This is a genomic window from Citrobacter sp. wls711, from assembly GCF_005281055.1.
Taxonomy (GTDB): Bacteria; Pseudomonadota; Gammaproteobacteria; order Enterobacterales; family Enterobacteriaceae; genus Citrobacter; species Citrobacter gillenii.
The window spans coordinates 1-57,124 of record NZ_SZXC01000026.1 but is presented as its reverse complement, the minus strand read 5'-3'; the positions used below and the strand labels follow the sequence as shown (position 1 = coordinate 57,124).

The following is a 57,124-nucleotide window of genomic DNA, read 5'->3' as shown; positions in this document are numbered from 1 at the left end:
ATGGTTTCACCAACGCGGTTTACATCGCCTGGTGCTCAGTATGGGCGGCGACGGTGTTTACTATAGCGATATTACGGGGACTCGAGGCTGGTCGCCCCCGATTAAAACTAATGTAATTAATGTGACGGGGGCTGGTGACGCCATGATGGCAGGGCTGGCTTCCTGCTGGGTAGACGGTTTGCCCTTTATTGATTCGGTTCGATTTGCGCAGGGTTGCTCATCAATGGCGCTGGCCTGCGAATATACCAATAACCCTGATTTGTCTGTTGCGAATGTTAGCTCAATAGTGGAGAACACAGAATGTCTGAATTAACTCTTTCCTCTGAATTATTACAAATATCGCCAGAAGTACAGGAAGCCTTAAAAACTAAGAAACCAATTGTTGCGCTTGAGTCGACCATTATTTCTCATGGCATGCCATTCCCGCAAAATGCACAGACAGCGATTGAAGTAGAAGAAACTATCCGTAAGCACGGTGCGGTACCGGCAACCATCGCCATTATTGGCGGGGTAATGAAAGTTGGCTTGAGTAAAGAAGAAATTGAATTATTAGGCCGCGAAGGGCATAACGTAACGAAAGTAAGTCGTCGTGATTTACCGTTTGTGGTTGCCGCTGGAAAAAATGGTGCGACGACCGTTGCGTCGACCATGATTATTGCCGCGCTGGCTGGCATTAAGGTATTTGCAACCGGCGGTATTGGCGGCGTTCATCGTGGGGCTGAACATACCTTTGATATTTCCGCTGACCTGCAGGAACTGGCGCATACCAATGTGACGGTGATTTGCGCGGGGGCGAAATCTATTCTCGACCTCGGATTAACCACTGAGTATCTGGAAACTTTTGGGGTGCCATTAATTGGCTATCAGACCAAAGCGCTGCCGGCATTTTTCTGCCGCACCAGCCCGTTTGAGGTCAGTATCCGTCTGGACAGTGCGCAAGAGATTGCGCGCGCCATGGCGGTGAAATGGCAGGCTGGCCTGAACGGTGGTCTGGTGGTCGCAAACCCGATCCCTGAGCAGTTTGCGATGGCGGAGGAGAAAATTAACGCGGCAATCGATCGGGCTGTTAAAGAGGCGGAAGAGCAGGGCGTTGTGGGAAAAGAGAGCACGCCGTTCCTGCTGGCGCGAGTTGCGGAGCTAACCGGAGGCGATAGCCTGAAATCGAACATTCAGTTGGTGTTTAACAATGCAGTACTGGCCTGCGAGATAGCGAAGGAATACCAACGCCTCGCCTGATCGACCTGTCGGGCAGAAGGCGGTCGCCCTTGAAGAGCAAACCTACCAAAACCTGGCGTTAACGCCGGGTTTCCTGGCATGAAGGGAATATCATTATGGATATAATGAGAAGTGTTGTGGGCATGGTGGTATTACTGACAATCGCGTTTCTCCTGTCAGTAAATAAAAAACATATTAGTTTGCGAACCGTTGGCGCTGCGCTGGTACTGCAAATCGCCATCGGGGGAATTATGCTGTACTTCCCGCCGGGAAAATGGCTGGTTGAACAGGCTGCGCTCGGTGTTCATAAGGTAATGTCCTACAGCGATGCGGGGAGTGCGTTTATATTTGGTTCGCTGGTAGGGCCAAAAATGGATGTGCTGTTTGACGGTGCAGGTTTTATTTTCGCCTTCCGCGTTCTCCCGGCCATCATTTTTGTCACCGCACTGATTAGCCTGCTCTACTACATTGGCGTGATGGGGCTGTTAATCCGAATTCTTGGCGGCATTTTCCAGAAAGCGCTGAACATTAGCAAGATTGAATCTTTTGTCGCGGTGACGACCATTTTCCTCGGACAAAATGAGATCCCGGCAATTGTGAAACCGTTTATTGACCGCCTGAATCGCAATGAATTATTTACTGCGATTTGTAGCGGGATGGCTTCTATCGCCGGTTCGATGATGATTGGTTACGCCGGAATGGGGGTGCCGATTGACTATTTGCTGGCGGCATCGTTGATGGCAATCCCCGGCGGGATTTTGTTTGCGCGCATGTTGAGCCCGGCAACGGAAGAATCTAAAGTCACTTTCGAGAACTTGTCATTTACTGAAACACCGCCAAAAAGCATTATCGAAGCTGCGGCAAGCGGAGCGATGACTGGCCTGAAAATTGCCGCCGGTGTGGCAACCGTGGTGATGGCATTTGTGGCTATTATCGCGTTGATCAACGGCATTATTGGCGGTGTCAGTGATTTATTAGGCTTCGGTCCGGCCTCACTTGAAGGGATTTTTGGCTGGGTTTTAGCGCCACTGGCCTGGATTATGGGCGTGGACTGGAGTGATGCGACGCTGGCGGGCAGCCTGATTGGTCAGAAACTGGCGATTAACGAGTTCGTTGCCTATCTCAATTTCTCCCCGTATCTGCAAACCGGCGGGACGCTGGATGTAAAGACTATCGCGATTATTTCGTTTGCCCTGTGTGGCTTTGCTAACTTTGGGTCAATTGGCGTCGTTGTTGGGGCATTTTCCGCTATTGCGCCGCAGCGTGCACCGGAAATCGCACAACTTGGAATGCGGGCGCTGGCGGCGGCAACGCTCTCCAACCTGATGAGCGCTACGATAGCGGGTTTCTTTATTGGTTTAGCGTAATAAAACAGATTGCCGGATGGCTGCTGAGGGCTTATCCGGTCTACGGAGTGATTTACGCGTAGGCCGGATAAGCGCAGCGCCATCAGGTATTGTGTTGCAGCAGATAAAGGGCGTTATCGGCGGAGAGCGTTGGGTTGTTGATGCTGACGCTGGCACGCGATAATGCCGCGCAGGCCATTGCAAAATGCGCGCTCTCACGGAACTCGCTGCCTTCCAGAAAACTGTACAGTAATCCGGCCATGAAAGCGTCATCTGCCCCAAAGCTGTCGACTACCGGATGTCCGGGAGGTGTCAGTAAAAATTGCTCGCCGTCCCGTTCACTGCAAAAAACAGATTCATCTTCCAGACAGACAAAAATGCGTTTTACCCCCTGTTGGTGGAGGGCATTGACGGCCAGTACGCGGTCTGCATCAGAGTGGATTGACTGGCCCCATAAAATCTCCAGCTCTTTCTGCGTGGGTTTCAGCGTATGAATCCGCGTAAACCAGGTTTTCATTTTTGCCGCTTTGAACTCTGAAACCGTATCGATAAATACCGGAATATCATCAGCAATAGTAAAGACCCATTCAATGGCTTCGGCGGTCAGGTTGCAATCTGCCAGGACGACACCGGAATGGCGGATCAGATCCCGCGAGCCGTTCAACAGCTGCGGGGTCAACTGTTGCAGGATGTGGGTATCGTTAATGGCCAGTACCGTCTCTTCCTGCTGCGTGGCGATCGACAGATAGGTTGAGGTGTTATGCCCGTGCAGACGAATACAGCTGGAAACGTTGACGCCTGCCTGACGTGTTTGCTCCAGCAGCGTTTCGCCATAAAAATCACTGCCGACGGCGGAAATTAAATGTACATCGCGTCCCAGCAGGGCCAGGTTGTGGGCGATGTTGCGACCCACACCGCCAGCAGAACAGTGAATGCTGCCGGGATGAGAGGCTGCCTGCGGGTAATGGATGTCGGCGACGCCGCGAATGTCCATATTGATAGCCCCAACCACCACGCAATAATCCTGTTCGGTGAGGATATAGCCTTTGCCTTTAATCATTCCTTTGCGCATCAGATCCATAATATGCGCGGCGACGCGCGAACGGCTGATCTGCAAGATATCCGCAATTTCATTTTGTTGAATTAACGGATTGCGTCGCAGGATCTTAAGGATCTGTTTTTCCCTGTCGTTCATGGTTACGCAACCGCCTTTTCTATTTGCTGTGCTTTCAGCCAGGCTATTTCTTCCGCCCAGATATCCGGATTGATGGTTTCCAGCACCAGCGGAATGCCGTCAAAACGGTCATCCTGCATAATCCAGCGGAAGGCGTCGTGACCGATATTGCCTTCACCTAAGCTGTGATGGCGGTCAACGCGGCTGCCAAACGTGCTTTTGGCATCGTTCAGGTGCATCCCACGTAAATAGTTAAAGCCGACAATACGTTCGAATTCGGCAAAGGTCTTTTCACACTCGGCGGCGCTTCGCAGATCGTATCCGGCGGCGAAGGCGTGGCAGGTATCAATGCAGACGCCCACGCGGGATTTATCTTCTACGCCATCGATAATGGCGGCCAGATGCTCAAACTTAAAGCCAAGATTGCTGCCCTGACCGGCGGTGTTTTCAATAACTGCGGTCACGCCCTGGGTCTGCGCGAGGGCAATGTTGATGGACTCGGCAATCCGCGCCAGGCATTCGTCTTCCGGGATCTGCATTAAATGGCTGCCCGGATGAAAGTTAAGCAGGGATAACCCCAGCAGCTCGCAACGCTGCATTTCATCAATAAAGGCATCGCGTGATTTTTCCAGCGCCTCGCTGACCGGGTGGCCGAGGTTAATCAGGTAGCTGTCGTGAGGAAGAATTTGTGCGCTGCTAAAGTGATACTTCTCGCAGGCCGACTTGAAGTCATCAATGACGTCGGTGGTCAACGGTGCGGCGCGCCATTGGCGCTGATTTTTGGTGAACAGGGCGAATGCGGTGGCATCGATTTCTGCGGCGCGAATAGCGGCATTAGCCAGACCGCCAGCGGCGCTTACGTGCGCTCCAATATATTTCATAAATTTAACCCGCCATACTCAAATACAAAAGGGGAGAGTATAGCGGGTCAACGGGGGTTAGTCGTGTTTGATTATGCCATCACGCTGTGAATCAAAACGTTGATTGCACCACCACCGACAATCAGCCAGACAAACAGCACCAGCGCCATCAGTAACGGTTTGGCTCCGGCCTTTTTCAGCGCGCTGACGTGAGTGGTCAGCCCAAGTGCGGCCATCGCCATTGCCAGCAGCACGGTATCGAGGGTTACCAGCATGTTCACTACAGACTGCGGCAGCAGGTGGAACGAGTTAAATATCGCCACCACAATGAACAGGATGGCAAACCACGGAATGGTGATTTTGCTCTTTTCGCCGCCGTTAGCCGGAGACAGCTGTTTCACGCGTGCCGCCAGCAGGATGAGGAACGGAGCCAGCATCATGACGCGCAGCATTTTGGCAATAACGGCTGCGTTTTCTGCATCCGGGTTAATCGCATGTCCGGCAGCGACAACCTGTGCGACTTCATGCATGGTTGACCCAATGTAAATCCCGTAGGTTTCAGGGCTAAACCAGTGCGCCAGTAGCGGATACATCGCCGGGTACAGGAAGATAGCAATGGTACCGAAGATGACCACGGTGGCGACAGCGACCGTCACTTTACTGGCTTCTGCTTTCACGACCGGCTCTGTTGCCAGTACTGCCGCGGCACCACAAATACTGCTCCCGGCACCAATCAGCCAGCTGGTGTGTTTGTCCAGACCAAACACCTTCTGGCCGAGGAAGCAGGCAAGCATAAAGGTGCTGGTCAGCGTCAACGCATCGATCACAATCCCGCTGACGCCAACGTCAGCAATCTGCGAGAAGGTGAGACGAAAGCCGTAAAGGATGATCCCCAGTCGCAATAAATGTTGTTTCGCAAACAGTACGCCGCCGTCACAGCTTTTCCAGATGTGCGGATAGACGGTGTTGCCGAGGACCATCCCCAGTAAAATGGCTAAGGTGAGGGCGCTGAACCCGGCCCCCGCAACCGCGGGGATAGAACCACCCCATAACGCGGCTCCGGTGATGACTGCGCTCAGGGCAAGCCCCGGAATAAAATGCCACACTGTACGTCGATGATTCTGTAGGGCGAGTTCGGTCATAACCCCTCCTGTCAATGGAATGATTTCTTGGAGAAAATAGTAAGGTGAAGTGGTTTAAAAATAAAATTGATTATATATTTATAATTAATCTGAATAAGTGGTAAACACGGGCCATCTAGAGGAAAACGACCATGCATATCACCCTGCGACAACTTGAAGTGTTTGCCGAGGTACTGAAAAGTGGCTCGACAACCCAGGCCTCTGTCATGCTGTCATTGTCGCAATCCGCAGTGAGCGCAGCGCTGACAGATTTAGAAGGCCAGCTTGGCGTACAGCTGTTTGATCGCGTAGGTAAACGTCTGGTGGTCAATGAGCACGGGCGTTTACTCTATCCCCGCGCGTTGGCGCTGCTTGAGCAAACGGCCGAGATAGAACAGCTTTTCCGGGAAGATAATGGGGCGATTCGCGTCTATGCCAGCAGCACCATCGGCAATTACATTTTACCTGCCATGATTGCCCACTATCGTCATGATTTCCCCGATCTGCCGTTGGAACTGAGCGTGGGGAACAGCCTGGACGTAATTAATGCCGTACTGGATTTTAGGGTCGACATTGGACTGATAGAAGGGCCGTGCCACAGTACAGAAATCATCTCAGAACCCTGGCTGGAGGATGAGCTGGTGGTGTTTGCTGCGCCGACGTCACCGCTGGTAAACGGTCCCGTTACGCTGGAACAACTGGCGGCTTCACCGTGGATCCTGCGTGAACGCGGGTCCGGTACGCGTGAATTGGTGGATTACTTGCTGTTATCTCATTTGCCGCGATTTCAGATGGCCATGGAGTTGGGTAACTCCGAGGCCATTAAGCATGCTGTGCGTCATGGATTAGGGATTAGCTGCCTGTCACGTCGGGTGATTGAGGAGCAGCTACAGGCGGGAACGCTGAGTGAAGTGCCTGTACCGTTACCGCGTTTAGTCCGTACTCTTTGGCGTGTCCATCACCGTCAAAAACATCTCTCTAATGCGCTGCTGCGCTTTTTACGCTACAGCGACCAGCAGTAGGGCGGCGATATTTTTTCAGGCAGCATGCCGACTATTTTCGGCTTTACTTATAATCCACGGCCAGTCATGAAGGTCTCTTATAACAGCGTATTTGTGCCGGAAGAATGCCATTTCGTCTGCTACAATCGCGCCTCATTTTTTGGATGGATAGCATTTTCCCATGGTTTCCGAAACTAAAACCACAGAAGCGCCCACGCTACGTCGTGAACTGAAGGCGCGTCACCTGACGATGATTGCCATTGGCGGTTCCATCGGTACGGGTCTTTTCGTTGCATCTGGTGCAACCATTTCTGCGGCGGGTCCAGGCGGCGCGCTGTTTTCCTATATTCTGATTGGCCTGATGGTGTACTTCCTGATGACCAGTCTCGGTGAACTGGCTGCGTATATGCCGGTTTCCGGTTCGTTCTCCACCTACGGTCAGAACTATGTAGAAGAAGGCTTTGGCTTCGCGCTGGGTTGGAACTACTGGTACAACTGGGCGGTCACCATTGCCGTTGACCTGGTCGCTGCTCAGTTGGTGATGAGCTGGTGGTTCCCGGATACGCCAGGCTGGATCTGGAGTGCGCTGTTCCTGTGCGTCATCTTCCTGCTGAACTACATCTCTGTTCGCGGTTTTGGTGAAGCAGAGTACTGGTTCTCGCTGATCAAAGTCACCACCGTCATTATCTTCATCGCAGTTGGCGTGTTGATGATTTTCGGCATCTTCAAAGGCGCTCAGCCAGTGGGTTGGAGCAACTGGACCACGGGAGATGCACCTTTTGCCGGGGGCTTTGCGGCCATGATTGGTGTGGCGATGATCGTCGGCTTCTCCTTCCAGGGTACTGAACTTATCGGTATTGCGGCGGGTGAATCTGAAGATCCTGAGAAGAACATTCCGCGCGCGGTGCGTCAGGTGTTCTGGCGAATCCTGCTGTTCTATGTGTTCGCGATCCTGATTATCAGTCTGATTATTCCGTATACCGATCCAAGCCTGCTGCGTAACGATGTGAAAGACATTAGCGTCAGTCCGTTTACGCTGGTCTTCCAGCACGCGGGCCTGCTTTCTGCGGCTGCGGTAATGAACGCTGTGATCCTGACCGCGGTGCTGTCGGCGGGTAACTCCGGTATGTATGCCTCAACGCGCATGCTCTACACCCTGGCATGCGACGGCAAAGCGCCGCGTATTTTCGCCAAATTGTCTCGTGGCGGCGTCCCGCGTAATGCGCTGTATGCGACCACAGTGGTGGCAGGTTTGTGTTTCCTGACCTCCATGTTTGGCAACCAGACCGTGTACCTGTGGCTGCTGAACACCTCCGGTATGACGGGCTTTATCGCCTGGCTGGGGATTGCCATCAGCCACTATCGCTTCCGTCGCGGTTATGTGATGCAGGGGCGTGATATAAACGATCTGCCGTATCGTTCAGGCTTCTTCCCGCTGGGACCGATCTTTGCGTTCGTGCTGTGCCTGATAATCACCCTGGGGCAAAACTACGAAGCGTTCCTGAGAGACACCATTGACTGGGGCGGCGTGATGGCGACCTATATTGGTATTCCGCTGTTCCTGATTATCTGGTTCGGCTATAAGCTGACCAGAGGGACGCGTTTCGTGCGTTACAGCGAAATGCAATTCCCGGATCGCGTGAAGAAATCGTCTTAAGCATTTTGGCAGGAAATAACAAAAAACCCCGGCAGGGTAAATGCCGGGGTTTTTTATTGCGCCAAACTTAGAAGTTATAGGTCAGGCCAACCGTGTAACGGCGACCATCGAGTATGGTGTCATAGGTCTCGTAATCGATTTGCTTATCCAGCACGTTGTACACGCCAGCGGTGGCCAGTATATCCTTGCTCACGTAGTAACGCACACCAACATCGACCTGAGTATAGGACGGTGTCCCTTGAGCCATCGAGGTACGGCTCAGATACTCAGAGGTTTTCCCGCGCAGGTTCAGACGGCTCCAGAAACCGAGATCCTGCGTGGCCTGCCAGTCCAGCGTGGTGTTAAACATATGCTTCGGCATTTTGTTTAACGGCTGACCGGAGAACTGACCGCTTTTCTGTTCAGATTCGGTGAACGTGTAGTTTGCCGTCCAGTTGAGATCGGTGGTGATTTTCCAGCCGAAGGTGGATTCTACGCCGCGCATATTGGCTTCATCGACGTTAACGCGATCGCTGACAAAATCGTAGTGGGTGCTGCCGATGGTACAGGCCGGATCGGCGCTGCTGTTACAGCGGCGAACTTCGGTGATCTTGTCTTTGAAGTCGGTGTTGAACAGCGTCACGCCCGCGTTGAGGTCGTTGCCGTTATCCCACAGCAGGCCGATTTCTTCGCTCAGGCTCTTTTCCGGTTTCAGATCCGGGTTGCCCACTATGATGCCATTCAGACGACCACCGCCGGTCACCTGTCCCCAGCTTGCTGACGACTGGCGCAGATCCGGCGCGCGGTAGCCTGCAGACACGCCGCCTTTCAGGGTCCAGTGATCGCTGAGATGCCATACGCCGTAGCCGCGCGGCGTCCAGTTATCACCGTAGTTTTCATCTTTATCCATACGCAGGCCGCCGGTCAGCGTGAAGGTATCGGTTACGGCCCATTCATCTTCAGCAAACAGCGCCCAACTCCAGCGGGTCAGCTTGTTCAGACCGTCTGCCGCTTCCAACTGGTTACCATTATCGCGCAGTTTTTCATAACGGTACTGTCCGCCTGCCGTCAGGGTATGCGCCCCGAGGAAAATCTGGTTCTGATTGTTAAAAATAGTGTTATAGGACTTCATCTGACGACCCGGGTTATCGGTCTCTTCCTGCTGAACATAGCTGGTGGTGTTGAAGTCGTCGTAGTAACCACTGTGGGTTAATGAATAGGTCGTGTGCACATACTTGTTTTCGCTTTTGCTGTTTGGCTTACAGCTTCCGTTGCGACAGCTTTCTTCTGCTGTGGATTTACCCGGCGTACTGTCGCGATCTTGCAGTTCACGGGCGTAATCGAAGTCAATGTCGTTTTTATCATCCGGCGTAAGGTTCAGGGTTAATCCCCCATTACGCATACGCTGTTCGTTATAACCATTGACGATTTCATCTTCGGCACGGTGAGAGAATAACCCGGTGACTTTTGCGCCGAGTAATCCGTCAATCAGCGGCCCGGACGCATAGGCGTTAGTCTGGTAAATATCGCCGGAGTCACGGTCTTCCTGGAAGGTGGCGTCACCATGTAGAGAACCACTCCAGCCTTTGGTATTCGATACTTTTTTGGTGATCACGTTAATCACCCCGCCCATTGCATCGGAGCCGTACAGCGATGACATGGGGCCACGGATCACTTCGATGCGTTCAATGGATTCCAGCGGCGGCAGCCAGCCTTGTTCAATGCCGGAGTTATCGCTGTTCGGTCGCGTGCCGCGTGTGCTGATCCGCTTACCGTTGACCAGGAAGAGCGTGTACTGCGAGGCCATCCCGCGGATGCTGATATCACTGCTGCTACCGCCACCCGTGACGACGACGCCAGGCACATCTTTGAGCGCATCGGTGACATCGCGGTAGGCTTTATCCTCAATTTGCTGCTTGGTGATCACAGAAATAGAGGCGGGGGCATCCTGAATCTTTTGCTCGAAACCGGTCGCGGTGACCACTACGGTATCCTGGTCAGCGGCATAGACGAGTGATGGGAGGCTGGCGACGCATACTGCGGCAGCAACGGCCTTAACGTGAGGTATAGTCATTTGTATCATTCCATTTAAATGAATCTAACTGCGTGTCATGTGAAAGGCCATGACAATTGTATGTATTTGTCTTTTAAGGACTCTTTTCAGTAAAGAAGCGGAGGGATTGTACAAAAGTATGAATATTTGTAAACACAAATGATAATAGAAATCATTTGTGTTTGATATGGTATTCTGGGAAGTGTTTATAAAATCAAAGAGATAGCTGTTAAATAAAAAAGGAGAAAAAGTGAAGGAATGATGGAGAAACAAAGAGGGCTTGCGCCCTCGGGGGGTTACTTCAGCAGATACTGCGCGTGGAAGCGCAGGTGATCTTCAATGAACGACGCAATAAAGTAATAGCTGTGATCAAAGCCTGGCTGGATACGTAACGTCATCGGCCACGCGGTCTGGCGGGCTACCTCCGCCAGTACGGCGGGCTGGAGCTGATCGGCAAGGAACTGATCGCTATCACCCTGATCGATAAGCGTTGGAATTGCCTCTTCCGGTTTACTGGCTAACATTAATGCGCAGCTGTCCCATTCGGCCCAGGTCGATTTATCCTCGCCCAGATAGGCGCTAAACGCCTTCACGCCCCACGGCACGCGACAGGGGTTAACGATCGGTGCAAAGGCCGAAACGCTGGTGTATCTGCCGGGATTTTTCAGCGCCATAATCAATGCGCCGTGACCGCCCATCGAGTGTCCGCTGATGGCACAGCGCTCGCTGACGTTAAAATGCGCTTGAATAAGCTGCGGCAGCTCATCCCGCAAATAATCATACATGCGGAAATGCGCGGCCCAGGGGGCCTGGGTAGCATTGAGATAAAAGCCGGCGCCCTGGCCTAAATCGTACCCGTCATCGTTCGCAACGTGTTCACCGCGCGGGCTGGTGTCCGGCATCACCAGTACAATCCCCAACTCAGCCGCAATGCGCTGCGCACCCGCTTTGGTGGTAAAGTTTTCATCATTACAGGTCAGGCCCGACAGCCAGTACAGTACCGGAGGCGGCGTATTTTCGCGCGGCGGTGGGAGAAAAATGCTGAAGGTCATGGTGCAATTTAAAGTGGCGGAATCATGACGCCAGCGTTGCTGCCAGCCTTCAAAACAGCGGTGCTCTTCGAGCATTTCCATGCACGGCTCCTTGTTGTGTTGAATCTGAATATGTTTGCGAATTCACCATAATACAGATAATTCATGATGCCGTGAGTAACTTTCACTTCCGCAATGGGCAAACATACATCATCATCTATATAACCTCGCGTTAACACTCCGTATCGACCCGATCGAGCGGTGCATGAAAGTCACACGCTGAAAGGCGGTGCCAATTTCAATAATTATCGCGGTGAATACTGGATTATGTGCGCCGCCTCACGCACAATGTTCTGGCTGTGACACAGCCTAAAAACTTTGCCCCACGCAGGGCAGAGGCGCCACACCTGCAGGAGAAGAATAAATGTCATCACTCAGTAAAGAAGCGGCCCTGGTTCATGAAGCGCTGGTTGCGCGTGGTCTCGAAACACCGCTGCGCCCGCCCGTGCAAGAGATGGATAACGAAACGCGCAAACGTCTTATCTCCGGCCATATGACCGAGATTATGCAATTGCTCAATCTCGATTTGAGCGATGACAGCCTGATGGAAACGCCGCATCGCATCGCAAAAATGTATGTCGATGAGATTTTTTCCGGTCTCGATTACGCCAATTTTCCCAAAATCACCGTCATTGAAAACAAAATGAAGGTTGATGAAATGGTCACCGTTCGTGATATCACGCTGACCAGCACCTGCGAACATCACTTTGTCACTATCGATGGCAAAGCGACGGTGGCGTATATCCCGAAAGAATCCGTGATTGGTTTGTCGAAGATTAACCGTATCGTGCAATTCTTTGCCCAGCGTCCGCAGGTACAGGAGCGTCTGACCCAACAAATCCTGACCGCACTGCAAACCCTGCTGGGAACCAATAATGTGGCGGTGTCGATTGATGCGGTGCATTACTGTGTGAAAGCGCGCGGTATTCGCGATGCGACCAGCGCCACTACGACCACCTCACTGGGCGGATTATTTAAATCCAGCCAGAATACGCGTCAGGAATTCCTGCGCGCTGTACGTCACCACAACTGACAAGGGCAGGACCATGGAGCGTAATGTCACGCTGGATTTTATTCGTGGCGTTGCCATCCTCGGGATCCTGCTTCTCAATATCAGCGCCTTTGGTTTGCCAAAGGCGGCATACCTCAATCCGGCCTGGTCTGGCAGCATTCCTTTATCGGATGCCTGGACCTGGGCGGTGCTTGATCTCTTCGCACAGGTAAAATTCCTCACGCTGTTCGCTCTGCTCTTCGGCGCGGGCCTGCAAATGCTGCTGCCCCGCGGAAAACGCTGGATCCAGTCGCGACTCACGCTGCTGGTCTTACTGGGGTTTATTCACGGCTTACTATTCTGGGATGGCGATATCCTGCTGGCGTATGGCTTAATCGGCCTGATCGGCTGGCGGCTGATTCGTGATGCCCCATCGGTAAAAAGCCTGTTTAACACCGGTGCTCTGCTGTATCTGGTGGGGATCGGCGTACTGCTGCTGCTGGGTTCGATTTCTGGGGGGGAAACCAGTCGCGCCTGGACACCGGATGCCTCCGCGTTGCTGTATGAAAAGTACTGGAAGATTAATGGCGGCATGGAGGCGGTGAGTAACCGCGTGGATATGCTGTCAAACAGCCTGCTGGCGCTGGGGGCGCAATACGGCTGGCAACTGGCGGGGATGATGCTGTTGGGTGCCGCATTAATGCGCAGTGGCTGGCTGAAAGGGCAGTACAGTTTGTCGCATTATCGACGTACAGGCATGCTGCTGGTGGTGACCGGTATGGCAATCAATCTGCCTGCGATTATGCTGCAGTGGCATCTCGACTGGGCCTACCGCTGGTGTGCTTTCCTGCTACAAGCCCCGCGTGAACTGAGCGCGCCGTTTCAGACCATCGGCTACGCTGCGTTGATGTTTGGTTTCTGGCCGCAACTGAGTCGCGTTAAGATTGTTATCGCTATTGCCTGCGTAGGACGCATGGCGCTGACTAATTATCTGCTGCAGACGCTTATCTGCACCACGCTGTTTTATCAGTTCGGTTTGTTTATGCAATTCGACCGGCTGACGCTGCTGTTTTTCGTTATTCCCGTCTGGGCTGTTAACCTGCTTTTCTCCGTCATTTGGCTGCGTTTTTACCGGCAGGGCCCGGTGGAGTGGCTATGGCGTCAATTAACCCTGCGTGCTTCAGGGATATCATTGCCGCGAACATCCAGATAACGATCTGGATCACATTCATTAACAAAATGGATGTAACCGTTTTCATTCCTGTGACATGACTCACGCAGTCCTGTACCTCGTGCTGACAAAATACCCAGCCTGGGGTGTCCGTGGGCAACCGCAATCTTAAACAGGGCAGTGAATATGGTAACCATACGTGATGTGGCACGGCAGTCTGGCGTTTCTGTAGCGACGGTTTCCCGCGTACTGAATAACAGTGCGTTGGTGAGTCCTGACACCCGTGAAGCGGTAATGAAGGCTGTGACACAGTTAGGCTATCGACCCAATGCCAATGCGCAAGCGCTGGCGACGCAGGTGAGCGACACCATTGGGGTCGTGGTGATGGATGTATCAGATTCGTTTTTTGGTGCATTGGTGAAAGCCGTGGATCTGGTGGCTCAGCAGCACCAGAAATATGTGCTGATTGGCAACAGTTATCATGAAGCTGAAAAAGAACGTCATGCCATCGAAGTCCTGATCCGCCAACGTTGTAATGCCTTGATTGTCCACTCAAAAGCGCTGAGCGATCGCGAGCTAGGCGAGTTTATGGAACACATCCCGGGGATGGTGCTCATCAATCGCATTGTGCCGGGTTACGCCCATCGCTGTGTCTGCCTGGACAATATCAGCGGAGCTAAAATGGCCACCCGCATGCTGCTCAATAACGGTCATCAACGTATTGGCTACCTGGCGTCAAGCCACCGAATTGAAGATGATGCGATGCGTAAAGAGGGCTGGATGAGCGCGTTGCAGGAACACGGTATTACGCCAGCGGAAAGCTGGGTAGGTACCGGTTCACCGGATATGCCGGGGGGCGAATCAGCCATGGTGGAGTTGTTGGGGCGCAATTTGCAACTGACGGCGGTTTTTGCCTACAACGACAACATGGCTGCCGGAGCGCTGACGGCGTTAAAAGACAACGGCATCGCCATTCCATTACACCTGTCTATCATTGGTTTCGATGATATCCCGATTGCCCGTTACACTGACCCTCAACTGACCACCGTGCGCTACCCCATTGCGTCAATGGCGAAAATGGCGACAGAGCTTGCGCTACAAGGGGCGGCGGGTACGCTGGATCCGGCGGCAACGCATTGTTTTATGCCGACGTTGGTGCGACGTCATTCTGTGGCGTTGCGACAGAATGCGGCACCGATCACTAACTGATAATGTCACCTGATGTAACCGCTTTCAATCTGTGAGTAAATTCACAGTATCTTAACAATACGATAGCTATGATGACACTGTTTGTTGCGCTGTAACTACTATGTAACGTTGAATAATCACTTTCATCGAGGTGTGGGCGTCTTAAACAACAATTAAAGCCTGTTTTTGGAGCGTTGCCAGACACGGAAGAAATATTTTTAAAAGTGAGCTTCGGCGTTCAGTAACAGTTTAGTAACGTTCTGTCCCGCCGAGCATTTATCTCAAGTACTACCCTGCATAATAAAACCGGAGATACCATGAATAAGAAGGTGTTGACCCTGTCTGCTGTAATGGCAAGCATGTTATTCGGTGCGGCTGCGCACGCTGCTGATACCCGTATTGGTGTGACGATTTATAAGTATGACGATAACTTTATGTCTGTGGTACGTAAAGCAATCGAAAAAGATGCCAAAACGGCGCCAGATGTACAGCTGCTGATGAATGACTCCCAGAACGATCAGTCTAAACAAAACGATCAGATTGATGTGTTGCTGGCAAAAGGCGTGAAAGCTCTGGCGATCAACCTGGTTGACCCGGCAGCAGCGGGCACGGTCATTGAGAAAGCACGCGGTCAGAACGTTCCTATCGTGTTCTTCAACAAAGAGCCTTCTCGTAAAGCGCTGGACAGCTATGACAAAGCCTTCTACGTCGGTACTGACTCCAAAGAATCCGGCATCATTCAGGGCGATTTGATTGCTAAGCACTGGGCGGCAAACCCGAACTGGGACCTGAACAAAGACGGTAAAATTCAGTTTGTTCTGCTGAAAGGCGAGCCGGGACACCCGGATGCTGAAGCACGTACCACCTACGTGATTAAAGAGCTGAACGACAAAGGCATTAAAACTGAGCAGTTGCAGTTAGACACCGCTATGTGGGATACCGCTCAGGCGAAAGATAAAGTTGATGCGTGGATGTCCGGTCCAAATGCTAACAAAATTGAAGTCGTTATCGCGAACAACGACGCTATGGCAATGGGTGCGATAGAAGCGCTGAAAGCACACAACAAAACCAGCGTACCGGTATTTGGCGTGGATGCACTGCCAGAAGCACTGGCACTGGTTAAATCTGGCGCAATGGCCGGTACCGTGCTGAACGATGCTAACAACCAGGCGAAAGCGACTTTCGATCTGGCGAAAAACCTGGCGGCCGGCAAAGGCGCAGCGGATGGCACGACCTGGAAAATCGAGAATAAAATCGTTCGTATTCCTTACGTCGGCGTCGATAAAGATAATCTGGCAGAGTTCACCAACAAATAAATACTCCGTCTGTGGGCGCAATTTGGTTGCGCCCTTAATAACACGCTTTGCAAGGCCAACAAGGTATAATTATGGTCAGCACTAATACTCAGTCGTCAGGCGAATACTTGTTGGAAATGAGCGGCATCAACAAGTCCTTTCCGGGCGTTAAGGCTCTTGATAATGTTAATTTAAAAGTCCGCCCACATTCTATTCATGCCTTGATGGGCGAGAATGGTGCTGGAAAGTCGACATTATTAAAATGTCTTTTTGGGATCTATCAAAAAGATTCCGGCAGTATTTTATTTCAGGGTAAAGAAATCGATTTTCATTCTGCTAAAGAAGCGCTTGAAAACGGTATTTCAATGGTACACCAGGAATTAAACCTGGTTTTACAACGTTCTGTGATGGACAACATGTGGCTGGGGCGTTATCCCACCAAAGGCATGTTTGTCGACCAGGATAAAATGTACCGTGATACCAAAGCGATATTTGATGAGCTGGATATTGATATTGATCCGCGTGCGCGTGTCGGTACGTTATCGGTTTCACAAATGCAGATGATAGAAATTGCCAAAGCTTTTTCGTATGACGCCAAAATCGTCATCATGGATGAACCGACCTCATCGTTAACCGAAAAAGAGGTTAATCATCTGTTCACCATCATCCGTAAGCTGAAAGAACGTGGCTGCGGTATCGTATATATTTCTCACAAGATGGAAGAAATCTTCCAGTTGTGCGATGAAATCACCGTCCTGCGTGATGGTCAGTGGATTGCCACTCAGCCGCTTGAAGGGCTGGATATGGATAAGATCATCGCCATGATGGTGGGACGTTCGCTGAACCAACGTTTCCCGGACAAAGAGAACACGCCTGGTGAAGTGATTCTTGAAGTACGCAATCTGACGTCGTTACGTCAACCGTCAATTCGTGATATCTCTTTTGATCTGCATAAAGGGGAAATCCTCGGTATTGCCGGTTTAGTCGGCGCAAAACGCACGGATATCGTTGAAACCCTTTTTGGTATTCGTGAAAAATCATCGGGTACGATTACGCTCCACGGCAAAAAAATTAATAACCACAGCGCCAATGAAGCCATTAACCATGGTTTTGCGCTGGTCACGGAAGAGCGCCGTTCAACCGGTATTTATGCCTATCTGGATATTGGATTTAACTCGTTAATCTCCAATATTCAGAACTATAAAAACAAAGTGGGTCTGTTGGATAATTCCCGCATGAAGAGCGATACCCAATGGGTTATTGACTCAATGAGGGTGAAAACCCCGGGCCATCGTACGCAAATTGGTTCACTGTCTGGCGGTAATCAGCAAAAGGTGGTTATTGGTCGTTGGTTGTTAACGCAGCCAGAGATACTGATGCTGGATGAACCTACGCGAGGAATCGATGTTGGTGCAAAATTTGAAATTTATCAGTTAATTGCTGAACTGGCGAAAAAAGAGAAGGGGATTATCATCATCTCCTCTGAAATGCCGGAGCTGCTGGGTATTACCGATCGTATTCTGGTTATGAGCAATGGTCTTGTAGCTGGAATTGTTGACACTAAAACAACAACGCAAAACGAAATCCTCCGTCTTGCGTCTTTGCACCTTTAAGATTAGGGGCTCCTCATGAGTGCGTTAAATAAGAAAAGTTTTCTTACTTACCTGAAAGAAGGCGGGATTTACGTTGTTCTTTTAGTTCTGCTGGCCATTATTATTTTCCAGGACCCCACATTCTTAAGTTTACTGAACTTGAGTAACATCCTGACCCAATCCTCGGTCCGTATTATTATCGCACTGGGCGTTGCTGGTCTAATTGTCACTCAAGGGACCGATCTGTCTGCCGGGCGTCAGGTCGGCCTGGCTGCCGTGGTGGCAGCGACCTTGCTGCAGTCGATGGATAACGCCAACAAGGTGTTCCCGGAAATGGCCACCATGCCGATCATCGTGGTGGTTCTGATTGTTTGTGCCATCGGTGCCATTATCGGCCTGGTGAACGGTATCATCATTGCTTACCTGAACGTGACGCCGTTTATCACTACCCTTGGTACGATGATCATCGTGTACGGGATCAACTCACTGTATTACGACTTCGTTGGAGCATCGCCTATTTCTGGCTTTGACAGCGGGTTCTCCACCTTTGCGCAGGGCTTTATTGCGCTGGGGAGTTTCCGACTCTCCTACATCACCTTCTATGCGCTGATTGCGGTGGCCTTTGTTTGGGTACTGTGGAACAAGACCCGCTTCGGTAAAAACATTTTTGCCATTGGCGGTAACCCGGAAGCGGCGAAAGTGTCGGGTGTTAACGTTGCGCTGAACCTGCTGATTATCTATGCGCTGTCCGGGGTGTTCTATGCCTTCGGTGGTTTGCTGGAAGCAGGGCGTATCGGCTCGGCAACCAACAACCTCGGCTTTATGTATGAGCTTGATGCCATTGCGGCCTGTGTCGTGGGCGGCGTGTCGTTCAGTGGTGGGGTCGGTACCGTCTTTGGCGTAGTGACCGGTGTGATAATCTTCACCGTCATCAACTATGGCCTGACCTACATCGGCGTGAACCCTTACTGGCAGTACATCATTAAAGGCGGCATTATTATCTTCGCCGTGGCGCTGGACTCACTGAAATACGCGCGTAAGAAGTAACGATAGACAACAAAAAGCCCGGGGCAGAGAAATGACTGCACCGGGCTTTTTGTTACTTGTGTTACAGCGTTACTGCATGTGCTTTCTCACCTGTTTTGAATTTGACCTCGCCTAAATCGATGCAGGCGACCGGACAAACGTGACCACACAGCAAGCAGCCGACGCATTTTTCCGTGTCGCAGTGCGGTGTACGGGTCTGCTCATCCCACTCCATCGCCTGATGTCCGCCGTCATAGCAGGAGATATAGCAGCGTCCGCAGCCGACGCATTTTTCGAGGTTGATATGGGGGTAGACGATGTAACTACGGTCAAGATCTTCAGCCGGAATAATATTGGCATTGGCAAGACCGACCATCTCTTCCAGTGAGTTAAACCCCTGATCGGCAAGATAGTGCGACAGTCCGCTGGTCATATCTTCCACAATACGGTAGCCGTACTGCATGATCCCGGTGGTGACCTGCAGCGTGGCTGCGCCTAACAGCAAGAATTCGGCAGCATCTTCCCAGGTTTCAATACCGCCAATGCCGCTAATCGGGAAATCATGCAGTTCTGGGTGCGAACGCAGTTGTTGGATAAAGCGCAGTGCGATGGGTTTTACCGCCTTGCCGGAATAGCCAGAAATACTGGATTTCCCGTTGACCACCGGCATGCCGATTTTCCGCTTCAGGTCGATATTGGTGATGGATTTTACGGTGTTAATGGTCGCGATACCGTCAGCGCCTCCGTGTTTAGCCGCCAGAGCGACTTCACACATATCACCGATATTTGGCGTCATTTTGGCTAACATCGGTAGGGAGGAACCGCGTTTAACTGCCCGACAGTATTTCTCAACCAACTCCGGGCTTTGCCCGACATCGCTACCCATCGCATGTGAAGTCATCTGCGGACACGAGAAGTTGCACTCAATCATATCCGCACCGGCTTCTTCAACCAGTCGTGCCAGCTCCTGCCATTGCTGCTCATTTTCGCCCATGATTGACGCAATCAGCACCTTATCAGGGTAATGTTGTTTCAGTTTACGAATAGCGGCCAGGTTCTCTTCCAGCGGATGTTCGGCAATCTGCTCCATATTCTTGAAGCCGATAAAGCCGGTATCTTCTTTTGTCAGATGGTCAAACCGTGGGGAGACTTCGTTGGCAATAAAAAAACCAATTGTTTTAAACACAATGCCGCCCCAGCCGGTGTCATAAGCTTTGGCGCACATCTCGAAGCAGTTGCCTACCGGTGAAGAAGAGAGGCAAAACGGGTTGGGGAATTTTACGCCGCAAAAGGTAATAGAAAGATCTTTCGTTAACATGAGTAAGCCCCCTCTAAATAGTGATGAATTGCCTGAGCGGCTTCTTTACCGGTTTTCACGGCAGACACCACGGTTTTATCTCCTTTGACAATATCGCCAGCGGCGAAAATAACCGGATCGGCGGTTTGATAATTGTGGGTTTCAATAAGATTACGTTGCGCTGTTAACGCGTGAAACGCATCCAACTGCGCGTGTTGGCCGACGGCGAGAATAATATGCTCGGCTTCAAGAGAGAGTTCCCCTGGCAGACGCACGTGTTTAAAGGTGACTTTATTTCCGGCAACAGCTACCGGCGTAAAACCGTCGATGATCGACACGCCTAATGCCTGCGTGCTGGTAAACTCTTTGTCACTGGCGGGAAATTCAGCTAATTCTTCACGAGCGACACAGATAACTGACGGGCAGCCGAGGAGTTTCAGCGTGCTGGCGACATCCATGGCGACATCGCCCCCGCCGATAATTAACGCACTCTGCGGTAAGGTGATATCACCGTGCGCCTGTCGCGCGCGTTGCAAGAAATCGACGGCAATCTCAACGTTATCCGCCTCGTCAAATAATGGCAGGGTGGAACCATAAGACATCCCAACAGTCACCAGCACGGCGCGATTTTCAGCTTTGAGTTGTTCGACGGCGATCGTGTTGCCGACTTCGCAATCGCACTTGATGGTGACGCCCATTTCTACGATACGAGCAATCTCAAGATCCAAAACAGACTGGGGCAGGCGAAACTCAGGAATGCCAAAGCGTAGCCAGCCACCCGGCTGAGCCTGCTTTTCGTAGATCGTTACGTCATAACCCAGGTTACTCAACGTCACGCTGGCCTGCAACCCAGCTGGCCCTGCGCCGATAATGGCGACTCTGCCACGTGTTTTGGTTGCCGGTTGATAAATTTTCATCGCAGTCTGCTGTTCAAAATCGGTAATAAAACGTTGCAGGCGTGCAATATCGATCGGTTTATCTATTCCTGAGCGCGTACATCCACGCTGGCATAATTTTTCGGTGGGGCATACCCGGGCACAAATGGCGCCGAGCGCATTATTTTCGCGAATAGTTTCGGCTGCACCCTTAAAATTGCGAAAATAGATGGAGCGGATAAATTTCCCTGGGTCAGTTTGTGCCGGACAATCCTGACTACAGGGGGCATCGTGACATAATAAACAACGCGAGGCCTCTTTTATTGCTAATAAGGGGGTGAAAGCGGGCGTTAGCTCATCCAAATAATTTTGTTGTGGCATCTTTTCTTCCTTAATGCTTGAGTAAATTAAGGCGAACTGTTAATGAAAAAATATAAAAATAAAAAAGCCTTACTTAAGGCTAAGCATTGCAGGAAGAGTATTCTGTGAAAGGTTTCACAAATAAAAGATGGTGTGAGGGAAATGCCGATAAGCAGCATTAATCCCTTATGTTAAAATAGGAATTATTATCATAATATTAGCTATTCTCAAGCGCTAATATTAGTAACTGGATTTTATCGATAAAAGATTAAATAAATCACCATGCCAAAAGATAAACATCCGCATCCGGCGTAAACAAGAACGTATGACCAGAATTGCAGCGGTTCTTGATGACGATAGGCATAAACGGGCTCACGGGCGTTCTTCTTTATTTTATCCACCGCACCTGTACGCCAGCCTTTCCAGGCTTCACGAAAACAAAATACAGGGATTAACAGAAAGGCTAAAACGACGAAGAGGGTTTGTACATCCATGCTTACTTTCCTTGTTTCTTTTGTAATTCTAACAATTGTTCAGGTGTGACCGCCGGGTAGCCCTGCGCATCATCCGGAACCTGGTGCAGGGCCGGGATGGGCACCAGCGGACCTAAAAAACGCGGCTCACGTTTAAAAAGATAGAGATCGGCCAGGGCGCCAAAACGTGCGCCAAATTCGCGTACGCGTACGGTCAGCATATCTTTTGGCGACGGTACCGCGTAGCACTGGGCTTGAATGCCCATATGCAGCGCAATAAACAACGCGCGCTCGCAGTGGAATCGCTGAGTGATAATGATGAAATCGTTGGTATCAAATACTTTGCGGGTGCGCACAATGGAGTCAAGTGTACGGAAACCGGCGTAATCAAGCACGATGTCGGCAGGATCGACGCCAGCGGCAATCAGATCTTTACGCATCGTCATCGGTTCGTTGTAGTTTTGCTGGGCATTGTCGCCGCTGAGCAGCAGATAATTCACCTTACCGCTGTTATACGCGTTTAATGCGCCCTGAATGCGGTAGCGGTAATACTGGTTAATCACGCCGGTGCGATAGTATTTCGCGGTGCCTAATACCACGCCGACCTGACGGTAGGGTAAATCCTGCAATTCGTCGTAGATATAGGGTGCCGTCTTCCAGCTCATCCATCGGTCGAGGCCAAGCACCGTCAACAGCAGTAAGCCTGACAGGACTAACAAGCTGTAAAACACGCGCTTTAACATGTAGATAACTCGGCAATGGGATGGAATGTTAATCAGGCTACTGTACCCGACGGCGTAGCGCAAGAAACAGCAGTCTGATTGAGGGGATTTTCAGCAATACTGTTTAGATCATGTAGGTCAGATAAGACGCTAACGCGTTGCCATCAGGCTATGGCGATAATGCCTGATGGCGGCGTTGCCTTATCCGGCCTACATGACGACCTTTTTACGCTAGCAAAACGCGCTCGATGTGGTTGCAGCCCAGAGCTTTCAAGGTAGCGGCAGTGGCATCCCACTGGATCAACGGCGCATCGGCTTTTTCTGCCAGTACGGCGCTTTGAATATCCGGGTAATCGTAGCCGTTCAGATTCAACAGGTTTAATGCACCCTGCAGCGGAGGCAGCGTGGGGTTAAAGGCGGCGTTTTCAGCGTAGCTACCGCTGAAGATTTGACCGTCTTTGCATTCCAGTGCCACACCGCTTGGGGCGTTGCTGTACGGCATATGGCAGCGGTTGGCTGCGGCGATCGCCGCCTGCGTCAGCGCGTCACCTTGCAGCGCAAAGCCGTGATCCTGCTCATCCATCAGCAATGTTTTGATGTCGAGATCTTTCGGACCAAAAGCATCCGGCAGGTAGTCACGCAGCGCGTGCGGCTCACGACCCGGCAAATGAATGCGTAAATCCAGCCCGCTGTTCAGCTCGTTCATAAACTGACGGCAGTGGCCGCAGGGGGTGTAGTTGACGGTAATGGCGGCGAGTCCCTTTTCTCCGCGCAGCCAGGCGTGACTGATGGCGCTTTGCTCGGCATGAACGGTTTGCTGCATCGTCGCGCCGAGGAATTCCATATTGCCACCAAAATACCAGTTGCCACTGACGCCGCGCGCAATGGCACCAACGTTAAAATGGGACAGATCGGTACGTGCGCAGGCGGCAGCCAGCGGCAGCAGAGCGAATGCCAGCGCGTCTTCGTCCAGTCCCGATTCGCGTTTCAGCAAAGAGACCTGCTCCGCAGTCAACATGGCGGGGAAATGGACATCCGCCAGAAGGGGGGCCAGGGCTGATTGCACGTTACCCGCGAGTTGGGCGAAAGCAGTTTGAAAACGTGGATGCATGGCGATGCCTCATAACAATGTAATGGAATCGTAGTTTACGGGCCTGTTACGGCTTTATATGTGATCCAAATCTCACTGTGTATGCAACTCATGAAACTTAAATGAAAAATGTGCAACGCATCGCAAATAAATGAACTAAAAATGGCGCTAACCGACTACAGCCAGAATCACCGGGAACAGGAAGGGGGCCACCAGCGAGGTGATGATCCCGCAAATAACCAGTGCCAGGGAACTGAACGCACCTTCCTGGTAATCAAGCTCCGCGCAGCGTGCCGTACCCAGGGCGTGTGACGCGGTCCCCATTGCCAGTCCACGCGCCGCCTTGGTGCGAATGCGCATCGCATTTAACAGCGTGTGGCCAAACACGGCACCCAGGATCCCAACAAAGATGACGCAGACGGCGCTGATAGCAGGAATACCGCCGATGCTACCCCCTACCGCCATGGCGATCGGCGTGGTGACCGATTTAGGCATTATAGATGCGGCAATTTCTGGCGATGCCCCCATCAGTAACGCAATAGTGGTCCCGGTGACCATCGCCACAATGCTACCGGCAAAGCAGATGGCAATAATAGATTTCCAGCGGGCGCGGATTTGGTGCAGCTGTTCGTACAGCGGGTATGCCAACGCGACCACGGCAGGTTGCAGTAAATCGTTCAGCACTTCGCTACCTTTGAAATAGTGATCGTAGGGAATGCCGGTCAGGATCAGAAAAGGAATAATCACCACCATGGCAACCAGCAGCGGGTTCAGTAGCGGCATTTTGATCCGCATTGCCAGCTTACGTGCGCCAAAAAATACCGCCAGCGTGAGGGGTAACGACCACCAGATATACGCCATCATTCTTTTGACCCTTTTTGCCCAACGATTTTGCGTTCACCGTGCACAAGGTGTGAGCTCCAGCTCACCACCAGGAAAACGACCAGCGTACTGATGGTGCAGGACACCACGACCGGTCCAAATTGCGCGCGCAGCAAGTCAAAGTACTGCATGATCCCGACGCCAATCGGGACAAACAGCAGCGCCATGTAACGAATCAGGACGTAGCAACCGGGGTTAACCCATTTCGCTGGCAGTATCTGTAATGCCAGCAGAACAAACAGAATCAGCATGCCAATAATGCTGCCCGGGATGGTGATAGGCAGCAGTGAGGCAAGAAAAATACCCGCGTACAGGCAGGCATAAATCAGGATAAACGCGCGTAAATATTGCCAGATAATGTTCAGTGACTTGCTCATAGTAGAAACCCTTGACGAGACCTATTCATCATACAATTAAACTTAAAAACGTGCTACCGATCACATCATGAATTCTAAGCATAGTGGAAATAGATAACTGGAACATCAGGCAATAGCCCCAATCGACAGGCTGACGCCTGTGTGCTGCTGACAGTGCTTTGATCTCTTGTACGGAGACGCTACCATAGCGCCTCTCTTTTTTGCAGGTAACAATATGCGTGTTTTACTGGCGCCGATGGAAGGCGTGCTCGACTCACTGGTGCGCGAGCTGCTGACTGAAGTTAATGATTATGATCTGTGCATTACCGAATTTGTGCGCGTGGTGGATCAGCTCCTGCCAGCAAAAGTATTTCATCGGATCTGCCCGGAGCTGCATAACAACAGCCGTACCCCATCCGGCACGCAGGTGCGCATCCAACTGCTGGGGCAGCATCCACAATGGCTGGCAGAGAACGCGGCCCGCGCGGTTGAGCTGGGGTCGTACGGCGTCGATCTGAACTGTGGCTGCCCGTCAAAACTGGTTAACGGCAGCGGTGGCGGCGCAACGCTATTGAAAGATCCTGAACTTATCTATCAGGGCGCGAAGGCGATGCGCGAGGCGGTGCCGGGTCATTTGCCGGTAACGGTGAAAGTGCGCCTGGGCTGGGACAGCAGCGACCGGCAGTTTGAAATCGCCGATGCCGTTCAGCAGGCGGGTGCCAGCGAACTGGCGGTTCATGGCCGCACCAAAGAGCAAGGGTATAAAGCGGAGCATATCAACTGGCAGGCTATCGGTGAGATCCGCCAGCGTCTTACGATCCCGGTTATCGCCAACGGTGAAATCTGGGACTGGCAGAGCGCGCAAGAGTGTATGGCGGTCACCGGATGTGATGCGGTGATGATCGGACGCGGGGCGCTAAATATCCCGAATCTGAGTCGGGTGGTGAAATACAACGAACCGCGGATGCCGTGGCCCGACGTGGTGACATTACTGAAAAAATATACCCGTCTGGAAAAGCAGGGCGATACCGGGCTATATCATGTGGCGCGTATTAAGCAGTGGCTGGGATATTTACGCAAAGAATATGCCGAAGCGACGATGCTGTTTCAGGAGATTCGCGCTCTCAATAATTCACCGGATATCGCGCGGGCGATTCAGACCATTGAGATTTAACCGGTCATTATATTACTGGCCGGAGACGGCGTTTACGCCGCCATCCGGCATTGATGTCAGAAAATCATCTTAAACACGCCAGTCACCACCAACAGTCCAATCAGAAAAATAATTAAAATAGCCCACAGCAGAATTTTCATTAGCCTTCCCTTTTTGGTAAGTTCAAATTTAGTATAGGAAACTATTGAAAACTCTGCCTGCAGGCACAGTTATGCCGGCTTACGTGCGCTGAGCAGAAACACCATCGGGCGCTCTTTCTCTTCATCCAGCGCGGGGTTGGCGGCAATCTGTTCAGCAGACGGTCCCCACTCATCAACACAGACAATCTCAAACCCGGCGCCAATCAGCGCGTTGATCCAGGTTGCCAGCTTGCGGTGTTGTTTTTTTACCCCTTCAGCAAACCAGTTGCTGATGCGTTCACCTTCCTGCTGATAGTGATTCACCGGCCAGGAGAGTTGCCCGGTTTTGTCTTTTATCCAACCCTGGGTGAGGGGCGCAGTATAAATCGGATGTTCTGCCGAAAAGACCAACATTCCGCCTGGTGTTAACGCCTGGTAAATGGTTACCAATAATCGCTCTATATCCTGCAAATAGTGCAAGGCGAGCGAGCTATAAACCAGCTCAAAGGAATCCGCGGTCAACGTCAGCGTGTCAAGATCTTCGCGCTGGTACGAAATACCCTCTCCGGTGGTCATGTTGCGAGCCTGGGTTAACATTTTCTCTGAAATATCTAAGCCCACGACGCTTGCCGCGTGGTTATCGCGTGCGTAGCGGCAAAACCAGCCGTATCCGCAGCCTAAATCGAGAATGCGCTTATCGTGTAACGGAGGGAGCATGGCCTGTAATGCTGGCCATTCGGGCGCGCCGTCGAGTCCTTTTACGGAGCGGTCCAGCGTGGCATATCCGGCAAAGAAATGCGGATCATCATAGATATTTTGTGACATCGGGCCTCCATTCATAAATTATTAGAATTATTTTATCCGTATCATTAAACGGGAATATATTTTTCTAATTATATATTTTGATGTCTAAAGATGTATTGCCACGCGTAACTAAAAAAGCATCTGCGACAAGTCGTACTCTTTGCACATCATTTCTTACCTGTATATCCCCATGAATCGTAATTCTGTGCTTCTTGCAGCGGCATGCTTGCCGCTTTTTATTCTGCTGCCCGGTTGTGCCCCAATGCACGATACCCGCCAGTCGCTCTCACAGCAGACGGCCGCTGAAAATGTGGACTCCGCGTTACCTGCGGCATTAAAAAATGGCTGGCCGGATAGCCAATGGTGGAAGGCATATCACGATCCCCAGTTGAATGCGTTGATTGACAGCACGTTAAAGAATTCGCCTGATATGCAGGTGGCAGAGCAGCGTATCCAACTGGCAGAGGCGCAGGCGAAGGCCGTTGAGGCGCAGGATGGTCCGCAGATTGATTTCTCGGCAGACGTCGAGCGCCAGAAAATGTCGGCAGAAGGCTTGATGGGACCGTTTGCCCTCACCGATCCGGCGGCGGGCACCACCGGGCCGTGGTACACCAATGGCACCATGGGATTAACCGCTGGCTGGAATCTGGATCTGTGGGGTAAGAATCGGGCGGAGGTAACAGCACGCATTGGTGCAGTCAAAGCGCGTGAAGCTGAGCGCGAGCAAACCCGACAGCTGTTGGCGAGCGGTGTCTCCCGCTTATACTGGGAATGGCAGACGCAGGCGGCGCTGAAGACCGTGCTGACGCAAATCGAAACCGAGCAGCAAAATGTGATTACCATCGATCGCGAGCTGTACCAAAACGGGTTGACCTCCTCGGTAGAAGGCGTTGAAACCGATATTGATTCCGGTAAAACGGAGCAGCAACTCAACGACGTCAACGGGAAAATGAAGGTCATCGAGGCGCGGTTGAGCGCGCTGACCAACACGCAGTCCACCTCGCTGAAGCTGCATGCCACCACGATGCCGGTCGTCGAAAGCCAGTTGCCGTCCCAGTTAGGTTATTCCTTGCTGGCCCGCCGACCGGACCTGCAGGCGGCTCACTGGTACATTGAATCTTCTCTGAGCAGTATTGATGCGGCAAAAGCGGCATTTTATCCCGACGTTAACCTGATGGCCTTCCTGCAGCAGGATGCTTTACATCTGAGCGATCTGTTCCGCCATTCTGCCCAACAAATGGGGGTCACCGCCGGATTAACGCTCCCGATCTTCGACAGCGGCAGGTTGAATGCGAATCTCGACATCACCAAAGCGCAAAGTAACCTGACCGTGGCCAATTACAATAAAGCGGTGGTTGATGCGGTGAATGATGTCGCGCGTGCGGCAACGCAGGTGGGTACGCTGGCGCAGAAGAATCAGCATCAGCTGCAGATCGAACATGACGCGCAGCGGGTAGTGGGGCTTGCGCAGGCGCGGTTCAACGCCGGGATTATCGCCGGCTCCCGCGTCAGTGAGGCAAAAATTCCGGCACTGCGTGAACAGTGTAACGGCCTGATACTACAAGGTCAGTGGCTGGATGCGTCTATTCAGCTCACCAGCGCCCTGGGTGGCGGATACCACGCATCCTGAGAGTCTGGCTCGGCAGATTCAGGCTGTCGGGTCGGTTTTTTGTTTATTGCGCCGTTTCATCCACCAGCGGACCGCCGCCACCAGCCCAACAACCAGAATCAGCCATACCCCATGCTTGATATGCTGGTCGAGGCTGTGCAGCCACGGCGCGACCACTTCTCCACCCACATAACCAAGGGTAGTAAACAGCAAGGCCCAGACCAGTGCGCCGAGAATATTCAGCGGTAAAAAGATTTTCGGCGGCAGGTGACTGGCACCAATCAGCAAGGGGCCAATGACCCGAAAGCCATACATAAAACGTGTCCCGACCACGAACAGGTATGGGCGCCGCTGGATCATTTTCTGTGCATACTGAATTTTTGCCCGATGACGCGAGAAGCGACGGAGAATGTTGCCGCCGTAACGACGACCAAGCAGATACAGCAACTGATCGCCAATCATTCCCCCCAGCGCAACGGAGACAACAACCAGCGGAAATTTGAGTAATCCCTGATGCGCCGCCACGCCGCCCAACAGGGTAATGGTTTCGCCTTCGGCCAGGCTGCCAATGATGAGCGCCGCATAGCCGTACTGGGCAATAAGATTGTTTATATCCATACGTCTGTATGACCTCCACAACCATTAGCATACACCTGATGAATTGTTAATGCCGGAAAAGCCGTCACCCAGCGCATCGGTATTTTTACCGTGTACATAAAATAATCAAAAGCTGAATTATACTTGAAGTGTTGAGGTCCGGAGCTGACAAGAAGGGGGCGGTATGAACCATGTCTGGGGGCTATTTTCCCATCCCGATCGTGAAATGCACGTGATCAACAGCGAAAACGAAAGTGTTTCGCATCACTATACCCACCATGTTCTGCTGATGGCGGCCATCCCGGTCATTTGCGCATTTATTGGCACCACGCAAATTGGCTGGAATTTTGGCGACGGCAACGTATTGCAGTTATCCCTGTTGACCGGATTTGCGATGGCAATTCTGTTTTACGGTGTGATGCTGGCCGGCGTGGCCGTGATGGGCAGGGTTATCTGGTGGATGGCACGTAACTATCCGCAGCGCCCGTCGCTGGCACATTGCATGGTCTTTGCCGGCTATGTCGCCACACCGCTGTTTTTAAGTGGGCTGGTGGCGCTGTATCCGCTGGTCTGGCTGTGTGCCTTAGTCGGAACTATCGCGCTGTTTTACACCGGCTATTTGCTGTATCTCGGCATCCCGACATTCCTGAATATCAGCAGAGAGGAAGGACTCAGCTTTTCCAGCTCAACGCTGGCAATTGGCGTCCTGGTGCTCGAAGTTCTGCTGGCGATTACGGTTATCCTGTGGGGGTACGGATACCGATTGTTCTAAGCTAACAACCTGTCTACTCTGCGTTGCTGGTGTAAAAGCCAGCAACGCAGCATTTCGAGATGATTCTCCGGTGGCGGCAATGCTGCCGGGTGGTTATGATGCCTGCGCTAGCTTGAGATTATTCTCTATCTCGGGCGGTGTGCGTTGTGACGTGCGTGAACCATTATCAGAAATCTCATCATGCTTAAATTTCGAGTTTCATTATTAAGCCTTGCCTTGGTGCTGGCAGTTCCTTTTGCACCCCAAGCCGTGGCGAAAACGGCGGCTACCGCAGCGGCCTCTCAACCCGAGATTGCGTCTGGTAGTGCGATGATTGTTGATTTGAATACCAACAAGGTCATCTATTCGAACCATCCGGACCTCGTGCGTCCGATTGCGTCGATCACCAAATTAATGACGGCGATGGTGGTGCTGGATGCACGACTGCCGCTGAACGAAAAGCTGAAAGTAGATATCAGCCAGACGCCAGAAATGAAAGGCATCTATTCTCGTGTACGGCTGAACAGTGAAATCAGCCGCAAAGACATGCTGCTGCTGGCGCTGATGTCATCGGAGAACCGTGCGGCGGCAAGCCTGGCGCATCATTATCCTGGCGGTTATAACGCGTTTATCAAAGCGATGAATGCCAAAGCGAAATCACTGGGGATGACTCAGACCCGCTTTGTGGAACCGACAGGGTTATCCATTCATAACGTGTCGACCGCCCGTGACCTCACTAAATTACTGATTGCCAGCAAACAGTATCCGCTGATTGGTCAGTTAAGTACCACGCGTGAAGACATGGCCACCTTTGCCAACCCGGCCTATACGCTGCCGTTCCGCAACACCAACCATCTGGTGTACCGCGATAACTGGAATATCCAGCTCACCAAAACCGGCTTTACCAACGCGGCGGGTCACTGTCTGGTGATGCGCACGGTCATCAACAACAAACCGGTGGCGCTGGTGGTGATGGATGCGTTTGGTAAATACACCCATTTTGCCGATGCCAGCCGTTTACGTACCTGGATAGAAACTGGCAAGGTGATGCCGGTTCCGGCGGCGGCACTGAGCTATAAAAAGCAAAAAGCCGCACAGATGGCGGCGACGGGTGAACAAACTGCGCAGAACGATTAAACCGTAGGCCGGGCAAGCGAAGCGCCCCCGGCAACGTGCCCGATGGCGCTTACGCTTATCGGGCCTACGATTCTTTCCAGAACTTCTGTTTACTGGTTTTACCGATCCCTGGGTTCATGCTGTTGGTCGGATCGTTGTCGCGATAAAAACGCGTCAAGGTTTCCGGCGCTTTGTACAGGTGTCCCACATTGTGCTCTGCCGGGTACTGCGCCCCGCGAGCCTGCAACAGTTCCAGCATTTGCTCTTTCAGCGCATGCGCATCCACACCTTTCTTCACAATGTAATCCTGATGGAAGACATAGCACATAAAGTGTCCGTAATAGAGCTTATGCACCAGCTTACTGTCGATCTCGGGCGGCAGATGCTCATACCATTCCGTGTCGTTACGGCGCAACGCAATATCCAGCGCCAGAATATCTTCGACCTCATCGGCATGGACGGCCTGATAGCGAATCGCCGCCCCGGCTGCAGCAAAGCGGTGTAAAAAGGCTTTACTGCCTTCTTCCGGCGTACAGGCAAAGAAATCGCCCTCGGCCGTTTTGAAAAACTCAGTCAACCAGTTTTGTGCTTCGGCCACGCCGCCACCGGCCATTTTTAACAGCAGGTGGTGTTCGTATTTATCGCGCCAGCTTTTCATCCGCGCCGGTAAATGGCTGGGGAATAAATGGCCAAATTTCTGCATGGCACGGTCGGTAAAGTGCGGGCGGAAAATTTTCACTTTTTCCAGCATCGCGTCGGTGCGACCTTTCAGGGTAAAGAAGAACGGCATTTTGTCAGTGCCGAGCTTGTCTATCATCAGGAACGTATCTTTGCCGTACTGCTCGGCGATATCGTAGATATCACGGTGCATGTACTCGCCGGCGACCGGCAGGTGTTCGAACTTTGCCAGAATATGACGGCGGATCTCCGTCAGCACCTCTGGCTGATTGGTACCGATATAAAACACCTGCTGATTTTTCTCGGCTTCAAAGGTGTCGAGGCGCACCGCAAACACCGCCAGTTTTCCCGCACAGCCGGAAGATTCAAACAGCCGATCCGGGTCGGCGTTATAGCGTGCGGGGGTATCGGCTTCGATATCTCTGACGCGGGTAACGTAATCGTGATCGTGCGCGTGACGCCCGTCGTGATGTACATCGTCATCTTTAATGCGTTCGTCATCAAGTTTGCTGAGGATCTGCTCCGGCGTCTGGCCCAGTTCGATACCCAGATGGTTGACCAGCTGTAATTTGCCCTGTTCGTCAATTCGTGCAAACAGCGACATCTCGGTATATGCCGGGCCGCGCTGTACCAACGAGCCGCCGGAGTTGTTGCAAATCCCACCAATCACCGATGCGCCAATGCATGAAGAGCCAATCACCGAATGCGGTTCGCGACCAAATGGCTTGAGTGCTTTTTCCAGCGAATAGAGCGTGGTGCCGGGATACGCCAGAACCTGTTCGCCTTTGCCGATGACGTGCAGTTTGTCGAGGCGCAGGGTGCTGATAATAACAATCTCGCGATCGTAGTCATTGCCGCTGGGCGTAGAGCCTTCGGTTAGCCCGGTGTTGGCGGCCTGCATCAGGATAATTTTGTCGGCGACGACGCAGGCGTTCAGCACACGCCACAGTTCCAGCAATGAGCCAGGAAAGACAACGGCTAACGCCTCGCCCTGACCTGAGCGGAAGCCCTTGCGATAGCGGGCCGTTTTAGACGGTTCGGTAAGCAGGTGCGAATGACCCACCAGACGGGCCAGTTCGTTAAGCAACGCTTTATTATCGGTTGTTGTAATGGAAGACATTCTCCACTCCTTGTGGTGGGAAAAAATATCAGAAACAAGCATAGCGCTCTGTATGACAATACGCTTTCTCATTCAGGTTGTCTCTGAATTGGCTGTGCTTCATTCATCCCGGATTTGAAAATTAGGAGAATAACCTTAGCTTTCTTTATCTCTCCCGTTTAGGCTTACGGCAAACTGCGGTTTTTGTTATATTTTCGCTGCCTCGTCGGGAAAAAATAAAGAGAGAATCAACATGAAATGGCTTTGTTCTGTAGGTATCGCGGTGAGCCTGGCGTTGCAGCCAGCGCTGGCGGACTCCTTGTTTGGTAACCATCCTCTGACCCCTGAAGCACGGGATGCATTTGTTACCGATTTACTCAAACAGATGACCGTCGATGAGAAGATCGGCCAATTACGTTTGATAAGCGTCGGGCCGGATAACCCGAAAGAAGCCATCCGTGAGATGATCAAAGACGGGCAGGTTGGGGCGATTTTTAACACCGTTACCCGCGAGGATATTCGTAAAATGCAGGATCAGGTGATGGAACTCAGCCGCCTGAAAATCCCTCTCTTTTTCGCCTATGACGTACTGCACGGTCAGCGCACCGTGTTCCCGATAAGCCTCGGTCTGGCGTCATCGTTTAATCTGGATGCGGTCAGAACGGTGGGGCGCGTTTCTGCCTATGAAGCCGCAGACGATGGCCTGAATATGACCTGGGCGCCAATGGTTGATGTCTCGCGCGATCCACGCTGGGGACGCGCCTCAGAAGGTTTCGGGGAAGATACCTATTTGACCGCCACGATGGGCAAAACCATGGTCGAAGCGATGCAGGGTAAAAGCCCGGCCGATCGCTATTCGGTGATGACCAGCGTCAAACACTTCGCCGCCTATGGCGCGGTAGAAGGCGGAAAAGAGTACAACACCGTGGATATGAGTCCGCAGCGGTTGTTTAACGACTATATGCCACCGTACAAAGCCGGGTTAGACGCCGGGAGCGGGGCGGTGATGGTGGGTCTTAACTCGCTGAACGGCACCCCTGCGACTTCTGACGCCTGGTTGTTGAAAGATGTGCTGCGCGATGAGTGGGGCTTTAAAGGGATTACCGTTTCCGATCACGGCGCGATTAAAGAGTTGATCAAACATGGTACCGCCTCCGATCCGGAAGACGCGGTGCGCGTGGCGATCAAGTCCGGCATTAACATGAGCATGAGCGATGAGTATTACAGTAAGTATCTGCCGGGCCTGATTAAGTCAGGTAAGGTGACGATGGCTGAACTGGACGATGCCGCGCGTCATGTGCTGAACGTCAAATATGATATGGGGCTGTTTAACGATCCGTACAGCCATCTGGGGGCCAAAGAGACTGACCCGCAGGACACCAACGCGGAAAGCCGTTTACACCGTAAAGACGCGCGTGACGTTGCCCGCGAAAGTCTGGTGCTGCTGAAAAACCGCCTGGAAACGTTGCCGCTGAAGAAATCGGGGACCGTGGCAGTCGTCGGTCCACTGGCGGACAGCAAGCGTGATGTGATGGGCAGTTGGTCGGCCGCAGGCGTTGCCGAACAGTCAGTGACGGTGCTGACGGGCATTAAAAATGCGCTCGGCGATAAGGGCAACGTGGTGTACGCCAAAGGGGCGAATATCACTAACGATAAAGGCATTGTCGACTTCCTCAATCTGTATGAAGAGGCGGTGAAAGTCGACCCACGCTCGCCGCAGGCCATGATTGATGAAGCGGTCAAGGCCGCGCAGCAGTCTGATGTGGTGGTCGCTGTGGTCGGTGAAGCGCAAGGTATGGCGCATGAAGCCTCCAGCCGGACCGATATCACGATTCCGCAAAGCCAGCGTGACCTGATTACCGCGCTGAAAGCCACCGGCAAGCCGCTGGTGCTGGTGCTGATGAACGGGCGTCCATTGGCGCTGGTGAAAGAAGACCAGCAGGCCGACGCGATTCTGGAAACCTGGTTTGCCGGGACGGAAGGCGGCAACGCCATTGCCGATGTCCTGTTTGGCGATTACAACCCGTCAGGTAAACTGCCGATGTCTTTCCCGCGCTCTGTCGGGCAGATCCCGGTCTATTACAGCCACCTGAATACCGGTCGTCCGTATAACGCCGATAAGCCGAATAAATACACCTCACGCTACTTTGACGAAGCCAACGGCCCGCTGTATCCCTTTGGCTATGGTCTGAGCTACACCACCTTTACCGTTTCTGATGTGAAGCTTTCTGCACCAACGATGAAGCGTGATGGAACGGTCACCGCCAGCGTGCAGATTACCAACACCGGCAAACGCGAAGGAGCGACGGTGATTCAGATGTATTTGCAGGATGTGACCGCTTCCATGAGTCGCCCTGTCAAACAGCTGAAAGGATTTGAGAAGGTGAATCTCAAACCGGGCGAGACGCAAACGGTCAGTTTCCCGATTGATATTGAGGCGCTGAAATACTGGAACCAGCGTATGCAATACGATGTGGAGCCGGGCAAATTCAACGTCTTTATCGGCGTAGATTCTGCCAGAGTGAAGCAGGGCGAGTTTGAACTGCTGTAATGATCAGGTGAATTTGCGTCAGACCTGATGGCTCCACACGTGTCAGGTCCATCGATTCATCCCCACCGGCAAAGCCCCTGAGGTTTTGCCGGTCTTTTTATATTTATCACCGAGTTACTGCTAATCCTTCCCTCCGTTACCCCTCAATTGCCAGGTTAAGGTCAGATTTTTCGACTATGCTTTTCCCTCTATGTCCTGAAAAGGACAGTCAAAGGATGAGGAGAGCAGCATGATAATCTCAAAGGTCTGGGCGGGCTCGCTGGCGCTGTTTGCCGCGATGAGCTTACCCCTGCAGGCCGCATCACCCGTCACGGTGGGATCAAAAATTGATACGGAAGGGGCGCTGCTCGGCAATATGATTTTGCAGGTGCTTGAAAGCCACGGCGTGAAAACCGTCAACAAAGTCCAGTTGGGAACCACGCCAGTGGTGCGCGGGGCCATCACCTCCGGCGAACTGGATATTTACCCGGAATATACCGGAAACGGGGCTTTCTTCTTTAAAGATGAAAATGACCCGGCGTGGAAAAATGCGCAGGCCGGTTATGAAAAAGTCAAAAAACTGGATGCGGAACAGAACAAACTGGTCTGGCTAACGCCTGCGCCCGCTAATAACACCTGGACCATTGCCCTCCGTCAGGATGTCGCCGAAAAGAATAAGCTCGTTTCGCTGGCTGACCTGGGACGCTACCTGAAAGACGGCGGCACGTTCAAACTGGCCGCCTCGGCAGAGTTTATCGAACGTGCGGATGCGTTGCCTGCGTTTGAAAAAGCTTATGGCTTTACGCTCAATCAAAATCAGCTTTTATCGCTGGCAGGGGGAGACACGGCGGTGACCATTAAAGCCGCTGCGCAGCAAACCTCAGGCGTCAATGCCGCGATGGCCTACGGGACCGACGGCCCTGTTGCGGCGCTGGGGCTGCAAACGCTCAGCGATCCAAAAGGTGTCCAGCCGATCTATGCTCCTGCGCCAGTGGTGCGTGAATCAGTACTGCATGCCTACCCACAAATGGCGGAATGGCTGCAGCCGGTCTTTGCCAGTCTCGATGAAAAAACGCTGCAACAGCTTAATGCCAGTATCGCCGTTGAAGGGCTGGATGCGAAAAAAGTCGCAGCAGATTACCTGCAGCAAAAAGGATGGGTGAAGTAACGGAGTTTGCATCAGGTGAGTGTTGTATCAACGATGTCTGTTAATCGAGTGCTGTTGCTGCTGGTATTTCTGCTAATGGCGGCAGCCGCGCTGCCTTTCATCAGTTATGCCCCCAATCGTCTGGTCTCTGGCGAAGGTCGACAACTCTGGGAACTCTGGCCCGGTTTTGCGTGGGGGCTGGCGGCGATGTTTCTGCTATTGGTGGCGCTGTGTTTTATCCCCGGTCGCGCCGGCAACGTGTTAACCCTGATCGTAGTGCAACTGCTGCTAATAGCGGCGTTGATTGCCGCTGGTAAAACGGCAAGCGGGCTGGCGCAGACGGGAAGTCCGCTGGCGAGAACCAGTCTGGGTAGCGGATTCTGGCTTGGGCTGGGACTGATGCTGCTGGCGCTCAGCGACGCGATTCGTCGTCTCACCGCGAGGCCACTGTGGCGTTGGTTACTGCATATGCACATTGCCATCGTCCCCGTTGCGCTGCTGCTGACCGGGATGTTCAACGACCTTTCGCTGCTCAAAGAGTATGCCAATCGTCAGGATGTCTTCGACGATGCGCTGGCGCAACATCTGACTATCCTGCTCGGAACCGTGCTGCCAGCGCTGGTGATTGGCATCCCGTTGGGCATCTGGTGCGCCTTCTCTACGTCGCGCCAGGGGCCGGTATTTGCCGTACTGAATATTATTCAGACCATTCCTTCCGTGGCGCTGTTTGGCCTGCTGATTGCCCCGCTTGCCGGGCTGGTTCAGCATTTTCCCTGGTTACGTGCATTGGGCATTGCCGGAACCGGGCTGGCCCCTGCGCTGATTGCGTTGGTGCTGTACGCGCTACTGCCGCTGGTGCGCGGCGTGGTGGCGGGGCTGAACCAGGTTCCTCGCGATGTGCTGGAAAGCGCCCGGGCAATGGGAATGAGCTCGCGTCAGCGTTTTTGTGCGGTACAACTCCCGCTGGCGTTACCGGTCTTCTTGCGCAGTTTACGTGTCGTGATGGTGCAGACGGTGGGGATGGCCGTTATTGCCGCACTGATTGGCGCGGGGGGATTTGGCGCATTGGTTTTTCAGGGATTGCTCAGTAGTGCCGTCGATTTAGTACTACTGGGTGTCGTCCCGGTGGTGGTGCTGGCGGTGCTGATCGATGCCCTGTTTGATTTAGGTTTAGCTCTGCTGAAGGTGACCGTTGATGATTGAATTTAGCCATGTCTGTAAAACCTTTGGCCAACAACACGCGGTCAACGATCTCAATCTGCATTTTCGCGAAGGCAGCTTTTCCGTCTTGATTGGTACGTCGGGGTCGGGGAAGTCCACCACGCTCAAAATGATTAACCGTCTGGTGGAACATGATAGCGGGACGATTCGCTTTGCTGGCGATGAGATCCGCAGCCTACCGGTGCTGGAATTAAGACGACGGATGGGATACGCCATTCAGTCTATTGGACTGTTTCCGCACTGGACCGTTGCACAGAACATTGCCACCGTATTGCAGCTGCAGAAATGGTCGCGTTCACGTATTGATGACCGAACAGATGAACTGATGGCGTTGCTGGGGTTGGAAGAGGGGTTGCGTCATCGTTATCCTCATCAGCTTTCCGGTGGGCAACAACAGCGGGTGGGAGTGGCGCGTGCGCTGGCCGCCGATCCCCAGGTGCTGCTGATGGATGAACCTTTTGGTGCGCTGGATCCGGTAACGCGCAACGCGTTACAGCAGGAGATGACCCGCATTCACCGGCTGTTGGGACGCACCATTGTGCTGGTTACCCATGATATTGACGAAGCGCTGAGGCTGGCGGAACACCTGGTGCTGATGGACGCAGGTCAGGTGGTGCAACAAGGCACGCCGCTATCGATGCTCACAGCACCGGCTAACGACTTCGTACACACCTTTTTTGGCCACAGCGAACTGGGTGTTCGGCTGCTGGCGCTGCGCACTGTCGGTGATTTTACCCGCCGCCATGAGCAGCTCAGCGGCGAGCCGCTGGTAGACGAGATGACACTGCGCGATGCGCTCTCTATTTTTGTGGCGCGGGGGTGCGACGTTCTGCCGGTGGTTGACGCAAAGGGCGGAGCCTGCGGGACGCTCCATTTTCAGGATTTACTCTCACCGAGGCCGCACCGTGAAACGTCTGACTGATCCGCTGTTGTGGCTGGTTATCTGTTTTCTGCTGCTGCTGGCGGGGTTGCCTCATAGCCAGGCGCTGTTTAGCGCGCTGTTCCCGCAGCTGCCGCGACCGGTTTATCAGCAAGAGAGTTTTCTGGCGCTGGCGTTGGCCCATTTTAGTCTGGTGGGGATCTCGAGCCTGGTGGCGGTGATCATTGGCATGGGGGCGGGGATCGTGGTCACGCGTTCATGGGGAACTGAATTCAGGCCGCTGGTGGAAACCATTGCCGCCGTGGGGCAAACTTTTCCGCCGGTCGCCGTGCTGGCCATCGCTGTTCCGGTGATAGGGTTTGGTCCACAGCCGGCCATCATCGCGCTGATCTTGTACGGCGTGTTACCGATTTTACAGGCGACGCTGGCGGGGCTGGGCGGGATATCAGCCAGCGTGCTGGATGTTGCCAGTGGAATGGGGATGAGCAGCGGTCAACGGCTGCGCAAAGTGGAGCTGCCGCTGGCCGCGCCGGTTATTCTGGCTGGTATTCGCACGTCGGTGATTATTAACATTGGCACCGCAACGATCGCCTCAACTGTGGGGGCAAACACGCTGGGTACGCCGATAATCATCGGGCTGAGCGGATTTAATACTGCCTATGTGATACAAGGGGCGCTGCTGGTCGCGTTGGCGGCCATCATTGTCGATCGCGGGTTTGAGCGAGTCGCGCAACACCTTACCCGGCACGTAAAATAAAGGTATAGCCTGCAAGCATCACACCGCCGATTCCGCCGATGGCCATCAACAGGAAGAGGGTGATCACGCCGATTTTAGCTGCGCTCATGATGTACTCCTTATGGTATATAAAAGGATTGTACACGTTTGTTAATGGAATATTAAATACCGAGTGGATAAATATCGTGGCCTAGCGCACGCCACTCGGTTAATTGTTGGTGTTGAGCGGCCGTCTGGTTATCGCCGCACCACACCAGAAGTGTCCGGCCTTCAAACAGTTCCGGTCGCAGTTGATTGAGCGAGTGAGCCAGTACGTCAACCCGCCATCCTTGCTGGCTGGCGACCCAGCCCTCCAGCCATAACCGGGTGGTATCGTGAATATTCCAGCCGACGACCAGCGCGTCTTTACCTTGTTTCTTACGGGCTGAGGCGAGGCAAATCGCAATGTAGTTAATCAGCACGCCGTCAAGAATGCCGAGCAGTGCCTGAAGAATAGGTTGCTGACATTGCAGGCGTCGCCGCAGCGGAATGAACAGATGGGTGTTCAGCGTCTGGGCGGGATAATCCTGGCCACGTTCTTTGATCCACAATCGCAGACTATGCAAATTATTACTTTGCAAATAGCTCAACAGCGTTTCTTGCTGCTCGCGCCAGCCGTTGTGCACATCAATGTTCTCATTGCTGAGCAACATTTTAACCTTACTGACCTGCACACCGTTGTTTATCCAGCGTTTGATCTCGCGGATCCTGTCGATGTCCGCGTCGTTAAACAAACGATGACCGCCGTCTGTGCGCTGCGGTTTCAGTAATCCATATCGCCGCTGCCACGCACGTAAAGTGACAGGGTTAATATCACAAAGCAAAGCCACTTCACCGATGGTGTAAAGCGCCATTTGTTGTCTCACTCTTGCTCGCGAGGTCCCAGTTTTACTTTAGACGCTCTTTTGCGAACCAGGTAGTTTTGTCTGTTTTTTGCTCACAGAATGGGTGATTTTGTAGTCATACCCACGTTTTTGAGTGACCGTTCTCACAAATTCCTCATTTTTTGCAACAGTTCAAAGAAAGTTACGCGCAGCCCATGTATGTTACGCGCTTTTAAGAAGACTGTGGTTGGCGGGTATGTACGAGTTTAATCTGGTGTTGCTGCTGCTACAGCAGATGTGCGTGTTTCTTGTTATTGCGTGGTTAATGAGCAAAACGCGTTTATTTATCCCGCTGATGCAGGTCACTATCCGGCTGCCGCACAAACTCCTTTGCTACGTCACCTTTTCCATCTTTTGCATTCTGGGTACCTACCTGGGGCTGCATATTGAAGACTCCATTGCCAACACCCGTGCGATTGGCGCGGTGATGGGCGGCTTGCTTGGCGGCCCGGTGGTTGGGGGGCTGGTCGGGTTGACTGGCGGCCTGCATCGTTATTCGATGGGCGGAATGACCGCGCTGAGCTGCATGATCTCGACCATTGTTGAAGGACTGCTCGGCGGGCTGGTACACAGCGTACTGACCCGTCGCGGTCGCACTGATAAAGTCTTTAGCCCGCTGACGGCGGGCGCGATCACCTTTTTTGCCGAACTGGTGCAGATGCTGATCATTTTATTGATTGCGCGTCCCTTTGATAATGCGCTGCATCTGGTGAGTAATATTGCTGCGCCGATGATGGTCACCAATACCGTGGGTGCGGCCTTATTTATGCGTATTTTGCTCGACAAACGGGCCATGTTCGAAAAATACACCTCGGCGTTTTCAGCCACTGCGCTAAAAGTTGCCGCCTCAACGGAAGGCATATTGCGCCAGGGGTTTAACGAGGTTAACAGCATGAAAGTGGCCCAGGTACTGTATGAGGAGCTGGACATTGGTGCAGTGGCGATAACCGATCGCGATAAGCTGCTGGCCTTTACCGGAATTGGTGACGACCATCATCTGCCAGGCAGGCCGATTTCATCCTCTTATACCCAAAAAGCGATTGATACCGGCGAAGTGGTGTATGCCGACGGCAACGAGGTACCTTACCGCTGTTCGCTGCATCCGCACTGCAAATTAGGCTCGACGCTGGTGATCCCTTTGCGTGGTGAAAACCAGCGGGTGATGGGGACCATCAAACTGTATGAAGCCAAAAACCGCTTATTTAGTTCGATCAACCGCACGCTTGGTGAAGGGATTGCGCAGTTGCTGTCAGCGCAGATCCTTGCCGGGCAATATGAACGGCAAAAAGCGATGCTCACGCAGTCAGAAATTAAGCTCCTGCATGCGCAGGTGAATCCCCATTTTCTGTTTAATGCGCTCAATACCATTAAAGCGGTGATTCGCCGCGACAGCGAGCAGGCCAGTCAGTTGGTGCAATATCTGTCGACCTTCTTTCGCAAAAACCTCAAACGGCCGTCAGAAATTGTGACGTTGGCAGATGAAATTGAACACGTTAACGCCTATCTGCAAATTGAAAAGGCGCGCTTTCAGTCGCGCCTACAGGTCACTTTAACGGTACCGGATGAACTTTCGCATCAGCAATTGCCAGCATTTACGTTGCAGCCCATTGTCGAGAATGCGATTAAGCACGGCACCTCTCAGCTACTTGATACTGGTGAAGTCTCCATTACCGCCCGGCGAGAAGGGCAGTATCTGATGCTGGATATCGAAGATAATGCCGGCCTGTATCTGCCGACAACCGAGGCCAGCGGGCTGGGGATGAATCTGGTGGATAAGCGACTGCGTGAACGGTTTGGCGATGATTTTGGCATCAGCGTAGTGTGTGAACCTGACCTCTTTACCCGAATCACTTTACGACTTCCCCTGGAGGAACTGGCATGATCAAAGTGTTGATTGTGGATGACGAACCGTTAGCGCGGGAAAATCTGCGGATCCTGTTGCAGGAGCAAAGCGACATTGAGATTGTGGGGGAATGTTCGAATGCCGTTGAGGCCATCGGCGCGGTGCATAAATTGCGCCCTGATGTGCTGTTTCTCGATATCCAGATGCCACGTATTAGCGGTCTGGAAATGGTGGGCATGCTCGATCCTGAACACCGTCCGTATATTGTTTTTCTCACCGCATTTGATGAGTATGCGGTGAAAGCCTTTGAAGAGCATGCCTTTGATTATTTGCTCAAGCCGATTGAAGAGACCCGGCTGGAGAAAACGCTGATCCGTTTACACCAGGAGCGCACGAAGCAGGATGTGTCGGTGCTGCCGGAAAACCAGCAGGCGCTAAAATTTATTCCGTGTTCCGGTCACAGCCGCATTTATCTGCTGCAAATGGATGATGTTGCGTTTGTCAGCAGCCGCATGAGCGGCGTTTTTGTCACCAGCAGCGACGGCAAAGAAGGCTTTACCGAGCTTACGCTGAGAACGCTGGAGAGCCGCACGCCGCTGTTGCGCTGCCATCGACAATTCCTGGTGAACATGGCGCAGCTGCAGGAGATTCGCCTGGAAGATAACGGCCAGGCCGAGCTGATTTTACGTAACGGCCTGACCGTGCCGGTGAGCCGCCGTTATCTTAAAAGCCTAAAAGAGGCGATTGGTCTGTAAAACTGGTACACTGCGCGCCATTGCATCACCGACAGTTGAAGGCTCTATGCTAAGTAACGACATTCTTCGTAGCCTGCGCTACACCCTGAAAGCGAACAATAACGACATGGTGCGGATCCTTGCGCTCGCTGACATGGAATCCACCGCCGCAGGTTTCGACACCTGGATGACGAAAGAAGATGAAGACGGGTTTATTCGTTGCCCGGACATCATTCTCTCCGGTTTTCTAAACGGCCTGATCTACCATCTGCGCGGTAAAGATGATTCGGCGCCGGAGCTGGCGCTTGAGCGTCGGGTGAACAACAATACGGTGCTGAAAAAGCTGCGTATTGCCTTTTCACTGAAAACCGATGATATTCTGGCCATTATGACCGAGCAGAAATTCCGTGTGTCGATGCCGGAAATTACCGCCATGATGCGTGCGCCGGAACATAAAAACTACCGCGAGTGTGGAGACCAGTTTTTACGTTATTTCCTGCGTGGTTTGACTCACCGGGTACATCACAGGAAAGCGTGATTTACTACCCGCAGGTCCGTGCATGCGTAACGCTAACGGGCAAAAAAAAGCCGGATAATAATCCGGCTTTTTTTGTTTATTTCACCTGTTGACCAGGTTTGGCGCCTTCGTCAGGGCTTAACAGGAAGATATCTTTCCCGCCAGGTCCGGCGGCCATCACCATACCTTCAGAAATGCCGAAGCGCATTTTACGCGGTGCCAGGTTAGCCACCATAATGGTCTGGCGGCCAATCAGCACCTGCGGGTCAGGGTAGGCTGAACGGATGCCGGAGAAGACATTACGTTTTTCACCGCCCAGATCCAGGGTCAGGCGTAGCAGTTTGTCGGAACCGTCAACGAACTCGGCGTTTTCGATCAATGCCACGCGCAGGTCAACTTTGGCAAAATCGTCAAAGGTGATGGTTTCCTGAATTGGGTCGTCCGCCAGTGGGCCGGTAACCGGTGCGGCAGCCGCTTTCACTTCTTCTTTTGATGCTTCAACCAGGGCTTCAACCTGTTTCATGTCGATGCGGTTGTACAGCGCTTTGAAGGTGTTGACCTTGTGGCCGAGCAGCGGCTGCTGGATGGCATCCCAGGTCAGTTCGCTGTTCAGGAATGCTTCGACACGCTCGCTCAACGTTGGCAGAACCGGCTTCAGGTAGGTCATCAGGATGCGGAACAGGTTAATACCCATGGAGCAAATCGCCTGCAGATCGGCGTCACGGCCTTCTTGTTTGGCGACAACCCACGGAGCCTGTTCGTCAACGTAGCGGTTAGCCACGTCGGCCAGCGCCATAATTTCACGAATGGCTTTACCGAACTCGCGGCTTTCCCACGCTTCGCCAATCACTGTCGCGGCGTCGGTAAAGGTCTTGTACAGTGCCGGATCGGCCAGTTCAGCCGCCAGTACGCCGTCAAAACGCTTACTGATAAAGCCCGCGTTACGGGACGCCAGGTTGACCACTTTGTTGACGATGTCGGCGTTAACGCGCTGAACAAAATCTTCGAGGTTCAGGTCGATGTCATCGATACGTGAAGAAAGCTTCGCCGTGTAGTAATAGCGCAGGCTGTCGGCATCAAAGTGCTTCAGCCAGGTGCTGGCTTTAATGAAGGTTCCGCGAGATTTTGACATCTTCGCGCCGTTCACCGTCACATAACCATGGACGAACAGGTTAGTCGGTTTACGGAAGTTACTGCCTTCCAGCATGGCAGGCCAGAACAGGCTGTGGAAATAAACGATATCTTTACCGATGAAGTGATACAGCTCGGCGTCAGAATCTTTTTTCCAGTATTCATCAAAGCTTGTGGTATCGCCGCGCTTGTCACACAGGTTTTTGAACGAGCCCATATAGCCAATCGGCGCATCCAGCCAGACATAGAAGTATTTGCCTGGCGCATTCGGGATTTCAAAACCGAAGTACGGTGAGTCGCGGGAAATGTCCCACTGCTGCAGGCCGGATTCAAACCACTCCTGCATTTTGTTCGCAACTTGTTCCTGCAACGCGCCGCTGCGCGTCCATGCCTGCAGCATTTCGCTGAATGACGGCAGGTCAAAGAAGAAGTGTTCGGAGTCACGCATGACCGGCGTCGCGCCAGACACCACGGACTTCGGCTCGATAAGTTCGGTTGGGCTGTAGGTCGCGCCACACACTTCGCAGTTATCGCCGTACTGATCCGCAGCCTTACATTTCGGGCAAGTGCCTTTAACGAAACGGTCCGGCAGGAACATGCCTTTTTCCGGGTCGTACAGCTGGGAGATCGTGCGGTTTTTAATAAAACCGTTTTCTTTCAGGCGCGTGTAAATAAGCGCGGACAGCTCCCGGTTCTCATCGCTGTGCGTGGAGTGGTAGTTGTCGTAGCTGATATCAAACCCTGCAAAATCAGTCTGATGCTCCTGACTCATTTCACCGATCATCTGCTCTGGTGTAATGCCAAGCTGCTGAGCCTTCAGCATGATTGGCGTACCGTGTGCGTCGTCCGCGCAGATGAAGTTTACCTGGTGGCCGCGCATTCGCTGGTAACGGACCCAGACATCAGCCTGGATGTGCTCCAGCATATGGCCGAGGTGGATGGAGCCGTTGGCGTACGGCAGCGCGCACGTTACCAGAATTTTCTTCGCGACTTGAGTCATAGTGGGCAATTACTTCTTTTGTAGTGAAAAGGGCTTTGATAGTACCAAAATGGTAATTACTGCGCCAAGTGATAAGGGCATTTATCCGTAAATGAATAATTGTCGCGGTTGGAGTAAACTAGCTGGTGACAATCGTCTTTCAGAACAACAAAAAGGAGTCGGGATGAACGCACAATCCCAGGCCAAATCACCAGAAACCCTGCGCGCTATGGTCGCCGGGACGCTGGCGAATTTTCAACATTCAACCCTGAAGCATAATCTGACGACGCTAAAAGCGTTGCACCATGTCGCCTGGATGGATGACACGCTGCACGTTGAGCTGGTGATGCCGTTCGTCTGGCACAGCGCGTTTGAAGTATTAAAAGAGCAATGCAGTGCCGATCTACTGCGTATCACCGGCGCGAAAGCCATTGACTGGAAGCTGTCGCACAACATTGCGACGCTGAAACGCGTGAAAAACCAGCCGGGCATCAACGGTGTGAAAAACATCATTGCCGTTAGCTCGGGCAAAGGTGGAGTAGGCAAATCCTCGACCGCCGTTAACCTGGCGCTGGCGCTTGCTGCGGAAGGGGCGAAGGTCGGTATTCTCGACGCCGATATTTATGGCCCGTCTATCCCGACGATGCTCGGTGCAGAAAATCAGCGTCCGACCTCACCGGACGGCACCCATATGGCGCCGATTATGTCTCATGGCCTGGCAACCAACTCCATTGGTTATCTGGTTACTGACGATAACGCCATGGTGTGGCGCGGCCCGATGGCCAGTAAAGCGCTGCTGCAGATGCTGCAAGAAACGTTATGGCCAGATCTCGATTATCTGGTACTGGATATGCCGCCGGGCACCGGTGACATTCAGCTGACGCTGGCGCAGAACATTCCGGTCACGGGGGCGGTGGTGGTTACCACGCCGCAGGACATTGCGCTTATCGATGCGAAAAAAGGCATTGTGATGTTCGAGAAGGTGGAAGTGCCGGTTCTGGGCATCGTTGAGAATATGAGTATGCATATCTGCAGCAACTGTGGTCATCATGAGCCGATCTTCGGCACCGGTGGCGCGCAGAAGCTGGCGGAGCAATATCGTACTCAACTGCTGGGACAAATGCCGCTGCACATTTCACTGCGTGAAGATCTCGATCGTGGTACACCAACGGTTATTAGCCGTCCTGACAGCGAATTCACTGCGATTTACCGTGATCTGGCAGGACGTATCGCCGCACAGCTGTATTGGCAGGGTGAAGTTATCCCCGGTGAGATTGCCTTCCGCGCTGTGTAATTTATAGCGTTACAGATATTCACCGCATCAATGTATTATTGATGCGGTGAATACTTAGAGTGAAAAAACTTCGTAATATTGTTTATCCTGCCTGTATAATTCATGTCTTTTTCCGAATAAATCACCTCAATGCATCATTGCAATTGATCAAATCAAACCAATTAATCTACAATCTCAATTGGTTTTAGCAAGGAAGTTAACCCATAATTAACCGGACCGACGGCGAATGCGCTGTTTCCCACCCCATACAGGAATAATGAATGCAATGAAAATTGGTTTATTGTTGGGACTTATTACTCTGGCTTATGGAATGAGTTCATCTGTCTTCGCCTCTGATACTGCCACATTAACCATCAGTGGCAGGGTGACTGAACCGACGTGTAGCGCTGATGTTGTCAACAATAAAGTGCAACAACGCTGTGGTATCACCACCTTAACTCCAAACATCCGCGAGGTAGCGTCTCATCCTGTAAGAGGCGTGGCGACCGAGGTTGCCCCCCTGAAAGGGGATGCTGCTCGGCAAATAGTGTTAAGCCGTTACGATTAATATATGGAAATTACTATTAAGCACTAATCATAATTATGAATGATTGGTGCTTTTTTATTGTCTTCATGAATAATATCGAATGATTAATTACGCTAATTTATTAAATGAAAAAATAGTATTCGCCATTACTTATTTGTTGTAATTATATTGCAGTTTATAACTTGTTTTAAATCAATAAAACAAAGTGTTTACATTGCGGTAACGTTTATGGTGTGCGAATTTAATTTCAAGAGTTGAACCCTCTTAACAAATAGAAATTAATTCATTAAGGAAGATACTATGAAACGTTCAATTATTTCTGCTGCTGTACTGTCTGCTGTATTTATGAGCGCTGGGGCGTTTGCTGCTGATACCGAAACAGGACAATTAACAATCACAGGGAGAGTAACTGGGGCACCATGCACATTCGAAACAGGTGGTGACTCTGTAAGTATAAATATGCCTACTGTACCAACCAGCGTTTTTTCAGCATTGTCTATATATTCAACGTATAACGATGCAGTAGGTGTAACCAGTAACGTACTTAAAATTAAGTGCTCTGGAGATTCATCAAAAATTAAACTCTCATTAATCAGTGGAGGTAAAATCCCTGGTAATGACAAAGCAATTAAAAGCGGTAATGAGACTGTAGGTTATTATTTATATTTAGGGTCAGAAGCTACAGAACTTGATGTATCCAAACCATTAGATATTTCAAACTATAAAAATGGTGCAGGAGATTATTCAATTCCTTTTAGTGCGAAATATTTGAAATTAACCAGCAATGATGTGGCTGCAGGCGATGTCATTTCAAATTTAGTTTTGCGTGTTTCTGAGGATTGATTTCAGGTCGGCGGCATTGCCGTCGACGTTTTTCATCTCTTTGCTAAGGATGAAGATTCCCCTTACGCAGGTCACCGACTGTAGAGAATAAACTTAAGTATAAGAGGCATCAAAATGAAAGGACTCGCAGTCATACTCATTGCATCGATAGTCCTGCCCGCGCATGCGGGCATTGTGATCTACGGTACTCGCATTATCTACCCTGCGGAAAAAAATGAAGTGTTGGTGCAACTAATGAACCAGGTAGAGCGTTCATCGCTGGTACAGTCATGGATTGATGATGGCGATATGTCTTTACCGCCAGAAAAGATCCAGGTCCCTTTTCTGCTGACTCCTCCGGTTGCTAAAGTAGCGGCCAAATCAGGCCAGCAGTTGAAAATTAAAAAAATGCCCAATATGTTGCCCAATAATAAAGAGAGTCTTTTTTACCTCAATGTACTGGATATTCCTCCGAACAATCCTGACAGCGCAGGAAAAAATGTACTCAAGTTCGCGATGCAGAATAGGATTAAACTATTTTATCGACCTAAAGGTATCTCACCAGTTAATAAGTTTACGTTTCAAAAACTGTCTATGAAACGTAGCGGCAGTATTTATTCCATTAAGAATGATGCCGCTAACTGGATTACGGTGACGGAAGTTAAAGCTGGTAATGTCAAAATAAACAACGAAAGCATTATGCTTGCCCCGCTTTCGAGTTCAGATGTGGCACTAAAAGGCGCTAATGCTAATCAGTATGAAATGACCATTATTGACGACCACGGTAATTATATCAGCGATAACGTCAGCCTAAAATAACAGGAGTTGATTATGTTAAGGATGACTCCGATTGCTGCGGCGGTATTACTGTTGCTGCTCGGTATCGACGCCCACGCCGCAGAAGAAACGTTTGACACTCACTTTATGATGGGCGGTATGAAGGGTGAGAAGGTTTCCGATTTCCGCCTCGATGATAATCAACCGCTACCCGGGCAATATGACTTCGATATCTATGTCAATAAACAGTGGCGGGGCAAGTATGACATCATCGTTAAGGATAACCCGGATGACACCTGTTTATCTCGCGACGCATTAACGCGTCTGGGGATAAATACACAAGCGTTGGACAAGCAGAATGAATGCCCAACCTTGAAGCTGGCGGTGCAAGGAGGCAGTTATGCCTGGGATGTCGGCACGTTTCGCCTGGATCTCAGCGTCCCGCAGGCCTTTGTGGATGAACTGGAGAATGGCTATGTTCCTCCAGAAAACTGGGATCGTGGCATCAATGCCTTTTATACCTCGTATTACGCCAGCCAGTATTACAGCGACTATAAAGATTCAGGTAACAGTAAAAGCACCTATGCCCGCTTTACCAGCGGATTAAACCTGCTGGGCTGGCAGCTGCATTCGGACGCCAGCTATAACAAAACCGATGACAGCAGCGGGGAGTGGAAAAGCAACACGTTGTATCTGGAGCGTGGCATCCCGCAAATTTTGGGCACTCTGCGTGCCGGGGATATGTATACCTCATCGGATATTTTTGATGCGGTCCGCTTTAGTGGCGTACGGTTGTATCGCGATATGCAGATGCTGCCAAACTCAAAGCAGAATTTTACGCCGCGGGTTCAGGGGATTGCGCAAAGCAACGCGTTGGTCACCATCGAACAGAACGGCTTTGTCGTTTACCAGAAAGAGGTTCCACCTGGCCCGTTCTCTATTGCTGATTTGCAGCTTGCAGGCGGTGGTGCTGATCTTGACGTCAGTATTAAAGAGGCTGACGGATCGGTAACAACTTATCTTGTGCCGTACGCTGCGGTGCCCAATATGCTGCAGCCCGGGGTGTCAAAATATGATTTTGCCGCCGGGCGTAGCCATATTGAAGGGGCCAGCAACCAGACAGACTTTGCACAGATGAGCTATCAATATGGGCTGAATAATTTGTTAACGCTGTACGGCGGTACCATGCTGGCGGATAACTATAATGCGTTTACGTTGGGTACCGGCTGGAATACGCGTATTGGCGCAATTTCTGTCGATGCCACAAAGTCCCACAGTCAGCAGGACAATGGCGATGTGTTTGATGGGCAGAGCTACCAGATTGCTTATAATAAATATTTGACGCAAACCGCCACGCGTTTTGGTCTGGCGGCGTATCGCTATTCTTCCAAAGACTATCGCACTTTTAACGATCACGTTTGGGCAAATAATAAAAACAGTTATTATCGTGATGAAAATGATGTGTACGACATCGCGGACTATTATCAGAATGATTTTGGTCGTAAGAACAGTTTTTCGGCTAACGTCAGCCAGTCTTTGCCGCAAGGTTGGGGCTCGTTTTCGCTCAGTACGCTGTGGCGCGATTACTGGGGGCGTAGCGGCAACAGTAAAGATTATCAGTTGAGTTATTCTAATAGCTGGCAACGGATTAGCTATACTTTTTCAGCCAGTCAGACTTACAACGAGGATCATCACGAAGATAAGCGTTTTAACGTCTTTATCTCCATTCCATTCGATTGGGGAGATGATATTAGCGCTCCGCGCCGGCATCTATATGTATCGAACTCGACCACCTTTGACGATGATGGCTTTGCCTCTAACAATACCGGACTTTCCGGCACCGCAGGCAGTCGCGATCAGTTTAACTATGGCGTCAACCTCAGCCATCAACGACAGGACAGCGAGACAACGGCGGGCGGTAATCTGACCTGGAATGCGCCGATCGCGACGTTGAACGGCAACTACAGCCAGTCGTGTAAATATACGCAAGCAGGCGGCAGCATTTCGGGTGGCCTTGTGGCCTGGTCGGGAGGGGTGAATTTAGCCAACCGGTTGTCAGAAACCTTCGCCGTGATGCATGCGCCGGGTCTGGAAGGGGCGTATGTAAATGGGCAGAAATACCGTACCACCAACCGTAATGGCGTGGTCGTTTACGATGGCTTGACGCCATATCGTGAAAACCACCTGATGCTGGATGTCTCCAATACCAATAGTGAAACCGACCTGCAAGGCAACCGTCGCAGCGCCGCCCCGTATCGCGGAGCAGTAGTGCTGGCAAGGTTTGATACTGACCAACGCAAACCCTGGTACATCCGGGCACTACGTCCTGATGGCTCACCGCTGACGTTTGGCTACGAAGTTGAAGATAATCATGGACACAATATTGGCGTAGTAGGCCAGGGAAGCCAGCTCTTTATTCGCACTAATGAAGTGCCGTCAGAGATAAAAGTGGCGGTCGATAAACAACAGGGACTTTCATGCTCAATCGCTTTCGGCAAAACGATTGATGAAAGTAAAGTTTATATTTGTCGGTGAGGGGAAGTATGATGAATAAATTTATATTCCTTACATTTTTGTTGTTTTTTTCAACATTTTCATATGGTAGTTGTAAGTACGGTATATTGCAATCGAAAACAGATACCAAAAGTTATAATGTGGAATTTCAACCTGAAAATTTGCAGGCAGCAGGTAAGATAACTTTATCTTTCGTCGAACCTTTTACCTGTTATGCAGGTGACGAAAAAATGCTTTTTCAAAGTCAGATTGATAAGAAGGTTTTCAGTATTGGAGGACCTCAGGGTATAAAATTCAAAATATATTTCAATGCTGGTGAATCCTTTAATGAACTATTTATCTACAATACATATTACCCAGCATCAGCTATAAATAAAGAATTAACAGTTAAGATGGAGTATTTGCCGCAAACAACATCAGCTGATGAAAATATTTCAGGCGATTCATTTACGATAAATGATGCGTTTACGATTTCATCAGATAAATGTACATGGTTCATTTTTTGGTGCATTAATACTAGTGCTAATAAATATGTTGGTAACTTAACGGTTAATATCGTTCATCGTGCCACTACATGTGATTTCTCAAGTGCAATGTATTTTATTCAAATGGATGATATCACAACTAAGGAATTGCTGGCAGGAGAAACCAAAAGAAGTCAACCTCAAAATATTATTTTAAATTGTAATGGTATATTGGGGGCGACAAGCAATCCAGTGTCACTTTCTATTACGGACGGTGATTGGGGGCCTTCAGGGGATATTTTAATAAATAGTAATAGTAATGGCGCTCAAAACATTGGGTTCAAAATATATAACGAGCCTTCTAAAGCGCGACTGTCTAAAGGAGATCGCTTGTTATCCTTGAGTAAATACAAAAAAATTGATTCGCAATTTATATTACCTGTTTCCGCAGAATATGCGCGAACAAATAATAATATTCCAACAGCAGGGGCTGTGGATAGCAAAGTTATATTTAAAATAAATTATCAATAAGCGTTATTGATAGCATTTATATTCACCTCCTCTTTTAGAGGAGGTGAATACTTTTACCGGTGATAAAAAATCTCGCCATCGTAGGCTTTAATGATTTTCCCGTCGGCATCATTGACCAGCACATACGCGCCGCCCATGTAGGTCCAGTGGGTGCCTGCCGTCGGTGCGGGTAGGTTGCGCAGGTTCCACTGCTTAATGGTGTATTCTTCGGTGAGATACAGGGGCGGAACCTTGTCACCGGGTTTGAAATGGGTAAAGTCAGCAATAAAGCCGCTCAGCTCATATTTATCGATGCCTTTAGGGGCTGCGATGGCGGCAGGCGCTGCCCAGACGGTGCTGGTTACGAGCAACAGTGCACCCAGCAACATTTTATTCTTCATACCCATCCTCTCTACTCATTCGGGTCGTCAACAACGGTCGTGTATCATTCCGGGCTTACAGGATATCTGACAAGCACTATTTTGTGAGAACTCCAGTTATTTCGTAAAAAGTGTAAATGAAGTACGAGCAGGCGGCAACGTTGAACCGCAATTTAGCAATACCGCTGCTGCTCTGCAATTTACATCAGTTTGTTGTGATGCAGTCACAGGACGACATCGCAAGATGTCAGCATCTTTACTATCTTCAATCAATAAAGGCGACCGAAGTCGCCTTATGATTGTTTACCCCTTGGAAAGTTGGGCTTTTACGACTGTATCGGCTTCAACTTTAAGAGAGAGTACATAACCTTGTTTCTTCCATAAACCGTTATTAGGTTTCCATCCTTTAGCAAGGAGATATTCAGCACTGGTAGAAATTGGTTGATTTAGTACGTGATCGGCATCAGCAGTAAATGCGTTAGAGCCTGATTTAGCCTTCGCATTTTGCGCTTTGGTTTTGTGAATATCACAAGTCCCATCACCATCACTAACTTGTGTGCAACCAGAACGCTCTAATTGAGCGCGATAGTGTGCATTAATTGCATGGGCAGGCATAACGGCGAAAGAGCATACAAGAGCAATCAGGGCTAATTTAGTTTTCATGATAAACCTTAGTTATGATGAGAATGTTTTTTCGCGTCCAGTTTACGGCTATTCTCTGTGTAAACCTGGTACCGATCGGCGTTGGCGCGATTATCAGCATGATATTGCTCAAAGCACGCGGTACGATCAATGCCGTTAGCTTCACAATCATCAAGATATTGTTTTTCCAGATTACAACCGGAAAGTGAAAAAGCGCCTGCTACGATAGCTATCATCATTAATTTATTATACTTCATTTCCAAGCCTATAATTAATTATTATTACAATAACTCGCCATTTTTAAAATGACGATGTTATACATCACCTGATAAATACACCTGGAGCTACAAGGCATAAAGAGACGATTGCGGAAACAATCACTCCTTTTGTCATGTTATTGTTAACCTTAAGAGGTATAGACAAAAACCTTTTTATCCATATGAAGCATCAATGTTGTTTGATCGATATAAAGCCTAACCGCGGTTATCGGTATAAATCAATACAGATTAATCTTTAAATAATAATTTTTTTAGTGAAGTGAAATAACTATCTGATAGCTCAATGATTTAGATGGCGACAGAGATCACAAAAAAGTATCCGGGGCTATGGTTTTAGGGTGTGTGTTTTTTATTTAATGTTTACATGTAGATAAGTTATCTTTAAATAGGTGATTTATCCACCTACATTAAATAGAAAGCTAACGATTGGCTTGTCCGAAAAGAGGAATGAGTCTCGTTATAAAGGGGGATAGCTACAAAATGAGTTAACAAATTTTTCAACCCATTTTTAATTATTTTTAAAAATCTATTGGCTGAGTTGTTTAAAATATAATTATGGCGAAATAAAAATTTAAATATTGTCACCTTCATTTTATTAGCTAATTTCGTTATCAGACTTTTATTTATTGCAGCTATATAAATTGTCTCTTCTTCATCGGAGAGAAATTGAGCGCGTGAATTGTGAAATTGATTGAAACTCCTTGCACCTGCTCTATACACCCGGTATCACTATCTTGATACATGTTTTATGTATAACTTATTGTTTTACAAGTAACAATGACTCGGGCGCCCTTCCTCGTGAAGGCTGAGAAATACCCGTACCACCTGATCTGGATAATGCCAGCGTAGGTCTGAATAATCATATAATAAACAATAAATTACATGTCCATGTGATAGGAAACCTATTCAAATTTCTGCTTTAAAGGAACTTCTCTCGGCATATAGATACCGTCTTTTGGACGTTTGCGCTCTTCAAAGTGTATTGCAAGAGATAAATACATAATTGAATTTCGTGATAACCCAATGAGTTGCATAAGCCTTAATTCAAATTGGCTTATTGGAATTAAAAGAGAGTGAGGCGATAGTTTTTCTTTTTCATGAATCCTTAATTCTTCATCATGATAGCTATTGTGTGATGTAGCAAGCTCATCTCTGAAATCATCAACTATTTTAGAGAGCGATGCTCCATTGCATTTCTAATATCAGAAAATTCTACAGCATCGGGGTCGAACCATTTCGAAACAGGAGTTTAATTTTGCACATCACGGATAACTTTCAAAATGTAGAATAAAGCGTGAATGAAATGATTGTTGTTGTTTTTCAGTTTCTTATGCGGTTTCCATCCATTTCTTGACCCCTTATCATTAAAGCCACTAAATAGACTGTCTATACTGATTCGAGAATCATCCTCTAATTCGTTAAGATTGAAAAATCTACTAATCAAATAAGCGATTTTATCAAAAAGTGAATGCGCTATTTTGAAGGCTGATTTACATTGAGAAACTTTTAAATTGTTGATCAGGTTGCAGGTGTTTTATCTCGAAAATACTTTATGTATTAGGATAGGGGGTTAATGAGATGGTTGTAATTCCAAAGAACTCTTTTTAAGAGGGGCATTACTGCCCCATAAGTGTCAAAACTCTCTTGACAACGTGATGTATCCATTAAATCTAATAGAGCATTCATCCTTATTCATCAGGCTGGATGCAATAAATACATCTTTTTTTTCGCCTCATTCATATAAGTGTATTTAGCTGTGATAGATTTTACGCCATTATAATAATAGCTAGAGAAATAAATCTTATTATATGTATCTTCTGTTTTCTCTTTACTAGGATCTTTATTGTAATCAATTCGTGCTAAAGATTCCGCATAGGTTTTAGAGATTGGAGAAATATCAATGATGTCTACTTTGGCTTTAGTTTTATCAACAGTTGATGTATCAATTTTTAGATCTTTTGATAGCGCATCAAATAAAGATGATTCCATTGATAAGCCAACAGCGGCGCATCCATAATCTTTTGCATATGCAAATATTGGGATTAAAGCAAATGAACAGACTAACAGTTTTTTAAACATAATTAATCTTCCACTACTAAAACTTTATCGCTGCTAGCGTCAATGATTTTACGATATGGCAAGTTAAGGATAATGCAACCATCAGAAGCTTCTCCAGGATGGGCAGCACTATCACCATGAATCATAAAACCATCACGCCCACACATTTTATTTTCAACGTATGGCGTAAGTCTCATCGTCCATGCTCTAGTTCTACGATGGTAGAAAGCGGTGCCGATAGTGTAAGTGCCTCTAGGAAGTGGGCCGTTATCTTTTACACACTCATTAGCAGAATCATTTTTATATCCAGGTCTGCCAGAATATTTAGCATCAAATTGATAGGTTCCATTCAGATAAAAGCTATGAGCGCTTACTTTATAAACCCAAGTCATTACGCTGCCTCCTTATTTTCGTTCCATGAATCAGAATGAATTATATTTCCATCAAGATAATGCCAGGTTATTTTTTCATATGCCAAATAGAATGCTTCAAGATGGTTGTGTTTTTCAAATGTAGGATTTTTTATGTCAAACATGAAAGGTTCAATTTCATTAATTCTGACATTATCCATTGTTACATGGAAGTATTCTTCTTCTTGTCCGTTATAGTTTATGCGGTAGAACTTCAATACAGCTTGTTTTAATTTTCTGCCGGATGATACACCTTGATAGAGGTAAGGAGATGAACAATCGACTTCTTTGATTAGTGCGTAATCTCCATGCTGGCGCTTACTGGTGATCTTTCCGGTTTTGTCGTCAGTTGGTAACTCTACATTATGCATAAGCTCTAAAATCTCTATAGAATCTTCTCTACCATGCACATCAATACTGCCTTTAACTTGATTTCCTGCATCATCGGTAAGCCATAGATACACAGGTATTGCCATATCAAAATCCCTCTTAATTATGTCGGTATTGAGCGTTAATCGTACTACTTATGGGATGTATACGGAAAATATTTTTCCGAGAAACCTATTGAAATAAAAGTGATTTAAGTAAAAATACATTGGGTGTTAGGGTAATCCCCCGAAAAACCGGTGTGTTCATAAGTAGAATTTTCTCATAATCTGAACCGGGGAGATCTCTATGAAAAAATCACGTTTTACTGACAGCCAGATCATGTCCATTCTGAAGCAGGCCGAGGCCGGAACACCGGTGGTGGAACTGTGTCGTGAACATGGCATGAGCAACGCCAGTTTCTATAAGTGGCGTTCGCGTTTTGGCGGGATGGATGCCTCCATGATGACCCGTTTGAAAGAGCTGGAAGACGAAAACCGCCGCCTCAAAAAAATGTATGCTGAAGAGTGCTTCAAAGCCGAAATCATTCAGGAAGCCATGGCAAAAAAGTGGTGAATCCATCGCGTCGAAAGCTGATGGCGCAGGATGCGGTCAGGAGCCGGAATGTCAGCATAAGTTTTGCCTGCCAGTTGTTTGTTGTCAGCGAAAGTTGCTATCGC

Annotated in this window: 54 protein-coding genes, 2 pseudogenes and 1 riboswitch (1 of these 57 cut by a window edge); of the genes and pseudogenes, 30 read left to right on the top strand and 26 right to left on the bottom strand. The window is 50.5% G+C overall.

Features of this window, described 5'->3' with window-relative positions:
• The 3 genes from FDW98_RS11725 to FDW98_RS11715 form a co-directional block, all read left to right on the top strand.
• Positions 1-313, top strand: the final stretch of a protein-coding gene (locus FDW98_RS11725; RefSeq protein WP_096756472.1) for a pseudouridine kinase. It extends 629 nt beyond the left edge of the window; only the last 313 of its 942 coding nucleotides appear in the window; its start codon lies beyond the left edge, outside the window; its stop codon occupies positions 311-313.
• A complete protein-coding gene (locus FDW98_RS11720) occupies positions 301-1,236 on the top strand; it encodes a pseudouridine-5'-phosphate glycosidase (protein WP_096756473.1) in 936 nt (311 codons plus the stop codon). The genes FDW98_RS11725 and FDW98_RS11720 overlap by 13 nt, the downstream gene beginning before the upstream one ends.
• 95 nt (positions 1,237-1,331) lie before the next feature.
• Complete coding sequence (locus FDW98_RS11715) at positions 1,332-2,582, top strand: NupC/NupG family nucleoside CNT transporter (protein ID WP_096756474.1); 1,251 nt, start codon at positions 1,332-1,334, stop codon at positions 2,580-2,582.
• A gap of 82 nt (positions 2,583-2,664) precedes the next feature.
• Here the strand turns inward: FDW98_RS11715 and FDW98_RS11710 are convergent, their stop codons facing one another.
• The 3 genes from FDW98_RS11710 to FDW98_RS11700 form a co-directional block, all read right to left on the bottom strand.
• Positions 2,665-3,756, bottom strand: coding sequence for a sugar kinase (locus FDW98_RS11710; RefSeq protein WP_096756475.1), 1,092 nt, complete (start codon positions 3,754-3,756; stop codon positions 2,665-2,667).
• Positions 3,757-3,758: 2 nt separating this feature from the next.
• Positions 3,759-4,616, bottom strand: a complete 858-nt coding sequence (gene nfo / locus FDW98_RS11705; RefSeq protein WP_096756476.1) for a deoxyribonuclease IV — start codon at positions 4,614-4,616, stop codon at positions 3,759-3,761.
• A gap of 71 nt (positions 4,617-4,687) precedes the next feature.
• Positions 4,688-5,737, bottom strand: a complete 1,050-nt coding sequence (locus FDW98_RS11700; protein WP_096756477.1) for a YeiH family protein — start codon at positions 5,735-5,737, stop codon at positions 4,688-4,690.
• 131 nt (positions 5,738-5,868) lie between these two features.
• On the opposite strand from FDW98_RS11700, the gene yieE reads away from it, so the two are divergent.
• On the top strand, positions 5,869-6,738 hold the full coding sequence (yieE, locus tag FDW98_RS11695) for a DNA-binding transcriptional regulator YeiE (protein WP_096756478.1): 870 nt from the start codon (positions 5,869-5,871) through the stop codon (positions 6,736-6,738).
• Between the two features lie 160 nt (positions 6,739-6,898).
• The gene (gene lysP / locus FDW98_RS11690) at positions 6,899-8,374 is read left to right on the top strand and encodes a lysine-specific permease (protein ID WP_096756479.1); all 1,476 of its coding nucleotides are present in this window, start codon (positions 6,899-6,901) and stop codon (positions 8,372-8,374) included.
• 67 nt (positions 8,375-8,441) lie between these two features.
• Here lysP and FDW98_RS11685 read toward each other — a convergent pair whose 3' ends face one another.
• Together FDW98_RS11685 and fghA are read right to left on the bottom strand one after the other, a co-directional pair.
• Positions 8,442-10,427: a ligand-gated channel protein gene (locus FDW98_RS11685; protein WP_096756480.1), complete on the bottom strand. Its 1,986-nt coding sequence runs from the start codon at positions 10,425-10,427 to the stop codon at positions 8,442-8,444.
• A 275-nt stretch (positions 10,428-10,702) separates the two neighbouring features.
• Positions 10,703-11,539, bottom strand: a complete 837-nt coding sequence (fghA, locus tag FDW98_RS11680; RefSeq protein ID WP_096756481.1) for an S-formylglutathione hydrolase — start codon at positions 11,537-11,539, stop codon at positions 10,703-10,705.
• A gap of 322 nt (positions 11,540-11,861) precedes the next feature.
• Here fghA and folE point away from each other — a divergent pair, with 322 nt between their 5' ends.
• From folE to mglC, 6 genes are all read left to right on the top strand, one after another.
• Positions 11,862-12,530, top strand: a complete 669-nt coding sequence (gene folE, locus FDW98_RS11675; RefSeq protein WP_096756482.1) for a GTP cyclohydrolase I FolE — start codon at positions 11,862-11,864, stop codon at positions 12,528-12,530.
• A 13-nt stretch (positions 12,531-12,543) separates the two neighbouring features.
• Complete coding sequence (gene yeiB, locus FDW98_RS11670; protein WP_096756483.1) at positions 12,544-13,701, top strand: DUF418 domain-containing protein YeiB; 1,158 nt, start codon at positions 12,544-12,546, stop codon at positions 13,699-13,701.
• A 144-nt stretch (positions 13,702-13,845) separates the two neighbouring features.
• Entirely contained in the window at positions 13,846-14,868 is a 1,023-nt protein-coding gene (galS, locus tag FDW98_RS11665) for an HTH-type transcriptional regulator GalS (protein WP_096756484.1), read from the top strand.
• 296 nt (positions 14,869-15,164) lie between these two features.
• The gene (gene mglB, locus FDW98_RS11660) at positions 15,165-16,163 is read left to right on the top strand and encodes a galactose/glucose ABC transporter substrate-binding protein MglB (RefSeq protein ID WP_096756485.1); all 999 of its coding nucleotides are present in this window, start codon (positions 15,165-15,167) and stop codon (positions 16,161-16,163) included.
• A 71-nt stretch (positions 16,164-16,234) separates the two neighbouring features.
• A complete protein-coding gene (gene mglA, locus FDW98_RS11655; protein ID WP_096756486.1) occupies positions 16,235-17,755 on the top strand; it encodes a galactose/methyl galactoside ABC transporter ATP-binding protein MglA in 1,521 nt (506 codons plus the stop codon).
• A gap of 15 nt (positions 17,756-17,770) precedes the next feature.
• Positions 17,771-18,781: a galactose/methyl galactoside ABC transporter permease MglC gene (mglC, locus tag FDW98_RS11650; RefSeq protein WP_096756487.1), complete on the top strand. Its 1,011-nt coding sequence runs from the start codon at positions 17,771-17,773 to the stop codon at positions 18,779-18,781.
• 61 nt (positions 18,782-18,842) lie between these two features.
• Here mglC and preA read toward each other — a convergent pair whose 3' ends face one another.
• From preA to FDW98_RS11615, 7 genes are all read right to left on the bottom strand, one after another.
• Positions 18,843-20,078 carry an NAD-dependent dihydropyrimidine dehydrogenase subunit PreA gene (gene preA / locus FDW98_RS11645; RefSeq protein ID WP_096756488.1) on the bottom strand — a complete coding sequence of 412 codons (1,236 nt, stop codon included), beginning with the start codon at positions 20,076-20,078 and terminating at the stop codon, positions 18,843-18,845.
• Positions 20,072-21,313 (bottom strand): NAD(P)-dependent oxidoreductase, encoded by a 1,242-nt coding sequence (locus FDW98_RS11640; protein WP_096756489.1) that lies wholly within the window; start codon positions 21,311-21,313, stop codon positions 20,072-20,074. The genes preA and FDW98_RS11640 overlap by 7 nt, the downstream gene beginning before the upstream one ends.
• Before the next feature lie 233 nt (positions 21,314-21,546).
• Positions 21,547-21,786 carry a DUF2542 family protein gene (locus FDW98_RS11635; RefSeq protein WP_096756490.1) on the bottom strand — a complete coding sequence of 80 codons (240 nt, stop codon included), beginning with the start codon at positions 21,784-21,786 and terminating at the stop codon, positions 21,547-21,549.
• 2 nt (positions 21,787-21,788) lie between these two features.
• Positions 21,789-22,508: an outer membrane permeability protein SanA gene (gene sanA / locus FDW98_RS11630; protein WP_096756491.1), complete on the bottom strand. Its 720-nt coding sequence runs from the start codon at positions 22,506-22,508 to the stop codon at positions 21,789-21,791.
• Between the two features lie 205 nt (positions 22,509-22,713).
• On the bottom strand, positions 22,714-23,598 hold the full coding sequence (cdd, locus tag FDW98_RS11625) for a cytidine deaminase (protein WP_096756492.1): 885 nt from the start codon (positions 23,596-23,598) through the stop codon (positions 22,714-22,716).
• Between the two features lie 147 nt (positions 23,599-23,745).
• On the bottom strand, positions 23,746-24,441 hold the full coding sequence (locus FDW98_RS11620; RefSeq protein ID WP_096756493.1) for a CidB/LrgB family autolysis modulator: 696 nt from the start codon (positions 24,439-24,441) through the stop codon (positions 23,746-23,748).
• A complete protein-coding gene (locus FDW98_RS11615) occupies positions 24,438-24,836 on the bottom strand; it encodes a CidA/LrgA family protein (protein WP_096756494.1) in 399 nt (132 codons plus the stop codon). The genes FDW98_RS11620 and FDW98_RS11615 overlap by 4 nt, the downstream gene beginning before the upstream one ends.
• A gap of 214 nt (positions 24,837-25,050) precedes the next feature.
• Here FDW98_RS11615 and dusC point away from each other — a divergent pair, with 214 nt between their 5' ends.
• Positions 25,051-25,989 carry a tRNA dihydrouridine(16) synthase DusC gene (gene dusC / locus FDW98_RS11610; protein ID WP_096756495.1) on the top strand — a complete coding sequence of 313 codons (939 nt, stop codon included), beginning with the start codon at positions 25,051-25,053 and terminating at the stop codon, positions 25,987-25,989.
• Positions 25,990-26,045: 56 nt separating this feature from the next.
• Here dusC and yohP read toward each other — a convergent pair whose 3' ends face one another.
• Entirely contained in the window at positions 26,046-26,129 is an 84-nt protein-coding gene (gene yohP / locus FDW98_RS11605) for a small membrane protein YohP (RefSeq protein ID WP_000698460.1), read from the bottom strand.
• Between the two features lie 69 nt (positions 26,130-26,198).
• Positions 26,199-26,933, bottom strand: a complete 735-nt coding sequence (locus FDW98_RS11600) for a bifunctional 2-polyprenyl-6-hydroxyphenol methylase/3-demethylubiquinol 3-O-methyltransferase UbiG (RefSeq protein WP_096756497.1) — start codon at positions 26,931-26,933, stop codon at positions 26,199-26,201.
• Between the two features lie 169 nt (positions 26,934-27,102).
• Here FDW98_RS11600 and mdtQ point away from each other — a divergent pair, with 169 nt between their 5' ends.
• Positions 27,103-28,542, top strand: a complete 1,440-nt coding sequence (gene mdtQ / locus FDW98_RS11595) for a multidrug resistance outer membrane protein MdtQ (protein ID WP_096756498.1) — start codon at positions 27,103-27,105, stop codon at positions 28,540-28,542.
• 18 nt (positions 28,543-28,560) lie between these two features.
• On the opposite strand, the gene FDW98_RS11590 is transcribed toward mdtQ, so the two are convergent.
• Positions 28,561-29,139: a DedA family protein gene (locus FDW98_RS11590; protein ID WP_096756499.1), complete on the bottom strand. Its 579-nt coding sequence runs from the start codon at positions 29,137-29,139 to the stop codon at positions 28,561-28,563.
• A 163-nt stretch (positions 29,140-29,302) separates the two neighbouring features.
• Between FDW98_RS11590 and FDW98_RS11585 the strand changes: the two genes are divergently transcribed.
• On the top strand, positions 29,303-29,890 hold the full coding sequence (locus FDW98_RS11585; protein ID WP_096756500.1) for a Yip1 family protein: 588 nt from the start codon (positions 29,303-29,305) through the stop codon (positions 29,888-29,890).
• 180 nt (positions 29,891-30,070) lie between these two features.
• Positions 30,071-31,006, top strand: coding sequence for a D-alanyl-D-alanine endopeptidase (gene pbpG / locus FDW98_RS11580; protein ID WP_096756501.1), 936 nt, complete (start codon positions 30,071-30,073; stop codon positions 31,004-31,006).
• A 64-nt stretch (positions 31,007-31,070) separates the two neighbouring features.
• Here pbpG and dld read toward each other — a convergent pair whose 3' ends face one another.
• Positions 31,071-32,783: a D-lactate dehydrogenase gene (dld, locus tag FDW98_RS11575; protein ID WP_096756502.1), complete on the bottom strand. Its 1,713-nt coding sequence runs from the start codon at positions 32,781-32,783 to the stop codon at positions 31,071-31,073.
• A gap of 232 nt (positions 32,784-33,015) precedes the next feature.
• Here dld and bglX point away from each other — a divergent pair, with 232 nt between their 5' ends.
• From bglX to FDW98_RS11550, 5 genes are all read left to right on the top strand, one after another.
• Positions 33,016-35,313: a beta-glucosidase BglX gene (gene bglX, locus FDW98_RS11570; RefSeq protein ID WP_096756503.1), complete on the top strand. Its 2,298-nt coding sequence runs from the start codon at positions 33,016-33,018 to the stop codon at positions 35,311-35,313.
• 229 nt (positions 35,314-35,542) lie between these two features.
• Positions 35,543-36,460, top strand: coding sequence for an ABC transporter substrate-binding protein (locus tag FDW98_RS11565; RefSeq protein WP_096756504.1), 918 nt, complete (start codon positions 35,543-35,545; stop codon positions 36,458-36,460).
• Positions 36,461-36,493: 33 nt separating this feature from the next.
• Positions 36,494-37,642 carry an ABC transporter permease gene (locus FDW98_RS11560; protein ID WP_096756505.1) on the top strand — a complete coding sequence of 383 codons (1,149 nt, stop codon included), beginning with the start codon at positions 36,494-36,496 and terminating at the stop codon, positions 37,640-37,642.
• Positions 37,635-38,582 carry an ABC transporter ATP-binding protein gene (locus FDW98_RS11555; RefSeq protein ID WP_096756506.1) on the top strand — a complete coding sequence of 316 codons (948 nt, stop codon included), beginning with the start codon at positions 37,635-37,637 and terminating at the stop codon, positions 38,580-38,582. Before FDW98_RS11560 ends, FDW98_RS11555 begins: the two co-directional genes overlap by 8 nt.
• Positions 38,566-39,297, top strand: coding sequence for an ABC transporter permease (locus FDW98_RS11550; protein WP_096756507.1), 732 nt, complete (start codon positions 38,566-38,568; stop codon positions 39,295-39,297). The genes FDW98_RS11555 and FDW98_RS11550 overlap by 17 nt, the downstream gene beginning before the upstream one ends.
• On the opposite strand, the gene FDW98_RS11545 is transcribed toward FDW98_RS11550, so the two are convergent.
• Both FDW98_RS11545 and mlrA read right to left on the bottom strand, forming a co-directional pair.
• Positions 39,278-39,385, bottom strand: coding sequence for a protein YohO (locus tag FDW98_RS11545; RefSeq protein WP_003027354.1), 108 nt, complete (start codon positions 39,383-39,385; stop codon positions 39,278-39,280). The two genes, FDW98_RS11550 and FDW98_RS11545, sit on opposite strands and share 20 nt — an antisense overlap.
• 52 nt (positions 39,386-39,437) lie before the next feature.
• A complete protein-coding gene (gene mlrA, locus FDW98_RS11540; RefSeq protein ID WP_096756508.1) occupies positions 39,438-40,169 on the bottom strand; it encodes an HTH-type transcriptional regulator MlrA in 732 nt (243 codons plus the stop codon).
• A gap of 226 nt (positions 40,170-40,395) precedes the next feature.
• On the opposite strand from mlrA, the gene FDW98_RS11535 reads away from it, so the two are divergent.
• Genes FDW98_RS11535 through FDW98_RS11525 form a run of 3 tightly spaced genes read left to right on the top strand, consistent with a single transcriptional unit; the run spans position 40,396 to position 43,314 of the window.
• Positions 40,396-42,081, top strand: a complete 1,686-nt coding sequence (locus tag FDW98_RS11535) for a sensor histidine kinase (RefSeq protein ID WP_096756509.1) — start codon at positions 40,396-40,398, stop codon at positions 42,079-42,081.
• Positions 42,078-42,797, top strand: a complete 720-nt coding sequence (gene btsR, locus FDW98_RS11530) for a two-component system response regulator BtsR (RefSeq protein ID WP_096756510.1) — start codon at positions 42,078-42,080, stop codon at positions 42,795-42,797. The genes FDW98_RS11535 and btsR overlap by 4 nt, the downstream gene beginning before the upstream one ends.
• Positions 42,798-42,843: 46 nt before the next feature.
• The gene (locus FDW98_RS11525) at positions 42,844-43,314 is read left to right on the top strand and encodes a DUF1456 family protein (protein WP_096759372.1); all 471 of its coding nucleotides are present in this window, start codon (positions 42,844-42,846) and stop codon (positions 43,312-43,314) included.
• Positions 43,315-43,390: 76 nt separating this feature from the next.
• Here the strand turns inward: FDW98_RS11525 and metG are convergent, their stop codons facing one another.
• Positions 43,391-45,424 carry a methionine--tRNA ligase gene (gene metG, locus FDW98_RS11520; protein WP_096756511.1) on the bottom strand — a complete coding sequence of 678 codons (2,034 nt, stop codon included), beginning with the start codon at positions 45,422-45,424 and terminating at the stop codon, positions 43,391-43,393.
• A 163-nt stretch (positions 45,425-45,587) separates the two neighbouring features.
• On the opposite strand from metG, the gene apbC reads away from it, so the two are divergent.
• The 6 genes from apbC (at position 45,588) to FDW98_RS11490 (ending at position 52,331) form a co-directional block, all read left to right on the top strand.
• Positions 45,588-46,697 carry an iron-sulfur cluster carrier protein ApbC gene (gene apbC / locus FDW98_RS11515; protein WP_096756512.1) on the top strand — a complete coding sequence of 370 codons (1,110 nt, stop codon included), beginning with the start codon at positions 45,588-45,590 and terminating at the stop codon, positions 46,695-46,697.
• A 265-nt stretch (positions 46,698-46,962) separates the two neighbouring features.
• Positions 46,963-47,244: a DUF2574 family protein gene (locus FDW98_RS11510; protein WP_096756513.1), complete on the top strand. Its 282-nt coding sequence runs from the start codon at positions 46,963-46,965 to the stop codon at positions 47,242-47,244.
• 279 nt (positions 47,245-47,523) lie between these two features.
• A complete protein-coding gene (locus tag FDW98_RS11505) occupies positions 47,524-48,066 on the top strand; it encodes a fimbrial protein (RefSeq protein ID WP_096756514.1) in 543 nt (180 codons plus the stop codon).
• Positions 48,067-48,180: 114 nt separating this feature from the next.
• Positions 48,181-48,864, top strand: a complete 684-nt coding sequence (locus FDW98_RS11500; protein WP_096756515.1) for a fimbria/pilus periplasmic chaperone — start codon at positions 48,181-48,183, stop codon at positions 48,862-48,864.
• A gap of 12 nt (positions 48,865-48,876) precedes the next feature.
• Positions 48,877-51,357 carry a fimbrial biogenesis outer membrane usher protein gene (locus tag FDW98_RS11495; RefSeq protein WP_096756516.1) on the top strand — a complete coding sequence of 827 codons (2,481 nt, stop codon included), beginning with the start codon at positions 48,877-48,879 and terminating at the stop codon, positions 51,355-51,357.
• A gap of 8 nt (positions 51,358-51,365) precedes the next feature.
• On the top strand, positions 51,366-52,331 hold the full coding sequence (locus tag FDW98_RS11490; protein ID WP_096756517.1) for a fimbrial protein: 966 nt from the start codon (positions 51,366-51,368) through the stop codon (positions 52,329-52,331).
• A 53-nt stretch (positions 52,332-52,384) separates the two neighbouring features.
• Here the strand turns inward: FDW98_RS11490 and FDW98_RS11485 are convergent, their stop codons facing one another.
• From FDW98_RS11485 to tssD, 7 genes and pseudogenes are all read right to left on the bottom strand, one after another.
• Entirely contained in the window at positions 52,385-52,717 is a 333-nt protein-coding gene (locus FDW98_RS11485; RefSeq protein WP_096756518.1) for an RcnB family protein, read from the bottom strand.
• A 465-nt stretch (positions 52,718-53,182) separates the two neighbouring features.
• Positions 53,183-53,353: pseudogene (locus FDW98_RS23815) on the bottom strand (hypothetical protein); the annotation flags it as partial.
• Between the two features lie 8 nt (positions 53,354-53,361).
• The gene (locus tag FDW98_RS11475; protein ID WP_096756520.1) at positions 53,362-53,589 is read right to left on the bottom strand and encodes a hypothetical protein; all 228 of its coding nucleotides are present in this window, start codon (positions 53,587-53,589) and stop codon (positions 53,362-53,364) included.
• Positions 53,590-54,383: 794 nt separating this feature from the next.
• Positions 54,384-54,477, top strand: a riboswitch (TPP riboswitch).
• 382 nt (positions 54,478-54,859) lie between these two features.
• On the bottom strand, positions 54,860-55,087 hold the full coding sequence (locus tag FDW98_RS23640) for an LA2681 family HEPN domain-containing protein (protein ID WP_232058718.1): 228 nt from the start codon (positions 55,085-55,087) through the stop codon (positions 54,860-54,862).
• A gap of 156 nt (positions 55,088-55,243) precedes the next feature.
• Positions 55,244-55,689: pseudogene (locus tag FDW98_RS11465) on the bottom strand (Shiga toxin A subunit).
• A gap of 2 nt (positions 55,690-55,691) precedes the next feature.
• Positions 55,692-56,060, bottom strand: coding sequence for a tlde1 domain-containing protein (locus FDW98_RS11460; RefSeq protein ID WP_096756521.1), 369 nt, complete (start codon positions 56,058-56,060; stop codon positions 55,692-55,694).
• Entirely contained in the window at positions 56,060-56,554 is a 495-nt protein-coding gene (gene tssD / locus FDW98_RS11455; RefSeq protein ID WP_096756522.1) for a type VI secretion system tube protein TssD, read from the bottom strand. The genes FDW98_RS11460 and tssD overlap by 1 nt, the downstream gene beginning before the upstream one ends.
• A gap of 199 nt (positions 56,555-56,753) precedes the next feature.
• Between tssD and FDW98_RS11450 the strand changes: the two genes are divergently transcribed.
• Positions 56,754-57,020 (top strand): transposase, encoded by a 267-nt coding sequence (locus FDW98_RS11450; RefSeq protein ID WP_371683356.1) that lies wholly within the window; start codon positions 56,754-56,756, stop codon positions 57,018-57,020.
• Positions 57,021-57,124 lie beyond the last annotated feature (104 nt).

What these genes read in the sequence shown, in the direction of transcription:
- FDW98_RS11720 (WP_096756473.1), top strand. Translation starts at nt 301, where the DNA reads ATGTCTGAATTAACTCTTTCCTCTGAATTATTACAAATATCGCCAGAA.
- FDW98_RS11715 (WP_096756474.1), top strand. Translation starts at nt 1,332, where the DNA reads ATGGATATAATGAGAAGTGTTGTGGGCATGGTGGTATTACTGACAATC.
- FDW98_RS11710 (WP_096756475.1), bottom strand. Translation starts at nt 3,756, where the DNA reads ATGAACGACAGGGAAAAACAGATCCTTAAGATCCTGCGACGCAATCCG.
- nfo (WP_096756476.1), bottom strand. Translation starts at nt 4,616, where the DNA reads ATGAAATATATTGGAGCGCACGTAAGCGCCGCTGGCGGTCTGGCTAAT.
- FDW98_RS11700 (WP_096756477.1), bottom strand. Translation starts at nt 5,737, where the DNA reads ATGACCGAACTCGCCCTACAGAATCATCGACGTACAGTGTGGCATTTT.
- yieE (WP_096756478.1), top strand. Translation starts at nt 5,869, where the DNA reads ATGCATATCACCCTGCGACAACTTGAAGTGTTTGCCGAGGTACTGAAA.
- lysP (WP_096756479.1), top strand. Translation starts at nt 6,899, where the DNA reads ATGGTTTCCGAAACTAAAACCACAGAAGCGCCCACGCTACGTCGTGAA.
- FDW98_RS11685 (WP_096756480.1), bottom strand. Translation starts at nt 10,427, where the DNA reads ATGACTATACCTCACGTTAAGGCCGTTGCTGCCGCAGTATGCGTCGCC.
- fghA (WP_096756481.1), bottom strand. Translation starts at nt 11,539, where the DNA reads ATGGAAATGCTCGAAGAGCACCGCTGTTTTGAAGGCTGGCAGCAACGC.
- folE (WP_096756482.1), top strand. Translation starts at nt 11,862, where the DNA reads ATGTCATCACTCAGTAAAGAAGCGGCCCTGGTTCATGAAGCGCTGGTT.
- yeiB (WP_096756483.1), top strand. Translation starts at nt 12,544, where the DNA reads ATGGAGCGTAATGTCACGCTGGATTTTATTCGTGGCGTTGCCATCCTC.
- galS (WP_096756484.1), top strand. Translation starts at nt 13,846, where the DNA reads ATGGTAACCATACGTGATGTGGCACGGCAGTCTGGCGTTTCTGTAGCG.
- mglB (WP_096756485.1), top strand. Translation starts at nt 15,165, where the DNA reads ATGAATAAGAAGGTGTTGACCCTGTCTGCTGTAATGGCAAGCATGTTA.
- mglA (WP_096756486.1), top strand. Translation starts at nt 16,235, where the DNA reads ATGGTCAGCACTAATACTCAGTCGTCAGGCGAATACTTGTTGGAAATG.
- mglC (WP_096756487.1), top strand. Translation starts at nt 17,771, where the DNA reads ATGAGTGCGTTAAATAAGAAAAGTTTTCTTACTTACCTGAAAGAAGGC.
- preA (WP_096756488.1), bottom strand. Translation starts at nt 20,078, where the DNA reads ATGTTAACGAAAGATCTTTCTATTACCTTTTGCGGCGTAAAATTCCCC.
- FDW98_RS11640 (WP_096756489.1), bottom strand. Translation starts at nt 21,313, where the DNA reads ATGCCACAACAAAATTATTTGGATGAGCTAACGCCCGCTTTCACCCCC.
- FDW98_RS11635 (WP_096756490.1), bottom strand. Translation starts at nt 21,786, where the DNA reads ATGGATGTACAAACCCTCTTCGTCGTTTTAGCCTTTCTGTTAATCCCT.
- sanA (WP_096756491.1), bottom strand. Translation starts at nt 22,508, where the DNA reads ATGTTAAAGCGCGTGTTTTACAGCTTGTTAGTCCTGTCAGGCTTACTG.
- cdd (WP_096756492.1), bottom strand. Translation starts at nt 23,598, where the DNA reads ATGCATCCACGTTTTCAAACTGCTTTCGCCCAACTCGCGGGTAACGTG.
- FDW98_RS11620 (WP_096756493.1), bottom strand. Translation starts at nt 24,441, where the DNA reads ATGATGGCGTATATCTGGTGGTCGTTACCCCTCACGCTGGCGGTATTT.
- FDW98_RS11615 (WP_096756494.1), bottom strand. Translation starts at nt 24,836, where the DNA reads ATGAGCAAGTCACTGAACATTATCTGGCAATATTTACGCGCGTTTATC.
- dusC (WP_096756495.1), top strand. Translation starts at nt 25,051, where the DNA reads ATGCGTGTTTTACTGGCGCCGATGGAAGGCGTGCTCGACTCACTGGTG.
- yohP (WP_000698460.1), bottom strand. Translation starts at nt 26,129, where the DNA reads ATGAAAATTCTGCTGTGGGCTATTTTAATTATTTTTCTGATTGGACTG.
- FDW98_RS11600 (WP_096756497.1), bottom strand. Translation starts at nt 26,933, where the DNA reads ATGTCACAAAATATCTATGATGATCCGCATTTCTTTGCCGGATATGCC.
- mdtQ (WP_096756498.1), top strand. Translation starts at nt 27,103, where the DNA reads ATGAATCGTAATTCTGTGCTTCTTGCAGCGGCATGCTTGCCGCTTTTT.
- FDW98_RS11590 (WP_096756499.1), bottom strand. Translation starts at nt 29,139, where the DNA reads ATGGATATAAACAATCTTATTGCCCAGTACGGCTATGCGGCGCTCATC.
- FDW98_RS11585 (WP_096756500.1), top strand. Translation starts at nt 29,303, where the DNA reads ATGAACCATGTCTGGGGGCTATTTTCCCATCCCGATCGTGAAATGCAC.
- pbpG (WP_096756501.1), top strand. Translation starts at nt 30,071, where the DNA reads ATGCTTAAATTTCGAGTTTCATTATTAAGCCTTGCCTTGGTGCTGGCA.
- dld (WP_096756502.1), bottom strand. Translation starts at nt 32,783, where the DNA reads ATGTCTTCCATTACAACAACCGATAATAAAGCGTTGCTTAACGAACTG.
- bglX (WP_096756503.1), top strand. Translation starts at nt 33,016, where the DNA reads ATGAAATGGCTTTGTTCTGTAGGTATCGCGGTGAGCCTGGCGTTGCAG.
- FDW98_RS11565 (WP_096756504.1), top strand. Translation starts at nt 35,543, where the DNA reads ATGATAATCTCAAAGGTCTGGGCGGGCTCGCTGGCGCTGTTTGCCGCG.
- FDW98_RS11560 (WP_096756505.1), top strand. Translation starts at nt 36,494, where the DNA reads ATGTCTGTTAATCGAGTGCTGTTGCTGCTGGTATTTCTGCTAATGGCG.
- FDW98_RS11555 (WP_096756506.1), top strand. Translation starts at nt 37,635, where the DNA reads ATGATTGAATTTAGCCATGTCTGTAAAACCTTTGGCCAACAACACGCG.
- FDW98_RS11545 (WP_003027354.1), bottom strand. Translation starts at nt 39,385, where the DNA reads ATGAGCGCAGCTAAAATCGGCGTGATCACCCTCTTCCTGTTGATGGCC.
- mlrA (WP_096756508.1), bottom strand. Translation starts at nt 40,169, where the DNA reads ATGGCGCTTTACACCATCGGTGAAGTGGCTTTGCTTTGTGATATTAAC.
- FDW98_RS11535 (WP_096756509.1), top strand. Translation starts at nt 40,396, where the DNA reads ATGTACGAGTTTAATCTGGTGTTGCTGCTGCTACAGCAGATGTGCGTG.
- btsR (WP_096756510.1), top strand. Translation starts at nt 42,078, where the DNA reads ATGATCAAAGTGTTGATTGTGGATGACGAACCGTTAGCGCGGGAAAAT.
- FDW98_RS11525 (WP_096759372.1), top strand. Translation starts at nt 42,844, where the DNA reads ATGCTAAGTAACGACATTCTTCGTAGCCTGCGCTACACCCTGAAAGCG.
- metG (WP_096756511.1), bottom strand. Translation starts at nt 45,424, where the DNA reads ATGACTCAAGTCGCGAAGAAAATTCTGGTAACGTGCGCGCTGCCGTAC.
- apbC (WP_096756512.1), top strand. Translation starts at nt 45,588, where the DNA reads ATGAACGCACAATCCCAGGCCAAATCACCAGAAACCCTGCGCGCTATG.
- FDW98_RS11510 (WP_096756513.1), top strand. Translation starts at nt 46,963, where the DNA reads ATGAAAATTGGTTTATTGTTGGGACTTATTACTCTGGCTTATGGAATG.
- FDW98_RS11505 (WP_096756514.1), top strand. Translation starts at nt 47,524, where the DNA reads ATGAAACGTTCAATTATTTCTGCTGCTGTACTGTCTGCTGTATTTATG.
- FDW98_RS11500 (WP_096756515.1), top strand. Translation starts at nt 48,181, where the DNA reads ATGAAAGGACTCGCAGTCATACTCATTGCATCGATAGTCCTGCCCGCG.
- FDW98_RS11495 (WP_096756516.1), top strand. Translation starts at nt 48,877, where the DNA reads ATGTTAAGGATGACTCCGATTGCTGCGGCGGTATTACTGTTGCTGCTC.
- FDW98_RS11490 (WP_096756517.1), top strand. Translation starts at nt 51,366, where the DNA reads ATGATGAATAAATTTATATTCCTTACATTTTTGTTGTTTTTTTCAACA.
- FDW98_RS11485 (WP_096756518.1), bottom strand. Translation starts at nt 52,717, where the DNA reads ATGGGTATGAAGAATAAAATGTTGCTGGGTGCACTGTTGCTCGTAACC.
- FDW98_RS11475 (WP_096756520.1), bottom strand. Translation starts at nt 53,589, where the DNA reads ATGAAGTATAATAAATTAATGATGATAGCTATCGTAGCAGGCGCTTTT.
- FDW98_RS11460 (WP_096756521.1), bottom strand. Translation starts at nt 56,060, where the DNA reads ATGACTTGGGTTTATAAAGTAAGCGCTCATAGCTTTTATCTGAATGGA.
- tssD (WP_096756522.1), bottom strand. Translation starts at nt 56,554, where the DNA reads ATGGCAATACCTGTGTATCTATGGCTTACCGATGATGCAGGAAATCAA.
- FDW98_RS11450 (WP_371683356.1), top strand. Translation starts at nt 56,754, where the DNA reads ATGAAAAAATCACGTTTTACTGACAGCCAGATCATGTCCATTCTGAAG.